This is a genomic window from Bacteroides sp., from assembly GCF_030151085.1.
Lineage (GTDB): Bacteria > Bacteroidota > Bacteroidia > Bacteroidales > Bacteroidaceae > Bacteroides.
In genome coordinates, this window is sequence record NZ_JASLER010000047.1 from 57,672 (window position 1) to 113,104 (window position 55,433).

The window sequence follows — 55,433 nt, forward strand, 5'->3', positions numbered from 1 at the left end:
AATGCGCAGACGGGTAATCTTATTTCCAACCAGACATCCCAAGATTTGATTCTTGACATTTCAGATGAGAGTTTGACCCTTTCAGGATTGGTGAAGTGGGACAGGAGTCATCGCATTATCTATAGACTGAATTTCTTCCCACGTGATTCTGGTCCCGGATCAGAAATTAAATTTGAAGCTACTGTAACAGACTGGAGTATTGAATATGGTGATTTTTCATAAAAGTGAACGAAGTGTATGGTTGCTGGCAGGACTAATCATCCTGCTATCCTTATCATCCTGCCATGACGACCGTCTTTTCTCCCAACCGGGTGGAGAAGACGGCAGCGTGACAGCTAAAGCTGTTTCTTTCCATGCTAGGCTTATGGATGACGATGTAGCTACACGAGGTATTCCCGTCAATGGTCCAGCCTATCCTGATGGTGAAAGTTTTGGAGTCTTGGGTTATGAATTGCCCACAGGTACATGGGAAACAACACTCACTCCCGATTTCATGTATAACTTCAAAGTTACTCATTTTAGGAATCAATATACCTATGAAAATACGAAGTTGTGGCCCTATCAGCGCGTCCGTTTTTTCGCTTATCATCCTTATGCTACTATAGATAATGATATTGTGCCGTCTGCTTCCGGTTTTGCAGGTGATCCATACTTACAGTTTAAAGTGAAAGATAATGTAACCAGACAGATTGATTTGCTAGTGTCGACAACCGAACCTGTACTGGCACCACCGGTTGTTAATTTCCCATTTACACATGCTTTGACTCGAGTTGCCTTCTTTGTTAAAAAAGCCTCAGTGCCCGGAGAGGTAAAGATAAATGCGATTACGGTGAAAAGTATAATCGGAGTCGGACAAGTTTCATTGGTACCTGATGCCGATGGACGATATTCTTGGCAACCTTCGAGTAAACCCGATGATGTGAAGGAATATGTATTGGGTGCATCCACTCTCAATGGGATAGATCGAGGACTGATACCCACTGAATTACAAACCATAACAGACTCTGATTATACACCTGTGTGTTCACCAAATGGTACTCTCTTTCTTATACCCCAACCAATCCAGTCGGATAAGTCATACCTTATAGTAACTTACACCTTAGATGATGAAGAAAGTAAACAGATCATTCCATTGCCTTCAACTTCACCCGGTGATGCCGACGAGTGGCTTAGTGGTAGATACATCCGCTATCAACTGACAATAACCCCTTAATTTTTTTCTAAACTTCGTATTGACGGAATAGTCATCATCCATACTGCTGCTAGTACAGTCGCTATACCACAGTACAAGAAGATATTTGCTATCCCTAACGAATCGGCAAAGAAACTGGTGGCAAACAGTCCGATGATAGAAGGAAATAAACTCACACTATCAAACAGGGCGAAGACACGTCCCAAATATTTAGGCTTGAACTGAGTTTGCATCAGCGTAGTGAAGGGACCCGAAAAGAAAGGAACGGTAAGGCCTTGCAGAACGGTTAGAACAGCAAAGAGTATATATCCATCTTTAGGGAGTACTCCACATAGAGCAATGGTGACACCTATTAGAAAATAAGAATAACCAATCAGTACGACCTTGCGCATCTTAGGATTCCAAATGCCCAACAAAATACCTCCTCCCAACATGCCAATTCCAAACAAGACCTCAATCAGGCTGACTTGGTATGCCGTTCCCGAAAAATTATGTAATGTCATCAGAGGCATCAAAGCTACAATCGGCATAATAAAGAAAGTGACGAGAACTTCAATAATCATCAACCGGCTGATACCTTTATTTTTCATGATTACATGGAAGCCTTCGGTCATATCTTTTAAAACGCTTTTTGCCGAAACATTTTCTTTTTTTGGATTCGGGATGAATACGAATAACAGTGCGGTACAAGCAATAAATGCACCTGCCACATCGAGCAACATTACAATACTCATATCAAAAGAAAGTAGTAAAACCGCACCCAATGCCGGACCTCCAATACTACAAATGGATTGAATAGCTTGATTCACACCAGCAATACGCATTAACTCACTTTCGGGAGCCAACAGAGGAATAGACGATTTCATAGCGGGTGTATGAAAAGCTCCACCTATTGAACGCAGCGCCAGCAGTATATAGATTTGCCATAATTCTATTGTTTCAAGATAGAATAGTAAAGCAATGATTCCCGAACAAAGTGCTACGAAACTATCGGCACCAATCATAGTCCACTTGCGGTTCCAACGGTCTACAAAGACGCCCGCAAATGGTCCTAATAATGCTTGAGGAAGTAATGCGGCAATGGTTGCAAAAGACAATACTTCTGCCGAACCTGTTTCAAGACTAATCCATAATACAAGTGCAAATTGCGCTATTGAACTACTTAATATAGAGAATAGTTGTCCTGTCCATATAATGATGAACTTTTTTTTCCAGTTAGTCATATCGTTTAAAATGATAATCCCGGTGATTGTCCATAGGATGTCGATGCAAATGTATCAACTTTATGGAATCTACCAAACTATAAATCCGTTGAAACGTGGAATTGTTCGGTTGAATCGTATATATTTCTCGTTGAATAGTTACCTTTGCATCTATGGAAATCAAACAACGTATACAACTTCTTCTGGAGGAAATGAACCGGGGAGTTTACGAGAAAGAAACAGAAATAGGGTTATCCTTATTGGCAGCTTTGGCGGGTGAAAGCATCTTGTTGCTAGGTCCTCCGGGAGTGGCGAAGTCAATGGTTGCAAGGCGTTTGAAGGAAGCTTTTGTAGATGCAAGGGCGTTTGAATACCTGATGTCTCGCTTTTCTACTCCGGATGAAATTTTTGGTCCGGTAAGTATCAGCCGTTTGAAAGAGTCTGATAGGTACGAACGTGCCATTGACGGTTATCTGCCTACTGCCGATGTTGTTTTCCTCGATGAAATATGGAAGGCCGGACCGGCGATACAAAATACTTTGCTGACAGTTATTAATGAGAAGCTGTTCCGCAATGGTGATAAGGAACTTAGGCTTTCGCTTAAATTACTGGTAGCAGCCAGTAATGAACTGCCTACGCAGGGCGAGGGTCTGGAAGCATTGTGGGACCGTTTCTTGATTCGCGTCATCAGTACTTGCATCCAGCAGGAGAAGGCTTTTTATAGTATGTTGCTGGATGACTGCGACGAAAAAAAAATGGAAATCTGCCAATGGCAAATCACGGATGAAGAATATGTTGCATGGCAACACGAAATACGCAGGATTGCTGTTCCGGCAGAAGTGTTGTCGTGCATTACAGACATTCGGAAGTCTTTGATGAAAGTTGAAATGCAAGATTCCGAAGTACGTCGGGAAGTATATGTAAGCGACCGTCGTTGGAAGAATATTGTACGTTTGCTGAAAACTTCCGCTTTTATACATGGACGGACTTCAGTGAACATTACTGATCTACTTCCTATCTATCACTGTTTATGGAATGAACCCGATGAATGTATTGCAATCCGTCAAATTGTAATCCGTTGCCTGTTCAGCCTCTATGCAAAAGAAATAACTTCTATCACTTCCTCTTTAAAATCGGATTTGAAAGTCAGCCGGGTACGCGAAGCATTGGATAAAGCTCGTTTGAAAGGCGACCGTCGGGACGATGATTTGCTGATTACGGATCATTTTTACTATCAGGTGGAAAGTCATGGAACAGGGAATACCTATATCTTTATCGTAGACTATAAAAACATGAAAGAATATAGCGCCAAAGATGCACCTGCCATCGGAGTGATGTACACCGATCCGTTGAATCCGAAGCGAACTATTATCCGTGCTTTTTCCGATACCAGCCAGATGCAGGAAGAAGGTGCAGAGCGCGTTACGCTTTTCCGGGACGACAAACACCTCTATATGAATGGTGTCCGTTTCCCGATGAGACGGTTGAAAAGAGGAGAAGAACAACAATTAAGTTTGGGTAACCTTTCTATAACCGATAGGGATTATGAAACGGAGTTGGAAAAAGTTGCCGGGAATATAGATAAATTGGTAAAAGACCTCTCTGAAAATATATTTGCTTCTGAAGAAGACCGGAAGGGAATTGCACAGTATATAGCCACCATACGCAAAGAAATAGCTTGGGCACGGGTCGATGTACGTAAATTGCGTTACGGTGATGAGTGAAAACCGATATGATATTGCCTTTTATGTGCAAGTACTCGATAAGTTTGTGAAAACCGGAGAGTGTGCAACAGAAAGTAAGGAACCACTTTATGCCTATCTGCTTTCCGTAATGAGCGATGTTACGGTCAAAGTACAGGTGTTGAATGACGATATCTGTGCCCGTGTTTTTTACGACACCATGCTTCAGTTCATCCAGTTGAATCTGGAAAAAGAAAAATATAACTTGCAGAAGAGCCAGTCGGAACGGAACGAGATGAAACTTGTTTTGGAATGGTCGGTCAAGAAACGGAAAGACGGTTGGCAGGCATTGTTACAGCAAATTTCGGATAAGTATCAGGAATATGGTTTTGACCAGCGTTTTTACAGAGGCCAGTTCGAAAATGAAGGCAAGTGTGCTGACGGGGAAATGTGGGAAAAAATGGTGGATGATTGGGAGGAGGCTTTCCAACAAAAAATGCAGGATCAGAAAAAGAAGGAAATAGATTTTCGTAGAGATGCCCTCGAACGGAGACTGCGCTCTAATCTGAAAGAAATTCCCGAATACATTCGTCAGAACGATATTGATAAGGATGAGTTTTTCCAGTCGTGGGGCTTGATGAGTGGTATGTGGAATACAATCGACTTTGAGCGAATACGCAAAATAGTTCGCATTCAGCGTGATTATCCTGAGATTGTGAAAGTGGCAAACAAGATGGGACGAATAGCCGATGATGAAGGAAAGGATAATATGTACGTCTCCGAGGGAGATGTTTATAAACTGGAACACTCTGCCAAATGCGATATCTTGGGCATCACCGTAGGAAATGACCTGAATGCCCTGTTACCCATAGAACTGGCACATTGTGCTGATAATGAATTGGAGGATTTGTTTGTCTATAAATACCTGACGAATAAACTTCAAACCTTTCGTTATAAGTCCGAAATCATGCAACCTGCCCGCCGTTTGGAGACTAAACCTGCCAAAAGGAAAGGTCCGATGGTAATTTGTCTGGATACTTCCGGTAGTATGGCGGGCAAGGCCGAAAAAATAGCTCATTCTCTATTGATTAAGATACTGGAAATAGCGGACAGGCAGCAAAGAAGTTGTTACCTGATAGCCTTCTCAGTATCTATCAATCCCATTGATATAAGGAAAGAGCGGGCGCGTTTACTTGAATTTTTCTCGAAAACGGCTTGTGGAGATACAGATGCTACCCGCATGCTACAGGCTACCTTTCGTCTTCTCCGATCTTCAAAAGATTATATGAATGCCGATGTTCTGTGGGTCAGTGACTTTAAAATTCCGTTATCTACGTCGGAACTGATCGATCAGATACAGGAATTCCGGGAGGCAGATACCCATTTTTACGGTTTGCAGATAGGCATTGCCGATAATGAATGGACGCCTTTCTTTGACCGTATTTATAGGGTTGGATACACTCCCTCCCGGCGTTATTAGATTTATTCTTCTATGATTTGATGTTCTGCGATATCCACATACCGATGTCTTGCTTACTGAGCGCGGCTGCCATTAAATCAGGGAATTTATCTGGCGTACAGGCAAAAGTCGGCACACCGATATTTGCTAAAAACTCAGCATGATCTTTGTCATATGACGGTGCTCCGTCGTCATTCAGGGCAGGCAGGACGATGAGTTGTACACCGTTGTTCACTAAAGATACAAACTTCTTGCGCATCTCGCGTTCGTCACCTCCTTCGTAAAGGTCGGTAACCAGTACCAGTACAGTGTCTTGCGGGCGGGTAATCACTCCCTGACAATAGGTCAGTGCGCGCGCAATGTCAGTACCACCACCTAACTGTACACCGAAAAGCAGATCGACCGGATCTTGCAGATCATCCGTAAGATCCACCACAGCGGTATCAAATACCACCATACGTGTGCTTACTGCGGGAATGGATGCTAATACCGAACCAAAGATTCCTGAGTATATAACGGAAGTTCCCATAGAACCGCTTTGGTCTAAGCAGAGAATGATATCTTTCATTGCTTTCCGCTTTCTGCCATAACCGATACGTACTTCCGGAATAATTGTCTTGTAGTCCGGTTGATAGTTCTTCAAGTTTTTGGTAATGGTCGTTTTCCAGTCTATCTCATTATAACGCGGATTCCTTCGACGCGAAGAGCGATTGAGTGCTCCTGTTACTGCCTGCTGGGTAGGGGCGGAGAGTTTGCGCAGCAATTCGTCGACCACCTTCCGCACTACTTGCCGTGCCATTTCTTTGTTTTTCTCGGGGATAACTCGGCTGAGAGACATCAAGGTTGCCACCAGATGCACATCGGGAACTACAGTTTCGAGCATTTCCTTTTCGGTCAGCAGGGAGGTGAGGTTTAGTCGTTTGATAGCATCTCGCTGAATGACCTGTACAACTGTTTGAGGGAAAAACTCACGGATATCTCCCAACCAGCGGCTTACTTTCGGAGCAGATGAACCGAGTCCACCACGCCGGTCACTGTTATATACGGCTTCCAGAGACTGGTCGATGCGTTGTTCTTCCAGGTTTAATGTCGCCCCTGTGCCGTCCGCTTCGTTTCCACCCAGTATCAGGCGCCATCTTTTCAGATATTCTTCTTCCATTCTTCTCTTTATTTCGTTTCAAGTCCTAATAATTGGCAAACTATAGGAATTACCCGGGCTGCTTCAGTCTCATTGTGGGTAGTTTTCGCATTTGTCTGCATCTGTGTGCCTCCTGCACCGTATGTCTTGGCCTTTTCTCCCAGTTTGCGGCATTCTGCCGAGCTGAATTCACTGAAAGTACGTTTCAGTATCGGCAGTAGTTCCATAAATACCTCTTTGCCTTGCGTACAAATCCAGTTATTTACGAGATTCCACAGGTTATCATCGAGCAGCAGGATGGAACCGGAAGAACGGAGGAAACCTTCGAACCAATAGGCCATATCTGCCGGAGCATTACCCACCGAGGAATAGAAACTGAGAGTTTTCTGCATTTCGTCCGGAGAAATCACTCCTTTGTCGTTCAGCAGTCGTGTGGCGTAACCCGACAATAGCGGATGGACATTCGTTGAAGTACGTACCTGTTCGATAAATTCAATCCACATCGTACTCAGTTCCGAATCGTTCAGCGTTGATACGGCATAATCGGTGGATACCAGTCGATCGAGAACTTCTGCTGCCGCTTCTTCATCAATGTTGATGCATACCAGCACTCCACCCGCAAGAATACGTGCTATCATGGCATGAAGCATATTGCCAACCTTAGAGAAATCAAGTTCACGTACGTTGCCGTAACGGACGATATCTACCAGATCGGGTACAGCCTGCATCATTTCCAGAATATCGGTTGAAGCAGCAGAAAGGCGGTCCAGTTGTATGGTCATGGCTTCTACCAAATTCGGAAGGTTGGCAGGGATTACCCGATTTAACAACTGGGTGAGTTCGGGAATATGTCGTATCTCTCCGGTTTGTTTCAGTAGATATTTTTGGGTGGCTTCTTCCAGTGTATTTCCCCAAATGGCCGTTTCGATGATGCTGATAATCTGTTCCGGTTTATGATAGAGGGTCCACCTTTCTTTGAATGTGCCTTTACCGTCTGTATGTCCGGGAAGTGCCCAGTCTATATTGAGCAGGTGCAAGCGATGGAAGAAAATGCTTCGTTCCAGGTCGTTCGGCTTACGAAGGTCAAGAATCAATTCTTTAATCTCGGCGGTAAAGGGGACACGCAGACGCTTTTGAATCTTTTCTACATCTACTAAAAGAGGAACTTTTGGAACATCATCGGGCACACTGCCCAAACGATTACTGATGATAAGTTCTTCTTTGATTATCTGCAACAAAATATCGTCACCGAACCCCATGACTGTGGTTATTGCCTCGTTGAATTCATCCAGAGACGGCGAAGAGAGATTGCGGAGGGCTGCCGTAGCCTGTGCCAACCGTATAGTTTCAATGACATGTGCCACGGAGATGTCCATATTCTTTTTGCGAAGAAGGGCAGCGGCATGGCTGATCCACAGTGTTCCGTCATCTTCCGGCTGATGCCAGAGGTAATCGTACCAACACGGAGACTGAATACCTGCCCCGTATCCGCTGCGAAGGGAGAGGCGGTCGTAAGTCCACGGTATCCAAGTACATTCTATCTTGACTTTGGGAAGTCCTTTCAGCAGTTCGTTGTCTTCTTTAATCTTGGGTGTGGAACTGAGCGCCGGTACATGCCAGGCGCCACAGACTACGGCAATGCGTTCAAAGTTTTCCTTCTGGGCTGTACGGATCATTTTCCGCATCCATGCCTCACGTAGCAAATCACGGGTAGATGTATGCTGGGGAAGCTCGGTACGCAGGGCGGTTACTGCTTCCTGCACGGCTTCGAATATATCTGCATTGTCTTTACGATGTTCAACGGTCGTTTCCCACCAAGTCTCACCATCGGAATACCCGGCAACTTCCGCTAGATAATCAAAGGGATCTCCTAAGGTGGTTTCTTTCTCTGCCGTTTCTTGTACATCGATAACTTCTTGCTCTTTCCCGTTATCTTCCTGTATTTCAGGAGTGTTTTCCGTTTCTTCATCCTCTTCTTCTTTCTCTTCTTTCTTGAAATTGAGCGCCATAGAATGTGTTAGCGGTAGGTCGAAGAATCGTAACGGAACCTCGTTCTGTATGGCGTAGCGCATTGTCTGCCATTCCGGAGAGAACTCGGCAAATGGGTAGAACACGGCATTCTGGGGTTGATCGGGCTGGTAAGCGAGCAGGGCAACGGGAGGTTCCATTTGCTGACTTATTACGCACGGAACCAGCACTTCTGCTTCGGCAGGCCCTTCCAGTAGGATGAGGTCCGGCTTCAGCTCTTGCAGATAGTTCAACACGTTCCGGCACGAACCGGGGCCATGATGTCTTATTCCTAATAAATGAATAGCCATTCTTTGTTTACTTTAATTCTTGAAAATAGAGTTATAGTTTACTCTAAATCATGTCTCTTGAAGCACGGTAGATATCTTTCCAGCCGTCACGGTTTTTTACTACCGTTTCCATGTATTCCTGCCATACTACTTTATCCTGTACGGGGTCTTTCACCACGGCACCGAGAATACCCGATACCAGGTCTTCGGCATGCATCTCTCCATCCCCGAAGTAACCTGCCATTGCCAGACCGTTGTTTACCACAGAAATGGCTTCGGCAGTGCTCAGTGTACCACTGGGAGTTTTTAGCTTGGTTTTACCGTCATCGGTAGCTCCCTGGCGGAGTTCGCGGAAGATGGTGACTACACGGCGTATTTCCTCCAGCGCCGGTTTTTCTACCGGTAGCTGCATCACTTTCTCGAAGCTTTCCACGCGTCGGCGTACAATGTCTATTTCTTCGTCGATGCTGTCGGGCAAAGGAAGAATTACGGTGTTGAAGCGACGTTTTAAGGCACTGGATAAGTCGTTGACGCCTTTGTCACGGTTATTGGCAGTGGCAATAATATTGAAGCCTCGTATAGCTTGCACTTCTTTGTTCAATTCGGGTACGGGGAGGGTTTTCTCTGAAAGAATGGTGATAAGCGTATCTTGCACGTCTGAGCCGATACGCGTCAACTCTTCGATTCGTCCTATTTTGCCTTCCTGCATAGCTTTCATGATCGGAGTTTGCACCAAAGCACCTTCACTCGGACCTTCTGCCAGCAGTCGTGCATAATTCCAACCGTAACGGATGGCTTCTTCTCCGGTACCTGCCGTACCTTGTACAATCAGTGTGGAGTTGCCGGATATGGCGGCGGCAATGTGTTCGCTTACCCAGCTCTTGGCAGTTCCGGGCAGTCCGTAGAGTAGGAGGGCACGGTCGGTTACCAACGTAGCGACTGCTATTTCCATTAATCGGCGGTTGCCGATATATTTGGGTGAGACTTCAAATCCGTTTTTGAGTTTGCCACCCATCAGGTAGGTGACTACCGATTGCGGAGACATTTCCCAGTTTTCGGGAACAAGATTGGTTTCGTTCTTTTTCAGTTCGTGCAACTCTTCTGCGAATTGTTGTTCGGCATGTTGTCTAAGTAAGTTCATATTATTTTTATATTTATTTATTGTCGTTAAATAGGGTGTTTATTTGCTCTTTTATTCTCATGTATTCATTCAGCGATTCGTACAACTTGGTTGCGGAATTATCTGCACTATGAACTATAGTATATTGCTCCAGCTTGGGATATATCTCTTTGGAAAGGTAGAGCGCCAGTTGTTCCGCTATTTCTTTGGAATAATAGTAGTAATTGCTCCGTACTAGTTGTTGCAATACTCGTGCAGAGAATTTAATACCCCATTCTCGTCCGTCGGCATTGAACCATGAATCGGGAATGGAGAAGCTATTGCTGCTGATCTGGAAATTGATTTTTTCCCGTTGCTCCGGTGTCAGCAATCCAATCAGGTTGATGTTATTGTTTTCGTTCGGATTTTCTTTCAGTGTATGGTAAGCCCACAGGTTATCGTTGAAGTTTTCTATCGGTCGGCATAGATTGAAATAGGGACCGAAAGGAGGTTTCTTGGCTAGCTTACTGGCTGCTTTTTCCGGCGAACAGTCGAACAGTTCCTCCCAGAAACTGAGGGGTACCCGTTCTGCAAGTTGGCGCAGCAAGAACTCTTCATCCTTTTCTTTTTTATTGGAACTAACTTCTTCCAGTCCCAGTTTCTTCATTTCCGGAGTATAAGTCAGTTTGTCATAAGACCAACCCAGTAACATTTTATAGTGGAGTTTACCGCGCAGTAAGTCGCAGTATGCTTTCACTAATTCGGAGTCGGGAATACGGAATAGTAGGTTGGAGGCGGTTTGCTTGACATTGATGCTCCGGTCCGTTCCGGCTATTTCTTGCAGAAAAGCTTCGTCTGCTTTGCTCAGATTGATCTGGAGACATTGAATCAGTTCGTCGCGATGGGTAGCCGATTCATTCTTTAATTCGGTTTGTAACAAGGCAAGTCCTTGCTCCGGTTGCGATTCTCTCAGTCGGCAAAGCATTCGTTTCCGTTCTTCGTGCGAAGCGGTTTCCCAAGTATCAGTTTCGGTATCTCCCCAATCTTTCAGACCCATTTGGGGCAATAGCCAGCGTCCACGTTTCCCTGCCAGTTGGGAGAGTAGTTCCTGTTCCTGGCGGCGGTCGGGGTTATTGCGATCAAATGCGTGGTTTATCAGATTTTGCAGATAGAGAGGTGGTATGACTTTGTTGCACCCGGCAGCTTTGCGATAAGCGTACAGTAACAAATACCGGTTACGGTTGATGTTTAGCAAATTGAACAACTCACCGGCTTCGCGATCAAAATAAGGTTTTTCTTCTTCGGGAGCTTCTTCAGTTTCAACGGCATTTTCGTCCGAAGATACTTCCATTCCGGCACGCTGATAGGCAAATGTCAAAGCTACTATCTGATAGAAAGCTGCTTCTGCATTATCTGCCTTCTCCTGTATTCTGCTGAATGTTTCTTCCAAAGAAGGGGGGAAAGAAACCGGAGTGAATTCTTTGGCTGCCGTGCCCAGCAGTGCGGCATTAATGATAGGTTCAGTTACGTTCATCTCTCCAAAAATAATAGTCAGATTGATACCAGATTGAGTTTAATTCCCAAGATAGGTCGTTAGCCAGAAGGAATGCGGAGAATGGTTTGCCACCGGTTACGGATAAAATATCTATTCGGGTGGCGTCATCTACTTTCACAGGAACCAGCTTGTTGTGCACATCTTGTAAGTAGAGCAGATTTCCTTTGACAGCTAAACGCAGGTTTTCTACAAGTATCGGTAAGTCTTCGGTGAACGGGTTCTGTTGAAGAACTTTCCTGTAGTGGGCGGTGGCTTCTTCTAAGTCCTTGCAGAAAGTCGGGGTAAACGTATTATAAGATAATTCACTAGCTTTGAACAGTGCCCTGAGGGTATTTATACCTTTGTAGAAGCAAAACTCTCCTTCGTACACACTTCCGGGAACAAGGTTCACTTCCGGAAGGCTGCCCGGGGTGATAAAGTTAAGGTAAATAGCAAAACGTCCGCTTTGGCATCCGTATAACCAGTATGTTTCGGTATTCAGTTCGTTGACCTTCCGGCTTCTTTTGTGCAACACCATCCATTGGTCGGCAACGGCTTCTCCGGCAAGTACCTCTTCTTTGGCTTGCGGATATCCTATTTGTGTGCGGATTTCATATTGCCATTCTTCCGATTGTTTTTCAAGATTCTTGTAACTTTCGGAGAGTAGGTAGAGCTTTCCGAGCTGGTCAGTCAACTTGTACTTCCAACTTTCATCATAGAAGTCGATTTCCTGTATGGTTCTCAGACGGTTGGTGAGTCCGGATGCCTGGGCATCGACCATGCGTCGGGCGATGCCGTCAAAAAGGGTATAGGCGCGCTCCGGCACATTGAGCAACCCGTTGCGCAGCAAGTCTTTAATCCATACTTGCAAGTCGTCTATACCATTCAACACTTTCTTGTGGCGAGTAGCTTGCCGTTTGGCTTGAGCGGCTTCGTCCACCGGAGTTTCACTTTTTGCTTTCTGTTCTTTCTTTTCAGCTTTTTCTTCCCGCTTGGAAATCCAATTGGTTACCCATTCCGGTTCCTCTGCCTGCCGGAAGAGGTCGGAGTGTGCAGCGTATAAAAACAAAAGTCCCAAGCCGTGTTTGCATGGAAACTTACGGCTGGGACAAGAACAATGGAATGCAATATTTTTTATGTCAACAACTGTTTGATAAGGAGTTTTTCCACTTCCTTGGCAATGTCCCCAAATGGCGTGCTCACTATATTCCAGCAATACCCATTTGGTTCCCGTAGCCAGTCCTTTTCCTGCTTTTACGGAAGAGGCATCCGGAGCCAGTTGTATGATTTGTTCTTCTGTTAGATTTAATAACATAAAGATACCAGTTAGTTTTTATCATGTTTGAGACTACAATAATACTATTTATTTTTTGTCTTTCCACTTGTTGAAAAGGAAAAAACAGTAGTCTCACATGATTTTTGTTCTCTACACATTGTTTGTGTAGAGATCGAAAACTATACCTTTTTCCCTATTTCATACGCTTCGCCCATAGAAACTTTGTCATTGATTTCGCCGACCTTCCAAGCACCTACACCGTAGATTACACCGCATTCTTTGGGACCTTCCAGACAATCGAGGAAACCACGGAAACTTTCTATAGTACGTTCCATCATGGGAATACTGGTTTCGGCAGCGGAGATGATAAAGTAGAATTCTTTGTCTTTTATTTCAAGATAACGGGCACAGGTTCGATCAATCAGTGTCTTCATTTGTGCACTCATTGTATAGAAATAGACTGGAGTTACCATAACGATAATATCGGCAGCAATCATTTTCTCTACAATTTCGTTGGCATCATCTTTCTGTGGACAAGGCTTGCTATACATGCTGCATACACTACAACCTGTACAGTAGTTGATGTGTTTGTCTTTCAGGAAAATCTTTTCAACCTGATTGCCGGACTCTTTTGCGCCGCGCATGAATTCGTCGCATAAAGTATCGGAGTTTCCACCACGACGGGGGCTTGACGATAGGATTAATACTTTTTTAGTCATAATTCTTTTTCTAATTTATTATGTGTTTACTATTGCATAATTGTACTATATGCAAATATAATATTATGTTGCAAAAGTACGGAGCTTTGCAACGAATTATCGTATATAAATTACAGATGTTTTTACCAAGATTACGGATAGAATTCTTATTCATTAATCTAACTCGATTGTCCGCTCGATCAGGGTCTCTTTTAAAAACTCTTTATCGTGCGATATAACAATTACCGTACCTGCATAATCTCTTATTGTTGCAGTAATAATTTCTATGCTTTCAATATCCAGGTTATTGGTTGGTTCGTCCAGTAAAAACATGTCCGGAGTATTATCTGCAATCATCAGGCAGCAAAAGGAGAGCCGCATCTTTTCGCCTCCACTCAGTTTGCTACAAGGTTTGTTCCAAACATCGTACGGAAAGAGATAACGGTTGAGGATTGTTTTTACTTCATGTTCCGGTAACTGGCGATGATTGAAGGTTTCCACTTGTTCCAGGACGGTCCGCTCGTTGCGGATTAGTGAATATTCCTGGTCCAGATAGACAGAAGTAAAATCGGTACAATCTATATCCCCGTCGGTAGGCTTTAGCTCGCTCATGATAAGTCTTAAGAGAGTTGTTTTTCCACTACCGTTATTTCCTTTGATGCAGAGGCGGTCGCCACTTCGTAATTGGAAACTGAGGGGAGTTTTCCAGAGGTTGACGGTTGTTTCGGGATAATGAAAGTTTATTTCGTTTGCTGTGACTAAAATCTTCCCGATATGCAAGTCCGAAGAATTGAAATTGGTTTTGAGCTTTTCTACCAAGGGGAGCGAACTTCTTATTTTACTCAAATCTTGCTGTATCTTCTCTTCTTTTTCAGAGTGGGTTTTGCTGAGTTTGCTACTGGTGTTTTCTGCCCGTTGTTTTCTGGCTCCCATCATGATGGCAGGAATACCTTTTTTAATAGAAGTCTTTTCACCACGTACGTCCTGTTTGTTTTTACGTTCTTCTACTTCCCGGGCTATCTTCCGAGAGAGCCGCAGAGCTTTTTGTTTCTCCTCCAATTGTTGCTCTAGGGCATTCAGTAGTAGAGATTTTTGCTCTTTATAGAAGTCGTAATTACCACCGTAATAGGTAAGTTCCGAATGGGAAAGCTCGCAGGTAGCCGGTAATAGGTTCAGTAATGTACGGTCGTGGCTGATGACGAGTAACATAGCAGAAGTACGTCGGACGAAATCGTACAAACGTTCTCTTCCGGCAGTATCCAGATGATTGGTCGGTTCATCCAACAGGATGACTGTAGGAGCATGTAGCTCCATTCCGGCAAGGAAGATGCGTGTTTTTTCTCCGCCGCTTAATCCTTTCATTGGCCGTGAAAGATCAATTCCAGCCATGCCCCACGCACTTAATGCGGCTTGGGTACGTTCTTCTATATTCCAATCATCATCGAGTTGGGAGAAGTGTTTTTCTGAAGCATCGCCATTCAGGATGGCATGAAGAGCTGCTAACTTCCGGTCTATTTGTAAAGCTTGGGCAACACTCCGGTTATCATATTGCCCGAAGTGTTGAGGCACGTAATAGAGTGCTTCAGGACGAATTACCGTTCCCGAAGTTGGCAGTAAATTTCCTGCAAGAATCTGCATAAGCGTAGATTTCCCGCAACCGTTATTTCCAATTAGAGCTATCTTTTCTCCGGAATTGACAATCAGGTTCAAGTGTGAAAACAGTACCTCCTTATCCGAATGGATATAGCTTAGGTCTTTGATTATAATACTCATAAATGTTATACTGTGTTTTAAATGAAATATGCATGTACCCGCCTGGCACATGAATCATACTCTCTCGAAGGGCTGGGGGAGACGGACGAACACAGTAAAAAAGTGAAGTTTACCGAAATACGTCGTCTTTACTTAGATATTCTCATCGGTGATTTTATTAGTTAGTGGGTGCAAAGATAATCATTTATGTTATTCCATTGCCGAAGCGTCGAAAGAAAGTGGCAGCAACCCACCTACATTTTTCAGTTCATAGATACCTTTCTTTCCAAAAAGCAGGATACGCATAGGCTGTTTAAAGCGTTTTTCTGTTTCAAGCATTACTTGTCGGCACGCACCGCAAGGAGGAATAGGGTCTTCAAGGAATTCTCCGCGTTCATTGCGGGCGGCAATGGCAAGTGTATTTACGGCTTGGTCGGGATATTGGGAGTTAGCATAGAAGAGGGTAGTCCGTTCGGCGCAAAGTCCCGAAGGATAGGCGGCATTCTCCTGGTTGGTTCCGGTGACGGTGATTCCGTTTTCCAGTAGGGCGGCGGCACCCACTGAGAAGTGGGAGTAGGGGGCATAACTACGTTCGGTTGCTTCGCAGGCTGCATCAATGAGTTGGCTATCGGCAGCAGTCAGTTCAGTATAATCGTATATCTTGATGGGGATTTGGATATTCAGCTCTTTCATAAGGTAAAGGGTTATATTGTAATTAATGTTACAAAGATAGAAAAGAGATTGGTTTTTTCAATTCTTTTACTTAATTATTTGATTTACAGTAATATTTCATGGCATGTTAATTCTTCCGACAATAAAACGGAAATGTGCTGATCTATGTGCTGTCAAGATATTGCTGTTTCATAAAACGTATATTTAAAATTATTATATTTGCGCATCACTAATTTTCTTACATTATGAGAAATAATATAGCCCCTAAAGAAACTCTTGAACAGTTGTTGAATGGCAGTCGTCAGTCTAAACTGAAACGAATGATAAAAGAACTACGTGAAATAAAAGACGCCATGGACACCAATGAGTTCAAATATATTTGCTTTGTAGCGAGAACCTCTCCATTAGTAGCGAGAGACTTGTCTAATGTGAGTTTCTTCCCTTCACAGATTAGCAGCGCTATTTCTGTACTTGAAAAACTCGCTTCCATTGCTCCAAAGCAATCCGAAGTTGATGTAGCTAATCCAACAACTCTTTGAATTGTTCCTTACCAAGTTGTCAAATCGCTTACTTCTCCATATTTGACCGTACACTGAAAGTGTGTCCTTATCTTTGCTCCAAAAGAGTTTTCTGCATCTACATAAGAACGTATAATAACACTGCCATCATCGTTTACTTTACATTTGGCTTCCGAATCGGTCATTTCAGCAAATGAAGCTGTAGATGGAGCTTTTAACTCCTTTTTTACAGCTTTCTTCGCAGTCTCGTAAGCTGTATATACAGCGCTATAATTATTTGAACTATTAGATGGATTTTCTATGCTATTTTTATAGCTTGCATCTTGACATCCTACATATAAAATGAGTATTAATCCTATTCCAATAATACTTTTAATATATGTTCCATTTTTGATTTTTAATAGGAACTTTTCTTCTAAAATATTTTGAATATGATTCTTTGCAATTATCAGAGCGCAGCATACTATGATAATAAGCCAAAATAGAGTTTTCGCTTCCATGATATTTATCCTATATTACGTTCATTTTTCAACATCGCTAATTCACCCTTTACTCTCTTGTTTTCATCACTAAGCAATTGAATAGTCTTTATTTGCTCATTGATTGTCTTTTGTAGAGTTGTTATCGTATCTACAAGCATTGAGATGCGTTCACTACTTTCATCCTTTTGTTGATTAGCAGAAATTAGCATCTCACCTTTTCCACGAATGAGCCATTCAGATGAAATATCTTCATAGTTATCCAATATTGCGTTAATTGTTTGTACGCTGATTTCACTTACTCCACTAAGTTGCCTGCTTAGTGTGTTCTGTTTAATACCACATTTAATGGCAAAAGCTCTGTCTGTTAGCTTATAATAAGCTATAATTTCTTTAATTCTACTAATCATAATAAATCCATTTAAAGTTAATATATCCAAATATGGATAATAATAATGGGTTTATGATTGCAAATTATCCATATATGGATTATATTTGCATCATCAATCAATCAATACTCCAAATATATGAAAAATGATTGATAAAACCAATTAATGCAATAAGAATATGAGTACAAAAAGAGATTATAATTTGGTAGTTGCATGGAAGTACAACCGTAAAGCAATCATGCAGAGAGCTTACGTATATATCCGTAATTATAAGTATTCACTCTCAAGTGCAATGAAAATGGCTTGGTGTGATGCTCAACTTAAAATGGATGAATACAAGTCTTCACTGGTTGCTATTCCTTATGCTCCAAAGCAACTTCCTTTTGGTGCTCTTTATTCTAATCCTTGTGGAAACCTCGCAATGGGATATGTAACAAGATAATATAGAAAAGTATAAACATAAAAAACAACTACAGTCATGGATGAAAAAAAAACAGGTAAGGAAGCTCCATTTTATACAGCTAAGGAGCTTGAAGCTAAAGTGGAAGAGTGCGAGATTATTATAAAGCAGTTGAGAGATGAAAACGACCAGTTGAAGGGACAAATTGAGCAAATTAAAAAAGATAAAGAATCCTTCTCAAAGTACTGGAATGATTCTAGTAATGAGTGTAACAGAGTAAAAGCACAGTTGAAGGCTGTAGTAACCCTGCTTGATAATATCAAGTAGTCTATATATGAGAAAGCCGCAGAAAAGGTCAGTGCTATTACCGGATGCGAAAGCCGTGAGAGTCCGTGATGACAAACGGTTTCTTTACCCTGCACCGGGCAGCTTTACAAATCAAGAGCGCAAGGCTTAGTTTTCGATGCAAACCCTTTGAGAATGTGCCTTCCAGAAACGGAAAATCTGAAAGAGGTTACGAGGTTGAAATGAACCGTTAATCATCCGCACGACAGCGTTACGTCGGTCCAGTCCGGTCTTGAACCTATCCCTTTGATGGGAGACTGGGAACTACAGAGAAGAGTTCTATGACGTATTTAGGTCTTTAGCGATTGGGAAACTGATTAGTTACTATGGATAATAGGCAGCTAAAGAAGTAAGCAGAATTTTAAAATTCGGTCTGCTAAATGCAGATTTTAAATATAGGAGGTGTCATAGCTCAGTTGGTAGAGCAGAGGACTGAAAATCCTTGCGCCCCGGTTCGATTCCGGATGGCACCACAAGTTTTAAATGAAGTGTTTGGAATAATCCCATTACACCACCTAATAATCTTTATGATGAGTACAGAAAAACAAATTTCTAAAGAAGTCCTACTTGAACGACTTAGTAGAATTGATACTACTTGTGACAGAATCCTTGAGGAATTATCCTTAATCAGAAATATCCTTGAAGAGAATGAGGATTCTGTTATCAAAAGATTGAAAGATGCTGCAGATGATTTGTACAGTCAGAGCATTGAATGCCGTGAGTTGATTCAAAGGAATACTCATGGTATAATGAGAATAGAAAGGATTAAAGGAACTTTATAAGATAATAATAATCAATTATATAACCAGTATGGAAGAAAAGAAGAAAAGTATAATGTGCATCATCCGTGAGATGGATTTGGATGCTCAACAGATTTTTCCACTTTCAAAACGTGCTTATCTCTTGAATGTTACATCATATCGGTTAAGAGATAAAGAACCTAGTAAGAAGTGGAGTATTAAATCAGATACAGAAAACGGGATCGTGACCGTTACAAGAACTCAATAGTTTATGAAAGATAGTTTAGATCATTACATTGCTTGCATTTTGCTTGACAACATTATGCGAGTGATGTCTGATATAACATTCGGCAAAGACTTATCAGCTTACATTGTTGGCGGTGAGAAGAAGCTTGTGAGACTTATTGAAGCTGGTGAGATTGAATGTGATAAACCTTGTAATAGTCAGAATGGTAAGTGGTATTGTAATGCAGCCCAAGTTCTGAAACATTGCAGGTGTATGAGAAAGAATTTCAAACCTAATAAATCTAAGAAATGAAAAGAATATTGAAGCAAATCGCGGCTTTTGTACTGGCAATCGCAGTTATTGTTTGCTTAGACACTGAAGCATCCTATATACAGATCGGTGTATCTTTTGCTGTAGCTGCTTTTATAGCTTGTGTGTTTATGTACCAGTGGGATAAGAAAGATAATCAGAAGAAAAGCCCGTGAGGGTGTCTAGTTCATTAATAGTAGTTTCGCACGCTCGGGCTTGTCCCGGGCATTTGCTGGAGTAGCTCAGTTGGTAGAGTGCATGGCGTGTATATGAGAAAAAGGGAATGAATATTATAAGGCGTTCTGATGCCGTTCAGAATAATTGGTAATTCTCCTCAATAGCACTAGAAGTCGTTACATGAGGTCAGCGGTTCAAGTCCGTTCTCCAGTACAAATCAATCAAAAGTTGATTCGCATGAGGAATTTGTATCATTAATCAATCAAAATTTGGCAACGGCGGTTGTCAGCAAATAATCCTCATGTATTACTGGTAGCCTGTGAAGGTGAACTGTTTCATAGTATATTTTCAAGTTAGACAGACCTCCCTACGTGTTGGGGAGGTAAATCACGCATAAAACATAAGGGTTTCCCTAAGAGTATGGAAGGTTGATATTTGTCGGGGAGGGTTCGATACCCTCATGCGTGGCACTTATTACGGGCAATTAGCTCAGTTTGGCAGAGCGATACATGATATTAGTGTTAGTAATTTGTCATGGTATTATTTAAAGGTTTAATTCATGTATAGGTCGTGGTGTTCAAATCCCATATTGTCCACTTTATTGTTTAACCAGAAGCCCTTCCGAAAGGTCGTCCTGTTCAAGGTTCGGGATTTATTTGATTTTATTTTGTCTATTTACAACTATCCCGGTGTGGTTTGAGCACCTATCCGGGAGCTATTTTAAGCCCGTGAGGGTCACTGATTAGTAGTTTTGTCGTATTTTATAATGTGTTAATATTGGTGTATCGTTCGTGAGAATAGTACACCTTTTTTCGAGGGTTTGGCGGAATTGGTAGACGCGCTCAATATCAGAGTTGGTTCAGTGAAAATCTGTATATGAGTAATGTAGGACGCTACACGAAAATAGACACCCAGTGCAGGTTCGAGTCCTGTAATCCTCACAAGCCTTTGGATGGTCGAAGCAGAAATAGAGATAATAAAATTCATTCAGTTTACGGGCGGCTGTGTTGATACAGCTATACACGACTGAAAGAAGCCGAAGAACTGAGTGGATGTTTCTATGATGTAGCTGAAGTTGGTGTTATGTGTTACGCCCCGGAGAATTCGCTTCGGGGCTTTTAATTTGTACTATGAGTGACATTGTATTGAATGAGAGGCAAGAAATGATTATTGCCGGAAAGATATGTCCTTATTGTGGTTTACCTACAGAGTTTACGGATAGCATTGTGGTATATGGTGTCTCTTATGGCATGATTTACCTATGCCGGCAATGTGATGCTTATGTAGGTGTGCATAAAGGAACGAACAAAGCACTCGGACGCTTGGCGCAAAAGTCTCTTAGGAAGTTAAAGCATGAAGCACATGAGTATTTCGATAAGATTTGGATGCTTAAATATATGGGCAGGAAAGATGCTTATGCCTGGTTATCCCGAATACTTGATATACCAGCCGAATACACCCACATAGGAATGTTTTCAGAGGTTACCTGCGAGCGTGTAATCAATTTTAGTAAGCAGCTCCTCAATGACTATAGAGAGAATGATTTGAGTAAAGGTATTGAGCCTAAAACACCTCATTATCCATTATGAAAATGGCGTTAAAATGGCGAAGTTTCTGTTTGTAAAACTTGTCATTAAACGATAACTTTACTGATGTAATCAATTAAAAGTCAAACCAATAAATGTATAATTATGGCAGTAAGTAAAAAGACTGAATCCACTCAACAGAGTGTGGATAATAAGCTTAATTCAATCAGACCGCTATTAGCGACTGAGATTGAATGCAGGGTTGGGACAATGAAGAATGATGGTACTGGGTGCTCATTGCTTCTTTACAAGGATGCAAGGGTAGATATGAGGCTACTTGATGAGGTCTTTGGTCCTATGAATTGGAAACGTACCCACGACGTCGTGAATGGGAACCTTTTCTGTACCCTTTCCATTTGGGATTGTGAAAAGAAAGAGTGGGTGAGCAAGCAGGATGTTGGAACAGAGAGTAACACTGAAAAAGAGAAAGGTCAAGCTAGTGACGCTTTCAAGCGTGCAGGATTCAACTGGGGAATTGGGCGTGAACTTTATACAGGGCCTTTTATATGGATTCCTCTTGACAAGAGCGAGGTATATAAGAAAAATGATTCATACGGACTATATACCAAATTTAAAGTAAAGGATATCAAGTACAATAACCAAAAGGAAGTGATCAGCCTAGTCATTGTAGATAACAAAGATAATGTTCGTTACACTTATGGAGAAACCAAGGAAAAGGTAGTTAAGCCTGTTACCCAAGGTTCAGTCCCTGTATTCACCGGTGCAGAATTAGACCTAGCAATTAAAGCTATGACTGGTGTTAAAAGTCGTCAGGAACTGGAAGCCGTCTGGGCAAATCATTCTGCCTTACATAATAATAACGAGTTCAGAAACATAACAATGACAATGGGTCAGTCATACCCTCCAAATAAATAGAAGTATGATAGAGTTGATTAAATCAAGTGTGGTTTTCAATGAAGAGGACCACACCTATTTTTTAGGTGATAAGCAGTTGGATGGAATAACGGGAATGATTAGCCACCAGTTGTTTCCTAACAAGTACAATAATATTCCTGAGTCTATATTGAAGAAGGCGGCTGAGAAAGGTAGCCGTATTCATGCCCAATGCCAGTTCGTGGATGCGACCGGATTTGCACCTGAGAGTATAGAGGCTGAAAATTATTTGAGTGAGAGAATCAGTGCCGGATACAATGTAGTGGCCAATGAGTATACTGTATCGGATAATGAGCATTTTGCATCTAACATAGACTGTGTGTGGGAGAAGGAAGAAAGAGTAAGCCTTGCCGATATTAAAACCACCTATATGCTTGACAAGGAGTATTTGAGTTGGCAATTATCCATCTATGCGTATTTGTTTGAGATGCAAAATCCATTGCTTAAAGTTGAGAATTTGTATGGCATTTGGTTACGCGGTGATAAATCAGAGTTAGTTCCGGTAGAACGCAAGTCTGATGCAGACATTAAGAAACTTATGGAATGTGAGGTTAACGGTGAGCTGTTCCAATCTAGCGGGCTTATTCCTTCTATGGATAAACAAATCCTTTCTATCCAACTGGTCAATACTATAATTGAGATTGAGGAACAAGCTGCATACATTTCGGAGATACAGAAAGATTGCAAAGAGAAGGTCAAGTCTGCCATGAAAGAGTTTGGTGTGAAGTCCTTTGATTCCGGACGGTTGAAAGTTAGCTATACTCCTGTTTCAGTAAGTAATAGTTTTGATTCAAAGAAATTTCAAAGTGATCACCCGGATTTGTATGCCAAATATTTGAAGACTGCAACTAAATCAGATAGTATTCGTATAACCATTAGAGAAGATAGAAATGAGTGTCAATAAAGTTATTTTGATTGGGCATGTTGGCAAGGAGCCTGATGTGAGAAATCTTGAGGGAGGTACAAAGGTAGCCTCCCTACCACTTGCTACTACTGATAAGGCATACACTTTGACTAACGGTACGCAGGTTCCTGAACGTACGGAATGGCATGATATAGTCCTTTGGAAAGGGCTTGCTGAAACGGTCGAAAAGTATGTTCATAAGGGGGATAAACTTTATATTGAGGGTAAGATAAGAACCCGGAGCTATGAAGATAAGAATGGTATTAAGCGCTATGTGACAGAAATATTTGCTGATAGTATTGAAATGCTTACTCCCAAAAGCCAAGCTACTGCTCCAGTTCCTTCATCTGCTCCACAACAGAGTGATTTGCTCCCATGGGAATACGGACAAACTTCTAATCAATAAAGCTTATGGAACTCCTGCTATTGAATACTATTGAAGGGCTAAAGCCTTGCTATGATAATGATTACGATGAGAAGAAGAAACTCAAGCTCGGAAAGATGTATAAGGCTAAGATTTCAGAACCCCGTAATGTGGACTTTCATCGTAAGTATTTCAAGTTGATAAACTTGGCGTGGGAGTATCAGAAAGAAGTTGTTTGTGAGCATTTTAAAAATGATGTAAGATGCTTTCGTAAAACTGTTGAAGTTGCTGCCGGGCATTGTGATACGGTCTTTAATATGAAACTGAAAGTGTGGATAGATGTACCTAAATCAGTGTCGTTTGAAGAGATGGACGAATTCCAGTTCCGTGAACTCTATGATGCTGTGAAGAGAGTACTTTTCGCAGTATTCCTACGTGATGTTAAAGAGGAAGAGTTTGAGAAGTTTTTAAATTTCTAATATGGATATCTCCAAGACTGATATTCTTGCTATTGAGCGTTTGTTAAGCCAATGCTCTAGTACTATTGAAAAGTATGCACCTGCAATATCTCCCGATCAAGATTTGTGTCGCCGGTGCAAAAAGATGAATAAGAAGTTGAACAAAAAAATACAGAAACATTATGGCTATGCACACGTGGTTTGAGTGTAAAATCCGTTATGAGAAAACAATGCCAAACGGAATGAACAAGAAGGTTACTGAGCCTTATCTTGTGGATGCTCTTAGTTTCACTGAAGCTGAGGCTCGTATTATTGAGGAAATGATGCCTTTTATCACCGGTGAATTTACCGTTTCGGACATCAAACGTGCAAATTACAGTGAGTTATTCCCTAGTGAAGAGGAAACTGCCGACCGTTGGTTCAAATGTAAATTGGTATTCATCACACTGGATGAAAAGAGTGGCGCTGAGAAGAAAACATCTACTTATGTATTAGTACAAGCTGCTGATCTCCGGGATGCAGTGAAGAAGCTTGATGAAGGTATGAAAGGCACTATGGCTGACTATCAGATAGGCTCTGTTTCGGAAACCGCTATCATGGATGTTTATCCCTATGCCGAAAGAAAGGAATTTGAGGATTGTATCAGTGAAGCCGCCAACTCTCCAGTTGTTGGCAAGTTCTTATCTTCTCTTCCTGAAGGCTGCAAAACTTCTGTTGTAGTTGCTGGTAAAGCTGTGGTTATTGATAAGACCGGGAAGAATACCAAGGTTATTCCCAAAGAATCGGCTAATCCTGATAGTGTGCCGAAAAGTAAGAAGTCCGGCAATCAGAAAACCATTAAAAGGAAAGAACCATGAAGTACGATGAATGGCTACAATTAGAAAAACAGAAACCGTCAAGAAAGAAGCCAGCAGATATAGAACACCAAATTCAATGTTCCTGTATCTGCTGGTTTCGTGTTGTACATCCTGATTTAAAACATATGCTATTTGCTGTGCCGAATGGCGGACGCCGCGATAAAGCTACCGGTGCAAAATTGAAAGCAGAAGGTGCACTTGCAGGTGTATCTGATTTGATTCTCCTCATTCCCAAAGGCAACTATGCTTCTTTGTGTATTGAGATGAAAACTCCCGAAGGTACTCAATCAGAATCACAGATTATGTGGCAGAAAGAAATAGAAGCGGCAGGAAGCAAGTATGTTATCTGCCGTTCATTAGATGATTTCATGTCTGAGGTGAATAGTTATTTGAAAGGCTAAATAAGGTATTTAATGTATGGAGCGTAATTCGTTTGTGTTTTATAAAGAATGGATGGAGGCGATTAAGGATTTGCCTGATGATGTCAGGCTGGAGATTTACGAGAGCATTATAGAGTATGCTACAACGGGAAGTGTTCAGGGGTTGAAACCTATGGCAAATCTCGCTTTCAACTTTATAAAGACAAGGATTGACAAGGATACAAAAAAATACATTGGGGTTGTTGAGAGAAACCGTAATAACGGAAACAAGGGTGGTAGACCGAGAAAAGAAACCCAAGAAAACCCAAATAACCCAACAAAACCCACTGGGTTTTCTGGTAACCCAAATAACCTTGATCTTGATTATGATAATGGGGATAATAAATTATCCTCCCCCTTACCCCCATTGGGGGAAAGAGGAGGAAATTATCTTTCTTCTCCCTTATCAAAGAAAGATGGTATTCCACGCAACTATATGGGACTATGCGATAATCTCAAACGGCTGAATATCTCCCAAAAGGAGCAGGAGCTGATAATAACTCTGAGCAATTATGGAGCAATCGGTAACCCTGTTTGGAAATATATTCAGCAATGTTTTGATAGTATAAACAAGCCTACAACAGACAAATCACGTATTAAAGTTCCTGGAAGATACATAATTGCCAAAATGAAAGAAGAACTACATGGAACATAAGTTGAATTTATGAAAGTTACAGTCTATTGGACAACCAAGAAACCGGATATGATTGCACGAATTCGTAAACGGTTTAACCTTTCTGATGGAATGACAGTCAATGGTGAAACAACTGCTGATATAAAAGAGGAAGATCTTCCCGATCTCCGATTGGCTGAGAAGCTAAAATATATCCAAATACGGATAAAGCCTGTATGAAAATGGCGTTAAAATGGCGAAGTTTCTGTTTGTAAAACTTGTCATTAAACGATAACTTTACTGATGTAATCAATTAAAAGTCAAACCAATATTATTTGAATTATGGAAATACAAAACATTAGGATGGACTTGATAACTCCATCACCTTTGAATCCGAGAAAGACATTCGACCAGGCAGCTATCGAGGAACTTGCTGGCAACATTGAAAAACAAGGGTTATTGCAGCCTATTACCGTCAGAGTGTCTAAAGTGGAAGAAGTCACTAATTTGGAAACAGGTGAAGTGACAAATATTCCCTGCTTTTATGAAATAGTTTGCGGTGAGCGTCGTTACCGTGCATCATCTCTTTTGAAAGCAAAAGAAGATGAAGCGAATGTTGCTAAGATAAAAGCTCATCGTAAAAAGTCAGAAGAGTATCAAACGATATCCTGCATTGTTAGAGAGATGACAGATGATGAAGCTTTCGACGCTATGATTACTGAGAATTTGCAGCGCCAAGACGTTGACCCCATCGAAGAAGCTTTCGCCTTTGCACAATTGCTTGACAAAGGGAATACTATCGAAGATATCGCATTGCGGTTTGGTAAGTCAACGAGATTTGTATTTGATCGAGTGAAACTGAATGGTATTATACCGGAGTACAAGAAGAAGTTGAAGGATAACATACTTCCCATCGGTGCAGCAATGATGCTTGCCAAACTGGATGAAGAAACACAAAAGAGTTTTCTTGAAGACCTTGATAGTGATGAAAGAATTTCCACTTCCGAGGTAAAAGAGCTTATAGACCAGTTGTTTCAGAACCTAACCAGTACTCTTTGGAAAGATGATGATAACTGGCCGAACGGTGAGTTCATTGCTTGTTCCGAATGTCAGGACAACACCGCTAATCATGGATGTTTATTCTACGAGATGAACAACACAAAGAACCCAAGGTGTACAAATTCTTCATGTTTCTTGAATAAAAGAGTTGGCTATGTACTGAGAAAGATTCAAGAACTCACAGACATCGTAAAAGCTGATGAAGCACTGGACTTCGGAAAAACAGTCATTATCCAAAATAACCCCGGGCCCTATGTGAGTGATTCAGTAAAGGTGTCCTATTCTGAAATAAAGGCTAAAATAGAGGCTCTCGGATTGAGAATAGTCAATGAGAATGAGTGTTTTAATGGTAAGAGCTGGGCGAATGAGGAACAACTAAAAGAGAAAATCGCAAATAACGAAGTTTATAGATGTATTAAGTTCTTCGAATATAGTATCCCTACATTTCAGATTGTCTATTACAATGTCAAGAGGGACGCTGCATCCAGTACGGCAGCCGTTGCCGACCCAAAAATTGTTGAAGCTGATAAACTGAAAGCACAGTTAACACGGAACAAAGAGATTGCGATTGAAAAAATCACAGAGGAAATGAGAAAATGGGCACAAGAGAAAACTTATTTCAAACGTGCCGGTGAGCTTTCCGTAAATGAACAATTGGCTTTTGATGTAATGATTCTCCGTAATTGTACAGATGCTTATTTGAAGTTATGTGAGCTGAGTAAATATGGTAAAGAATCTGATTTCGTTGCTTATGTTCGTGATAATGCTGCTGATCGGGTACACTGGCACCGGGACTTTATGCGCAATATCTTGTCAAGTGCTGATGTGATGTACTACAAGGATTTGCAGAAATGCCAGAATTTGATTTTTTCAGAGCAATATCCTGATGATTATAAGGAGCTTGGAACGAAGATTGCAACTTCACTGGATAAGAAGCAGAAAAGAATAAATGAGAAGCTTAAAGAATTAGAAAACGATTACACAGAGGAAGCCTAAAGGTTTCCTCTTTTCATTGTATAGATATGAAAAAATGGACAGATGAACAGCTCGCTATTCTTGATGCAGAATATCCGACTGCCGATTTGAAAGAACTTGCTATCCGCTTAGGAAAAGGGGTAATTGCTCTTAGAGCAAAAGCTAAGGTACGGGGGCTACGCCGTTCCTCGAAAACGGAGTTTTGGAACGTGGAAAGAATTAATAAACTTAAGGAATTGTACCCCAATCATACGAACGAAGAGATTGCCGGAATACTTAATTGTTCTTCCTCTGCCGTTTCGGGCAGAGCATTTAAACTAAGGCTATTTAAGTCGAAGGAGTTTCTCTTCAAGTGTGCTTCGAAGAGTTTCTTTCATAAGGGGCATCAACCGGCTAATAAGGGGCGTAAGCAACAAGAATATATGTCAGATGCTCAGATTGAAAAAACGAAGGCTACACGATTTAAAAAGGGAAATTTACCAAAGAATCATAAACCAGTAGGTTATGAGCGTGTAACTAGAGATGGGTATCTTGAGGTGAAGACAGCAGAACCCAATGTGTTTGAATTGAAACATCGGTTGCTTTGGATTGAGCATAATGGTAATATTCCTCCTGGCTACAACGTTCAGTTCAAAGATGGAAACCGACGGAATATCTGTATTGAGAATTTATACTTAATCAGCCGATCCCAACAATTGAAAACTGAAAATTCAATGTATGCTAGGTACCCTGAAGAAGTACAATATCTTATTAAGTTAAAAGGAGCCTTAAATAGGCAAATTAGAAAAGCAACAAAAAAGAATGAACATGAATGATAACGCTATTGATAGATTGAAAGAAATGGTTAAGAAGCCATTCCTTTACCAAAATGAAGAGATTGTTATCCTTGGCTATTGTGATGGTGTTGGTGATGACGGTACAGAGGTTGAAATATATCTGAATAATGGCAAGACACTCGTATTTAGTATGTTTGATTTAGCATCAAAATTAAATCGTTTCCGCTCTATTACTAATACAGTTGTAATATTGGCTAATGAACGTTTGAATAAGGTATCATCTGTGAATCCCACAATATTGAATGATATGAGAGATTTGGTACTTCAACAAATTAAGGATGTGAAGGAGAGTCCTGATAAGGTAAATCAGGCCAAGCAGGTATTCCAAGGTGTTAATACTTTAATAAATCTTGCCAAAACAGAGATGGAATATAGAAAGTATTTGGATTCTCTTGAAGTTAAATAATAGCTAAGTAGATATGATTGATTATAAAGTAGGTGATAAAGTCCATTTTGAAGGCGAACGAAACGCATATACCATTCGTGCTTGTGATTCGAGGTATTTGATATGTACTAAACCGTTTAATCCCCAAAAAACTGTATTATATACTATTGTCGATTTACAGGAGGAAGTACGTGGTACTGAAAATTTAGTCTTTGGCATGGGGTTTGAGACAGATGAAGATTGTCAAGAAGCATTACAGCGTCTCCAGTCTGGAGAAACAGAGATTAGTCACCGGAATAGAATTGAACTTTTATTCAAATAAATTTAATTATGGAAGAAATATGGAAACCAATACCTTTTTTTAAAGGGTACGAGGTTAGTAACAAGAGAAGAGTGCGCAGTCTTCGTTATAAACAGCCTCTCCTTCTAAAGGAACAGGTTTTTGGTGTAGTAGTTATGCGAAGAGAAATGAAGACATATAGAATGAGTATCAATCACCTCCTTTATGGTGCACAACAAAAAATAGACCCTTGTCTTCTGAAAAATCTTGTGATACAGTATGACACTGTTAAAATGGAATTTAAAATATACACAAAAGATGAGTATATTAAAATTCAGCTCGACAAGATGCACCGGGAAGTAGCAATTAATTCTGAGGATGTCGAACTGCATTATCGTAATGTGATTCGTTTTTCCGAATCAATATTACTGGCGTATGAGACAGATGAATGGTCAGAGGTTATAAATGAGATTGTTTCATACAAGCAGTTTGCACTGGAATATATGCAGAAAGCTCGGTTTACTTTTAATAAAGATACAGCTGAAGAAGCTTGGAGTTATGTTCTTGCAGAGTGTATCATTCGAATAAAGAGTAAGAAAGGAAGAATTACTTTTTTAGAAGGATATATAAAACGCATTATTGGAACGTACTTTGGGACTATAAGAGCTGAAAAAAAGAAAGTAATGAGTTATGATGGTATGGATTACTTTAGAGGAATTGATTAACGTAATACTGATTTAATATGAGTAACATAACAATATCAGAAGCAGCGCAGCAATATATTGCAGAGCGCACAGACGTAGCGGGTGGTTACTACGAGTATATTAATGTTATTTCCCAAAAACATGCTTTAGAAGCCGCCGAAATGATAAAGCAGGAAACAAAAGAGAAGTGTCAAACAGCCTTTCGTAATTTCATGCTTAGAGCTACACTCGCAAATGTTTCCGGTGAATCACTTGACTTTGAGAAAGAGTTCGCTGATACTATGAGCCAAATTTAATTAATAACTAACTAAAATAATCCAAATTAAATAGAAGGATTAAAATGGATGAAGTAGAAAAGCTATATGAAAAAATCCTTGATAACGAGGATTGGGAGATGGAAGACCTTGATAAGCTATTAGAACTTACAAAGGCGGAAGGCTATGAATGTGGGAAACTATATTCCAAAGGATTGCTTAGGGAGTGTTATAACATCCTTACTAATTCCACTGGGTTAGATGGGATGAAAGTAATTACTGAAAGCTCATTAACAAGAAGATTAAGAGAAGCTATTAACGAATAACTAATAAGAAATGAACATCTTTAAAAGTAAAGCAAAATGCCCTAAATGTGGCAGTACAAATCTTCATCTAACGGAAATATGTGAAGCATCTACAAGTTTTAGTCAATCAGCCGGATATATTCATAAAGATTCTTCTTATAACGAATTTGGGAGAATAGTTAGGTTAGAAGGGAAATGTGACCGTTGTCATCATGGTTGGATTTTCAGAAATGCAATTCAAATAACAAATGTGATAGAACATCCAGAGAAATTTTAATCAAAACAAGAAAGAAAGGAACATTATGGAAAATCATGGAATGAAAGTAATACACCTAACTGGTGCGGAAAAACAGAGTGGATATGACAGATTGAATTTTGCGGAAGATTTAATACGTCAGCTTCCCGAAAATCATGAGGGAAGAAATACTTGGCTACTCAATTATAGCAACCGGGAAGATGCAAATAAGATGCGTGCCGATAGAGGCATTAAGTGGGATGTGTACCAGCAAGCCGCCGAAGCTGTTAAATAATCCTCAAATCAAGAAAATATGGATGAAAAATATCAGGATGTTCATATCAGGTTTCCTCCTGTGAAATTTGAATGAGATTATACATAGTCTAACCAAATAACCAATCAATTTATGATAACATTGAATAGGCTTGCTCAGAAATGCCTTGACATTATGATGAATCGCTTTAAAATGAATGAATATAGTTCTAAAAAAGCGTTTAGTCTGAGGGTCGAAGCTGTTTGGAGGAAGTTTGATGCTTCGTTACAAAGCCGGACTGATAGTTTACCAAAACATTCTGATGATGAGGAACTGGCAGCCGAAATGATAATATACCTTGTTGCCTATCTTAAGAGATTTGGTTGCAAGAACATTGAGCTGCTTATCAAAGATAAGATGAAGCTTGATGATAAATGTGATTAGGTATTGTTGCTGACTATAAGTGTTGTTGATTTAGTGATGTTGAATAAATAGTTAGTGTATGATAGAAACAATTTCCATTAGCCTCTTGGATTTCAACAAGGGGCAACTCGCTGGGCTTCCAAAAAACCCACGTTTTTTTAGAGATTACCGCTATGAAGCGATGAAGAGAAGTATATCTGATTGTCCGGAAATGCTTGAGCTTCGCGAATTAATTATATTTCCCCATGATGGCAGGTTCATAGTCGTCTGTGGAAATCTTCGGTTACGGGCCTGCAAGGAGCTCGGATATAAAGAGGTGCCTTGTAAAGTCCTTCCTCCTGAAACATCTGTAAAGAAACTTAGAGAGTACGCTACTAAGGATAACGTTAATTTCGGTGAGAACGATATGGATGTTATGCAAAGTGAGTGGGACAGGAATGAGTTACAGGATTGGGGCATAGAATTCGCTCCTGAAAAGGAAGTTGATGAGTTTAAAGACAGGTTCGATGGAATTACAGACGACAATGCGATTTATCCTCTCATTCCAAAATATGATGAGAAGCATGAGTTGTTCATTATCATTTCTAGTAACGAGGTCGATAGTAATTGGCTCCGTGAAACATTGGATATGCAGCGCATGAAATCCTATAAGACCGGGAATATAAGCAAATCAAATGTAATTGATATCAAAGATGTTCGCCATGCCCTGCAAAATCGTAATACCAAGTCATAAGAGACACGATCGGGTGTTTGCTAAGAAGTTGGTAATTGACCCGATTATTTGCGTGGCTGAGAGCCAAGCAGACGTTTACCAGCAATTCAATCCGGATTGTGAAATAGTTACCCATCCTGATGATGTGATAGGGCTTATTCCTAAGCGTAATTGGATGGCGAAGCATTTTGGTGAGTTATTCATGCTCGATGATGATGTGCATGCCTGTAAAGCCATCTATGCAGTTAAGGGTGAACCATGCCGGGTGAAGGATAGGGAAAAGATAACCCACATTATCCAGTCGCTATATGAAATGGCTACTCTTATGGATATTCATCTATTTGGTTTTACTTCTCGGATATCTCCTGTGATGTATGATGAGACTGGCTTTCTTTCTCTTTCCAAAATGATAACCGGTTGTTCGTATGGTGTTATCTACAACAAAAATACTTGGTGGAACGAGGAAATAAGGCTTAAGGAGGATTTTTGGATAAGTTGCTATATGAAGTATAAGGAGCGCCGGATATTGACGGACCTACGCTATAATTTTGAGCAGAAGAATACTTTTGTTAATGCTGGCGGTTTGGCTTCCATCCGTAACCAAGAAGAGGAACGACGCTCTATTCTTTTCATAAAAAAAAGCTTCGGTGACAGCATTCAGTTAAAGAGTGCAACCAATAACGGTAAGGATAAAACCAAACAGCTAGTTCAGTATAATATCACCTGTAAATTCAAATTCTGAATAGCTTGAAAATGGCGTTAAAATGGCGAAGTTTCTGTTTGCTAAACTTGTCATTTTATGATAACTTTACTGATGTAATCAATTAAGAGATAATCATTTAAAAATTTGATTTATGATAATTAGAACTGTTGGAGGCTATGATTTTTTTGAGGTTTCTTCTGCCATGCAAAAGGCTATTCGTAGAGCAGATGTTGCAGTAGCCGGTTTTTTTGCATTGGAATTGTGGACCAGTGGATATCGTGATTATGTGTGGAAACGCCTCTATACCATTAGTGCCGAAGATTGCCATGGTGTACTGACCAAAGAGATAGAAGCCTTATGGCAAGGGCATGAACTTGTAAATAAGAAGGTAGATGAACCTAAAGGGCGCATATTCGTAAGTAAAGCAGTTATCCTCTTGTGTGAATGTGACAAGTGCCGGGATGCTGATCACTTACAAAATCTTGTTTATGACAGAAAGTGTGTTGATATAGAAAAGTGGATTGAAGATGTTAGGAGAAATCCGATTCCTATTCCTGCTTACACATTTGATGTACATACTCGAAAAGGGAAAAAGCAAGGACGGACCAAAGAGGAATTCTTCAGGAATGAATTTGAGGCGTTGAAGCCACGAGTTCCTGGATTATTTGATGATTTGGTTCCTGCCGATCAACCGAAATTATTTAATGATGAACCCACAGCATGAGGCTGTGGGTTTTCTATAAAAGTCAAACCAATAAAAAAGTGAATTATGAACAGAAAGGAAAAGCAAGCAGCTAGAGCTGAAAGATGTAGAGGACTTGCATATAAGGCAAATCAGCAATCAACGGATGCCTATAATCAGAGTCACAAAATGGTTGAAAATATACCATTTGGGCAACCTATACTTGTGGGGCATCATTCAGAGAGAGGACACCGTAATCTATTAGTACGTTCTTGGAACACTATGGGTAAATCAGTGAAACTTAGTAAGAAAGCAGAATACTATGAGCGTAAAGCAGAAGCTGCCGAAAATAACGATAATATCTATTTAGAAGATGATGATGCTGTAGATCGTTTACAGGAAAAGATTAATAGTTTGGAGAAAGCTCAACTTATGATGAAAGCTGCAAACAAGATTGTCCGTAATACAAAGCTATCGGATGCTGCCAAAATAGAGCAACTTCATGAACTTGGTTATTCAACTGATAAAGCCCCATTACTTTTGAAGCCCAATTATGCCGGCTGTATTGGTTTTCCTTCTTACTCATTATCAAATAACAACGCCCGTATTCACGATGCTAAGACACGTTTAGAGCGTGCTAAGCAGCTGAAAGCTACTGCAACTAAGGAATATACCATTAATGGTGTTCGAGTGGTAGAGAATACAGAGGATAATCGTTTGCAACTATTCTTTAATTCTATACCCAGTGCAGAAATGCGGTCAAACTTAAAACATAACGGCTTTCGTTGGTCTCCAACAAACGGATGTTGGCAATCATACTTGAAATGCTGGCAGATAGACTGTGCAAAAGCTTTATTGAATACTAAATCTGAATAGTCATGGGCGAATTATTGATAAAAGAAACCTCATTACAAAGGATAATGAGGAAAACGGGGCGTAAACCTATACAATGTAAATGCAATCTTTGCAAACAGCAGTGTCATACTCCATGTCTCGGCACTCCTGAGGATATTGAAAAGTTAATAGATGCTGGTTATGCAGACAGATTGGCTTTAACCCAGTGGGCTGCCGGCATTTATTTAGGAGTTACTACAGATATTATTCCTATGATTCAACCTGTTGCCGGTAATGAGTTTTGTGCCTTTTTTGAAAATGGACTTTGTGTATTGCATGATGAAGGACTTAAGCCTACTGAGGGGCGTCTATCCCACCACTCAATCAGGCTGGATAATTTCAAACCTTCTAAGAGTATAGGGTGGAATGTTGCCAAAGAATGGATTCTTGAGGAAAATTCGGAGATTATAGCTAGGGTTATCATAAAGTATGTAAAAGCAGCTAAATTGGAATAAATGAATCATGAAAACAGTAAATAGTCTATCAGGTGGAAAGACTTCTTCATATATTGCAATTCATTATCCTGCTGACATTGAGGTCTTCGCTCTTTGCTGTATTGACTGCCATAATGCAGGCAGAGATTTAGATAGGAAATTGATACAAATGGCAAATGATAAATTGCAGAAATATTGCAACCATATGCCTGAATTCGTAGCCACGTCAGAAGATCCCAAAATACTGAAAGTAATGTTTGACCTTGAACAGAAAATTGGTCGGGAGATTATTTGGGTACGTGGGATGGGATGGGAACAAATGATAAAAACATTCCATTGCATTCCCAATCGGACAAAACGGATTTGTACATCGGTACTCAAAATGCAACCTATATTTGAATTTCTTTTTAAGTATCACGAACTTCCTGTTAAAATGAGGATAGGATATAGATATGATGAGCTAGAGCGTGCAGAGCGTTTAAATAATATATTCAAGTATGCTTATAAATGCGAATGGAGAGAAAAATCAGTGCGCTGGGTGAATCGGTGGAAGGAAATCGAATGGAGGATTGGTGAATTTCCACTCATAGATAATAAGATAACCCATTACCAAATCAAACAATATTGGGAAGACAAGGATATTGATTTTCCACTAGACTCTAACTGCCTTAATTGCTTTTGGAAACCGGAAGCACAACTACGGAAAAACTTTGAGACTTCAAACCCGGTTATGTGGTGGGCAACAATAATGGAGGATATGAACGGGCATACGTTTAAAGATAAATATTCCTTGCGACAGATCGAACAGTTACCAATCCAAACCGATTTTTGCTTTGGAACTAGCTCTGGATGTCAAGCAGGGTTTTGTACAGACTAATTGATATTAAAGAATAAAGCTGTTGTTGTTGTTTCATCAGTAGCTTTATTGTCATATCTTCTTGTGTTTCCTGTTTATCCTTTTCTTGGGGATACTATTTGATTAGTACGGATTCTTTAACAACAAAAATTAATTCTTTTAAGAGTTCCGTTTTCGTACTTTCTTCTATTTTCCTATTTCTCTCCATTTTCTCGCTTATAGGAATTGTGTGCAAAAAAAGTTGCTATAAGTGCAAAGTATACTGAGTATACAGCATTTATTACATCGAATGCGACTGCTTTATCACTTAACTTTAACCAGCTAAAATATATGATGAATAGTGATAGTGGGGATATGATGATTAAAATTAGTACAACTTCTTTGGAAGGAAATAGTAACCTTTTTGCCATATTTATAAATGTAAGTATGATATTTTTTAGTGTTAAATGAAACATGGGGCAAAGATATATAGAATGCCACTACACGATGACAATATAGCTGCTTTTAATTTCGTTATCTTCTATTTTTTTATTTCCTTATTCTTCAGCCATTTCACAATCGTCTCATTCGACAATGGTGTGAGTACTCTATGCCTCAGATGATAATAAATTCACTAAACTAACCTTATGTTCTGGGCTCAGTTGTATTCAGTGATGTAGTTGGGACATCGTACTACGAGGTTTGATTGGAAATAGCGTTGCGCCAGCTCATTGAAGTAAATTTGAATCAAACTTATTCTTATTGTAGATATATTTCATGTTATTTCAATGTCAATAGAAAAGATTTGATTGATTCTAATTCATATATGTAATTTTCGATAGATTCAATAAAACTATTTCCAGCTCTTTTTACTTCTTCTGGAAAGTTGGGATGGTTGAATCTTTTTAACTCATTGATATTTGTTTTCCATACAAGTATGTTTTGTTCCATTATTTCTATATTTGTATCTAAGGTCTCATTCATTGGCATTACGGGGCTAATTGAGAGCAGTTTTATGAAGTAATGACATGCAATAAAATAGTTTTCTATGAATAACTTTGATGCAGAAATAAGCCTTTTTTGAGATGTGTATAAAACTCTTGATAGAGTAATTGGATTAGGTTTTTTAATTTGTGTTTGTAATTCCTCCCTAAACTGGCTAAAACATCTATTAACATCTTTAGCTGAGCGATTTGCTTCTCTAAAACAAAGAATAGATTCTTCATAAGACAAATTTGATTGATCATAATCTAAAAGAATTGCAGGTACATAGTTTGTCACAATGTCTTCTAACTCATTTTTTATCTCATTGGTTAAAATTTTATTTGGATAAATTTCTATCTTTCTATTTTTCTTGGTATTGATTATACTTGTCTGTTTTACTTGCTCCCAAATTATTTGTTTATCATCAGGATCAATAAATAACAGTAGTACAGGTCTGTCCGAAGTCATCCAGTATCTGAAATGCCAATCGTCTATTAAAAAAGTAATCTTGTTGTTTGTCTTAATTTTTTGGTAGCTTTTACCTGACTTTATTTGTAGGGCAATATGCTTACCTGTATATTTCCTATTTGTTTTGATTTCAACGTCAGCATCAATACCACAATCCACTGGGTATCGATTTCGTAAAGTCCATCCAAATTCTTTACTAAGAAAGTATTGAATATAGGCAACTCCTGCAACATCTGTATCATTTGTATCCATGTTATTATTCATTATTTTATCGAACATACACTTTATATATACAAAGTTAATAGTTTTTCCCTAATTATTATTTAGCCGAAACGAAATTTCACTAAGATCCGTTGATAGTAGTGTGAAATTACTTTAGAACTAACTAATATTTCATTTTTACAAAGTAAACTATATAATTAATACCTATGGAAACAAAAAGTTTAAGAATCAGAAATCTGGTAAAATATAAGTTGGAATTGGTAGAAGTTAACTCTGTTTGTCCTTTAGGAATAACTATCGAAGGCTTTGCCAGTAAAACTGATAATCCAAATAATCCAACGACTGCAAGGATTATCCCCAAAGAAGATATTCATTCTATACCTTTGTCTGAACAGTTATTATTTGATATAGGGTTGATACCTACAAAAGAGGACGGTTATAAACTCTATTATTTGCCCAACAGAAGGGTCACCTTCTTTGTTGTGGAAGAAGATGGTCTTTTTTATATGGGGATGACTGATTTGGAAAGACCACGAAGGATTACGATTCAAGGTCTTACTTCTATTCATGAACTTCAAAATGCTTACTTTACAATCTATGGAGAAGAGTTATTGTCATGAATAAAGTGAAAATAAAGCCGCTGCGGTCTTTCTGTTTGCGGCTTTTGAAATTTATCATGCTGGAATAATATCCAATTTATAGTTCAGATTTGCTAATATAGCCCTTTTAAAGTTTACTACATTAAAATTATGTTGTTTGAGCATTTTTCTGAGTTTACAAATATCTTCTTCGGTACAACTACAGCCAAAGACCATATCTATTAAAGCTTCTTTTTTGAATTCAATCAAAGAAGGACTAGTATTAGATTTAATAATCCTAATTTCTTTTTCATATTCCCATTCTTTACTTTTAGTTGAGTATTGTTTGTAAATGAAATTTTCTGCTTCTGAAAATTTGTAAGAAGTGATTTTATCATTGTATTCAACCTTTACAGGAATTGAAAAAAAATTTAAGTCTTTAATTAAATCAAACTTAAGGCATATTCCTTTATGGCTATTAGCGTAATGAGACCACATTTTTATATTATCACCAATTTCAGAGAAACAAGTAATTGCTGTTTTTTTATCAAAATTTGCATAGAGTGAATGTGCCATTTTTTGCATTTCAGAAATATCCATAGCTTTTTTACTGACTTCTATATTTTGCTCCTGCACTGGTAAATTCGAAAATCCGAAAAAACTGGATATATCTTCATAGGAAAAGTTGTATTGGATAAATGCTTTACCATCATAAGGATCATTAAAATTTGAAGTTGAATTGAATTTTATAGAATTAGTTTGTATTATTTTTATTGCAGATTGAATGTCTACATACTTGTAGACATATCTAGGGATAATACCATTTTCTATCCCTTTTATGATTGCAGAGTATTTCATATATTGGTTCATAATAGTTACATTAATATTTGAGTTGAGTAATGTCTGCTATATTCTTATTTACTACCGAGAAGTTTTCTAAACTCTCTTTCAATTTCTAGTAGTAATGTGGAAAATAAATAAACATAAGGATAATGTATCCTTCCATTTTTGATAAATGGGAGGCGGCTTTTTTTATTCTGGCGGCAAAGTTCATGAGAGATCTCGCAAGTACTGTCGTTAATAATCATTCCATCTAAAGCTGAATTTATTTGTTCTGCTAGTTTTTCCGAAAAATAGATTTTGTTAGATAAAAAATACTCTTTTGCTACATTTAGGGATTCTCTTATTTTGCTACATTTAATAGTATAATGACTTTTAAGTGGTCCAGGTGTTGTGTCTATAATTGGCGCTATATTTTTTTCCCATTCATCCAAAAGATTATTAAGCTTTGCCATTTTCTGATAAAGTTCTTTTATAACCAATGCCCTTTCCCTATGAAGTTGAGTAAAAACAACTTCAGATCGACTTTTTTTTATGTCTAACCATGTTTTTACCCCTTGTTGAATGGTAAAAGTGATGAGTGCAACAACGGCACTCCATGATAAATATTCATTCATATTGATAACTCTTTTTATAAAAACAAGCAAATTGTATCTTCATTTTCATAGCATGTATATTCAATGTATTAGCGTGGTAAAAATAGTGTTTTTTTATATAATTGACAATTAAAAGTAACTAAAAATAAAAAGTTTCTAGTATCTTTATTTCTGAGTAGAGCATAAAATAATCGCTGCTTTTTATTACAAAAAGTCAGGTTCTCTGGTTTTAGGAGTTGATTAATTAATACGATATTCAACGATCGTATTGATAGAGTTAAAGGTTGTTTTCACAGAGAAGGCATTTAAACTCGCCTTTTTCAATCATTTGTTCAGCTTTCTTGTATATGAAATATCTTGTAGATATGATATTTAGGTTATTTCTAATTGTATCTACTTTGCTTTTTCCATCTTGCCTTTTTATCATAGATTTTAGAGCGAAGTTAAATATGCAATTAGTGCATTTAAGATGTGAAGGGAGCAAGTCGTTCCATTTTTCCTTGAATTCTATTTCTGAATAATAGCCTTTCAGGAAAGCTAGTATATCCTCTGCTTTTTCCATGTCTTTTATCATGGTACAGGGACATTTTTCTAATTGCTCGAACATACTTCTCATAGTTGTAAACAGACTATCAGAAGTTCCAAATTAAATAAAGGTTGCGCCTCATACACTTCTTTTTTATTGGCATAGGCACAAAAAAGCGTGCCAAATCCAACATTTGCATTCTTGAGGTGCAGCTAATAATCGAGTAATGTGCTTAAACTGAACAGGCACGCATATCGCTGTAAACAACATACGTACTACTGTTCAGTTTAAGCACATTACTCGATTATTAGCTGCTTTCAAGAATGTTAAACTGAACTATTATCTAAAAAATGAGACTTAGACGCTCTAAGTATCGCTGCAAATATAGTTATTTTTTTAATTTAACATATTTCGGGTGTGTAAGAATGTCCTTACATGCCTTTTTTATTAACTAAAATCAGATTAAGATATGAAGATGATTGTAACCGGCAGTGCAGGCTTTATAGGCAAAGTTCTCTGCCATGAGTTGAGAAAACGTGCTGTTGAAGTAATTGAGATTGACCGTTTGACCGGGCAGGAGGCATCTGCTATCAGCGAGTATTTAAAATCAGGTGATATCATGTGTGTGTTTCATCTGGCAGCACAAACCAGTGTATTTAATGATGATTTAGTCCAAATCCGGCAAGATAACATTGATACCTTTATGGTGGTTGCTGATACTTGTGAGCAGTATCATGTAAAGTTAGTATATGCAAGCTCTTCAACTGCCAATCCTGAAAATACTACGTCGATGTACGGTATTAGCAAGTACTTCGACGAGCAATACGCATCCATCTATTGTAAGAATGCAACTGGTGTTCGGCTTCATAATGTATATGGTCCGAACCCTCGTAATAGAACTCTTCTCTGGTACCTGTTAAATCGGGATAAAGTGGAGCTGTACAATTACGGCCAGAACATCCGTTGCTTTACTTACATTGATGATGTGATTGAAGGGCTTATCTGTGCCGTGGGCTGCAATAAGCCTTTAATTAACATTGCAAACCGCCAACCGGTGACTGTAGAGTATTTTGCCAATCTCGTAAAACGATACAAAAACGTTGATATAGAGCTGATTGGTAAGAAACTGGATTTTGACAATTTGGAGCAATCGGTAAACGGCTCTGTGTTTTTAGTACCTTTGTCTTATACCTCTGTTGAGGTAGGAGTGAAAAAAGTCTTTGATGAAGAGAAGGGGAAAGATATGTCGCATTGATGACTGGGACGAGCCGGTAGCGGTAAAAGGTAGAAGCTGGTCCCACAATGAGCGCTTTTGCGATTTGAAAGAAAGGATAGTGCTTCACAAGAAAGGTGATATCTATTATATTTCTCAGTTTACCCGTTCCAAAACCGGCACCAGTTTTTTAGAAATCAAACGATCGGAGGAACTTGCATCACTCTTTGCAGAAAGGGCATGTGAGTTTCTTCGTCGTTTCGTTGTAGGGGGCTATGATGATTGGTGTATTGTGACAACGCCAAGGCGTAGACATTACGACGGCTTTCATTTTGCGACCTCAGTATGTTGCAAAATAGCGGAAGCGGTGAGTATACCTTTCTATGTGGGTGCAATACAATGTTTGACTAAGAACAGGTTGAATCCTGAGTTTTTTCTTCTCCGGCCAATCAAAGAGCAAAGGATAATAGTGTACGATGATATAGTAACAACCGGCAGCACGTTGCTTGCCACCTACGAGTTATTGAAGGATAGGAACCAACTACTTTTTCTCGTAGGTATTAATAACAACTGATATGAGAAAGAAGGTAGATAAACCATTGACCTTAAAGCAAGATAACTTCTGCCAGTATTATGTCGATACTGATGGCAATGCAAGTGAAGCATATCGTATGGCTTATGATGCTTCCAAGATGAAACCTGAGACTATTTGGAGTGCAGCAAGCAGACTTATTGCAGACAGCAAGGTCAGTGCAAGGATAAATGAAATAAGAGAACAGCGTGCCAAGGAATCAGAAGTAAAGCGTGAAGTCGTCGAAAAGGTTCTCATGGATATAATCATGGCTGACCCTAGCGATTTGTTCATATACGACCATGTTAAAGATAAGGTTGTGATAAAGGCACCCGGCCAATTACCCAAGAAACTACGCAATGCTTTGAAGAAGATTTCGAATAAGAGAAGTGGGGTTACGTACGAGTTTAATGGTAAAACTGAAGCTGCCCGGTTGCTTGGTGCATGGAATGGCTGGGATGCTCCAAAGAAAATAGATTTAACTAATGGTATGGCAAAAGTAGGTGAACTTCGTATTGGATTCGATGATGAGAAGGAAACAGAAAAATAGAACAATAAAATTGATAATATAGTGTGTTCATCCCTGTGTGATGTCCGACCTATAGAACAAATATGGTAATAAATTATAAGAAGCTTAACCCGAACGGATTCTATTTGTTGAAGTACTTGCAAGATGTGACATTGCGTTTTATTATCTTGTATGGAGGCTCTTCTTCCGGTAAGTCTTATAGTGTAGCTCAAACTATACTCATACAGACATTACAAGATGGTGAGAATACTTTGGTTATGCGTAAGGTGGGAGCTTCTATATCGAAGACTATATATGAAGATTATAAAGTAGCTGCCAAAGGTCTTGGAATAGACCACCTCTTTAAATTCCAACAAAACACAATAAAGTGCCTATACAACGGTGCTAAAATAGATTTTTCCGGTCTTGATGACCCTGAGAAGATAAAAGGTATATCCAATTACAAGCGTGTACACCTCGAAGAACTTTCTGAGTTTGAAGAACCGGATTTAAAGCAGATTCGTAAGCGTCTACGTGGAAAGGTGGGCCAACAGATTATATGTACGTTCAACCCTGTTAGTGAAACCTCGTGGATAAAGAAGAAACTATTTGATGTAGAGAAATGGCATGATGTTGCCATGACCGTAGATATTTGCGGTGATACTTTGCCCGAGGAATTGACTAAAGTAAAATCCATCCGGATGAACTCTGCCAAGTCCGTAATGAATCCAAGAACTAGACAGATAGAAGAGCATGCTCCGGATATGGTAGTTATTCAGTCAACCTACTTGAATAACTATTGGGTGATTGGCAGTCCTGATGGAACCTATGGTTATTATGACGAACAATGTATTGCCGATTTTGAAAAGGATCGGCAGAATGATCCGGATTATTACAATATCTATGCTCTTGGTGAGTGGGGAGTGCTGCGTACCGGCAGTGAATTCTTTGGTTCGTTCAACAGAGGTAGGCATTCAGGTGAACACAAGTATGTCCCGGGCCTTCCTATTCATATATCAGTCGATAATAATGTGCTCCCATACATTAGCGTCACTTATTGGCAAGTAGATTTCAGTGCTGGTACCAAGGTTTGGCAATTCCACGAGACTTGTGCAGAAAGCCCGAACAACACAGTTAAGAAATCTTCAAAACTTGTGGCCAAGTATTTGAAGTCGTTAGCTTATGCAGATAAGTTGTTTGTTCATGGTGATGCTTCGACGAAGGCGGCAAATAGTATTGATGATGAAAAACGCTCTTGGATGGACTTGTTTATAGATACCTTGCAGAAAGAAGCCTTTGAAATTGAGGATAAGGTTGGCAATAAGAATCCGAGTGTAGCGATGACTGGTGAGTTTATCAATGCCATCTTTGACGGAATTGTGCCGGGAATAGAAATAGCCATAGATGAAAGCTGTACTGTTTCTCTTGAAGACTATATGAGTGTACAGAAGGATGCTAACGGTGCCATCCTTAAAGCAAAGGTGAAGAACAAAACAACCGGGCAGAGTTATGAAGAACATGGGCATTTATCTGATTGTCTTCGCTACCTTGTAACAGATTTATGTAACGATGAGTACACAGCTTTCAGTAATCGGCGTAAAAGAAATCTTTATGCTCGTGACGGTGCAATTCATTTCTTCAATCCTAACACCGAAAATGTGTACACCAAAAAGATAGTCTATGTTATGCCAAATATCAACGGTAAGTTTGTATTGTTGCAAGCTTTCAAGTGTGGGGAGAAATGGCATATAGTTGACGTAGTGTTTGCTGATACCATTTCAACTGAAGAAATACAGGTTGCCATTGGTGAATGTGAAGCAGCTACTTGTGTGATAGAATGTGCAGAGGCATATTTCCCGTTTGTTCGCGACCTTCGTTCAAAATCTAACAAAGAAATACGTGCATTGAAAGAATTCTCTGATGTTGATAAACGTATAGCAGCTACCTCGGACTACGTGAAGAATTATATCTTATTCTCCGAAAGTAAACTAGAAGAAGACACTAGGTATGCTGCATTTATGAATAATCTTATGGACTATAATAAAGATGGTGAAAATATAGAAGCAAGTGCTGTTTTAAGTGGCTTAGTACAGTTCGTTGCAAAATAGTGTATTTTCTAAAATTGAATGTAAGTATTTGATATAGTGTGTTTTGTCTTTGTTTTTGGGGTTAATGAGGATGTCAAGATTTTAAACTTTGTTTAAAGGGATTTCTTTTTGTCTAGTTTTGTCCCAAAAGCAAAAGACATGAATTTCTTTTCAAACATATTCAGTAATAAGCATGTGACAAAGGGTGAAGTTGAGATTACCCCTTCCACTGTTACTCCGGACGAAAAGCCCGTGAAAGATGTAGTCAAGTGGTCGGCAGAGTATATCGAAGACTTGACTAATCCTATTGTGGCAGGTAGCAATTATTTGGAACTATTCCGTAGTGTACCTGAAGTATTCTTCCCTGTAGATTATGTTGCATCCAGAATAGCTGGTGCGGACTTCCAGCTGAAGAAGGTAAAGGATGATAGTATTGTATGGGCTAATAAGCGGATAAATGACATTCTTAATCGCCCTAACTGCTTAATGCGTTGGCGTGAGTTAATTTACCAGCATCATGTATATAAATTCTGTACCGGTAATAGCTTCTTGCGTGCTGCTATGGCAGAAACTTTTGCTTCTACCGATATATGGAGATATTGCGATAACTACTGGGTGCTCCCATCCGATAAAGTTTTGGTTGACCCCGTATATGGTAATGTTCCACTTTTTGGTATCGCTAATACCGAAGACATCATAAAAGGCTACCGTCTGCAATATGGATGGAATGGAAATCTCCTTATTCCTCCATTTCAGATTTGGCATGATAGGGATGGGGGAATAGAATTCAATTCTGGTTCTACATTTTTGAAGGCAAAGAGCCGTTTAACTTCTCAGAATAAACCGATATCTAACCTTATTGCAGTTTATGAAGCAAGAAATGTAATTTATGTCAAACGCGGAGGGCTTGGATTTATAGTAAGTAGGAAAACTGATGCAACTGGTTCTATTGCATTGACTGAAGAGGAAAAGAGCCAACTATTGAAGCAGAATTTCGAGAAGTATGGAATACGACGGGGGCAAGTACCTTTTGGTTTCTCTGATGCCAACATTGATTTTGTTCGGACTAATCTTTCAATCTCTGAGTTGCAACCCTTTGATGAAACTCTTCTCGATGCTATTAGTATAGCTGGCGCATTTGGTATTCCTGCTGTTCTTGTACCTCGTAAGGACCAGTCAACGTTCAGTAACCAGTCAACGGCGGAAAAGAGTGTGTATTGCTCGACTATTATTCCTAAGGCAAAGCAATTCTGCCGGGATTTTACTGCATTCCTTGGACTTGAAAATAGTGGCTACTATTTAGATTGTGATTTTTCTGACGTTGATTGCTTACAAGAAGGATTAAAGGAAGCGGAGACAGTAAAGACCGCCATCAACAAGAGATGTCGGGAACAGTTTTCATGTGGGCTTATCACTCTTAATGACTGGCGTGCCCAAATAGGTGAAAGTATGGTAGAAAATCCTCTGTTCGACAAATTGAAATTTGACATGTCAGATGAGGAATTAGATAAAGTGAATCGAGTTTTTAACACAAAAAGTGGAGATGAAGAAAATGGAAGAGAAAGTCAAAAGCCTTCAGTACAAGACGAAGGCAAATGATGTTGATGAGAAAGGTATCGTTACTGTTGCAGTAAATGGTATCGGTGTGAAGGATTCGCAAAATGATATATCCATGCCCGGATCATTCAACAAGACACTGAAAGAAAACATAGGTCGTATGCGTTGGTTTCTGAATCACAAAACAGACCAACTTCTTGGTGTGCCGTTGAGTGGAAAGGAGGAGAATGGCAATTTGATTATGATCGGTCAGCTTAACCTTGAAAAGCAGATTGGGCGTGATACATTGGCTGATTACAAGTTGTATGCTGAAAATGGGCGTACACTTGAACATAGCATTGGCGTGAAAGCAATCAAGCGAGATTCTGTGGACACTTGCAAAGTCCATGAATGGTGGATGGGCGAGTATTCTACATTGACCAGTTGGGGGAGTAATCCACAAACATTCCTTGTGAACATCAAATCAGCCACAGTAGACCAAGTAAAGGATGCTGTTGATTTCCTTCGTAAAGCGTTCACGCAGCATGGATATAGTGACGAACGTTTAAAGGGTTATGATATGGAAATGAACTTATTATTGAAAAGCCTCAATGGAGGAACTATTGTCACATGCCCGGATTGTGGGCATCAGTTTGATTACGACGAATTACCTGAGCATACTTTTACCCAGCAAGTACTTGAATTAGCAGCACAGTATCAGCGATGGATAACTGAAGATATTGTTCGCCATGAAATGGACAAGCTAAAGCCTGAAATTAGGGAGCAGGTAGTTGCGGTAATTGATACACTAAAGGCTAAGAAAGCCGATTACACAGAGAAGTCTATAACCGACATGATTGCATATGTAAGATGCCCTCATTGTTGGTCAAGAGTATATAAATCTAACACCATTTTGATTGATACGACACCCACCGCTACCGGTAGCACTGAGCCGTCTGATGACACTCAGAAACAAGATACCGGAGTACATAGTGATGAGGGAATAACAATGAAAGCCGCTTCAACTGGCACTTTCCTTGATTTTTCAAAGCTGAATGGATGTTTCTAACAATAATTTAAAAAGTAATTTTATGGCATTAAAGAAATTTACTGTATCAGATTTTAATCTGAAAACTGATGGACTGCCTACAGAGCAGAAATCGTTCATGGAAAACATCGTTGGCATGATGTGTGATGTAATGAACAAATCTCTTGATGGAGTTATGACTCCAGATGATGTTGATACTAAGTTCAAGGGCCTCAATGATATGTTGAAGGTCTATGACAACGAAAAGTTCAACCAGCTCGTGAAAGATAATGAAGAGTTGATTGAGCAAGTAAAAAACTTGGGCGAAAGTCTTGAGAAGATGAAACAAAAAGGTATCAACTTTGATGCAGTTGACAATTTCACTGAGAAATTCGGTGAAATGGTTAATAGTCCAAAGTTCTTGGATTTCTTGGCTGATCGAGAAAAGAGTTCAGGCTTTTTTGAATTCTCACTTAAAGATCTTGTTTCCACTTCAAACAGCTATGAAGGTGAAGTCTTGATTTCTCATCGTCGTAGTGAGATTGCAAGCAAGATAGCAGAGAATCGTCACCATATGCGTGATTTCCTTTCTGTAGAACAAGGTGATCCAGGCTCGACTAACCATACTTGGCTTCAAATTACTGAAGTAGACCGTAACGCCCGTTTCGTCACTGAAAATGGTATGTTGCCAAAGAGTGCCATCAAGATGCGTGAAAAGAGCACTAATGTCAAGCGTGTAGGTACTATGATGGACTTGTCAAAACGAATGTTGAAGCGTACTGCCTGGTTGCGTTCTTGGCTGCTGAACCATGTAGCCAACTGGGTTTATATGGCTGAGGACAGTAACATTTTGTTCGGTGATGGTACTGGTGAAAACCTTGAAGGAATTACGACTTTCTATGACTGTGAAAGCATCGAAGATTTGCTTTCACATAATATTGTAACTGGTGAAGCTGGAAGCATCTTGGCTGTAAAAGGTGCAAATTCCAACAAAGATACCGTCATTGAATTTAAGAATTCTCAGTTTGCTATTCGTGATGGTATGGTGATAACATTCACAGGAGCTACTGACTTGACAGAACTCAATAATCCACATGAGATTATTAAGCAAAACGACCGCGTCATTCTGCTTAGAGGTGTAGAGTATAAAGAAGAATCCACAATTGAGAATCTTGCTTTCTCTGTTAAACACAAGTTCTTCAAGAACATTCCAGAACCGAATCCGGAAGATGCTATTCGTACCGGCTTTGCATTAGCTACATTTAACGAGTTTTCTCCAAACGCAGTCGTGTTTAGTCCTTCAACTGTAAACTCTATTATGAGTTTGAAAGATACTACTGGGCGTCCGCTTGATTTGATTAAAGTTCGTAACGGTGTGAAGTATATCGCCGAGCGTCCTATTATTGAGTTGCCTCAAATGCATGATGGTAAGTATTTGATTGGTGACTTCTATAATGGTGCTTCGTTAATTCAATATACGAATATCGCATTCAATTTCAAAGATGATGTCAACTACGAGGCTCAGAACATGATAGCCTTGCTCATTCAGGAAGAATTGCTTTTGGCAGTGATATGTCCTTTTGCTTTCTCTTATGGTGATCTTGATAAACTGATTGAAGCAATTACTAAACAGTAACAGTATGATGTACATTCTTGATGGAAATGACAAGGATGTCTCCAACGTGCTTAAAGAGCAACGCATTCGTATGAGTAGGGGGCTGATATCAATCACCCCTATCTCCGAGTGCGGGCTTATCACTGAGGAAGATGCCCGAAAAACAATGGAAGGGTTTGCTTTATCCATTGAAAATAATGAGGAAATGATTTCCACATTGACCAAGGAACATGAAGAAATAAAAGCGCATGTTTCCAAACTTGAAACGGCTATGAACGAGAAAGATGCTCTGATATTGTCACTCACTACTGAACGTGATGGCTTGCTTGCTCGCGTATCAGCACTTGAAGAAACCGATGAGGATAAGAAAGAATTGCCGGCAGGTGATTCAAAGGAACTGCCAGCTGGAGACACCAAATATACGGATGTAACTGATGATAAGACCGTCATTGTGGAAGAGAAAAAGAGAGGGCGCCCTGCTGCCCGTAAAACTGAATAACTATGCTGATTGATGTCTCATATTTCTTAGCTGGGCCGCGGCATATCGCTAATGCCTCTATGGGCAAACTGCCTTCACAAGATTCTATTGCTGTGAATGATACGATTATGGAATATGTGAAGGAATACCAGCCTCTTTTCCTTTCCAGTATGTTAGGGTACAAGCTCTCTAAAGAGGTAGCTGATTATCTCGAACTGCTGGAAAATGAGGTAGCCGATGCCGATAAAGATGCAGGTGTTGAAGCTGTAATGAATGATATGGTTGTGGAAGAGTCAAAGTATGAACTGCTATGTACACAGTTGCGCGAATCATTCGCGAATTATGTGTTCTTCCATATCCTTCGAGATGCCAATACGCAAGCAACCATTAAGGGGCTTGTGCTATTGAAATGTGATAATACATATATTGCTCCCATCCAACGGCAAGTTAGTATATGGAACGATATGGTGAAGAAGAACAAAAAGTTTGTGAAGTGGGCTTCTTCACTGGAATGTCCGTTTAATGTGAGCATAGAAAGTAACATGTTAACCCCAATTAATGCCTTTAACTTATGAATGAACCGGATATCATAGAGATTTTCTCTGAGGTAGTGAAGAATGTGTCAGAAGACCTTGAAATCATCTATACAGATGGAAAAGGTAATACTGAGGTTCTAAAGAACCTGCCTGTTAATTTCATATTCGGAAGTGGCCAATATGTCAAAGATGTATTGGATGTCACTACGAAATCGGATAAAACTGCACCTTCTAAGTTTCCTCTTGTTGCCTTGTTCTGCCCTATAAATGAGGAAAGGGATAATACTGATTACTTCGCTAAAGCGAAAGTATCATTGGTTATTGCATGCTCATCCAGTCGTGAATGGAGTAATGAGCAACGCCATGTAACGTCATTTAAGAATATCCTTCGACCGATTTATAACCGTTTGATTAAAGTCCTTTTAGAAGATAATAGGTTTGATTGGGGGTATGAGGATAAGGTTAAGCATAGTTATTCAGAAAACTATTCTTATGGTAGATATGGTGCCTTTACTGAGAGTGGAGAAGCTGTTAGTGAAACTATAGATGCCATTAATATTAAAGCTATGGAAATTATAATTAATAATCCAAATTGTAGATAAAATGAGAAGTACTAGAACTTGTGAGAGTGCGCAGTTAAATACAGGCGGCTCAATGTGTCAAATCGACTGGGGTAAAATAAAGGGTGCCATTCTAATGGAACATGGGCAGAAACTTCCTGCTGAGCTTACAAAAGACAAACTATTGGAATTGTGTCATGCTGACCGTCCGGAACGGATATATCCGATATTGCCATTTGTGGAATATGCGAAAAATGGGGGTGATCCTCAAGTAAGTGCCATTGGATATGGTGCCAGCCTGTACAATGGGCTGAACTCTCAAACTGACACATTCACCTTGCAGAAATTTGATGAGACACTGAATGCGAAGTTATTGCAATGTGCTGCTAAAGAATGGGACGTGTGTTTTTTTGATGATAAACGGTTGTATGGTTATAATGATGGCACCGATATACTTGCAGGAATCCCGATGTCAACAGTGTACCCTACAGTAACTCCTTTCTCTACCGGTTCTGCAAAGTCTACCATGACTGTTAGTTTCTGCCATGCAGATATTGAGGACACTTATACACATCTTGATTTCGTGGATTTGAAAATCAATCTTAAGAATGTCCTAAGGGGGTTAACAGAAGTGTTACTAACCAGTAAAGAGGCTAATAAGTTTGTGTTGGTTGAAAAGGTTGGTGGTTACGACCTTACCACTTTGTTTGGCGATGTCATTGCCAAGGCTGCTGCAACTGTTCTGAATGGAGCAACTTCTGCTACTTATGCAGATGGTATTATTACTGTTGTACCTGCCAATGGTGGAACTACTGTATCTCTGAAATCACCTTCTGTTTTGTATGAGAGTGGAATCAAATTCATTGAAGGAGTACCGGTATGAGAATTGAAAATGTGACTTTCGTGGAACCGGCAGTAAAGGCTATGAAGAAGACTGAGTTCATAGACAAACACATGCCGGTTATTTGGCAGGATCGTTCTGAAGACGATCGTAAGAAGATGCTTTCAGATACTTACGATCTGATAAAGAAAGGAAAAGTTGAAGAAGTGAAGGGTTGATGAATGAGGGGGATGAGGTTTAAAGTGCATCCCCCTTTTACTTTTTAGGTTATGACCAGTATAGAAGAAGTATATAATGTCATACATAAAATTGCTACCGGCATCGAGAATGAATGTGCAGCCTGCCTGGATGATAATAAAGATGTTGTCGAGGGACTGATACGTGAGCAACTGTATAGCGGAGTGAATGGCAAAGAACGTTTGTTAAGCCCTACTTATGAGAACGACCCATTTTTTGAGGAGCCCGGGCGTTGGTATCACCGTAGCAAACAGTACAAGCATTGGAAACAGAAAATAACTCCACCAATCGGTTCAGAGGTGTTGTTCCTTTCTCCACGTTCTGTTGAGGTTCCTAACCTTTTCATCACCGGACGGTTTCATGACAGTGTATCTGCTAAATTAATCGGTGATGGGCTAAACATAGATACCGAAGGCTTTATTGATGGCCCGGATATCAAGGAGAAATATGGAGAAAACATTTTCATGCTTGGTAATACCGGGAAGAAATACTTTGCAAAGAATATACTTCGTCCCTGGCTGGATAAATTTATGAAAAATAGTGGATATCATTAAAATAAATAATAATGGAGGAACAAAGTTATGGCATGCAATTGCGATAATAAGAAAGTTATGTGCGAGTGTGCTTATGTAAGCGAGCTTGCACGTAAAGCCGCCATATTGGAACAATGTATCTATGTGGTCTATAAAAAGGCTGACGATACTTATTGCTTTGATAAGGTAGGTAGTGAGATAGAAGGAACGATTGTCGAATTTAGACATTATATGTGATGGCAGAATTAAAAATTACAGACCTTATAGATAAAGGTCAAATAGAGGAAATAGTGCAACTGGATAAGAAGTTAGCTGCATTAAAAGAAACTTATGTTGTTGTCGCAACAAAGCTTGCAGAAGGTTTAAAAATAGAAGTAAATGCTCCAAAAGATTTGGATAAACTCTATGAATTATATAATAAGCAGGCAGCAGCGGCCAGTAAGACATCTGCTGAGTTCAATGCTACTCTTGAGAAACAGAGACAGGTTATCCAGGAGGTTGCCGATAGCTTGCAGAAGAAGGTTGCTGCAGGAGAATTATCTGCAAAGGATATGAAGGCATTGACTGATGCGAGTTCGAAAAATACAGAAGCCTTGGAGAAAATGGCTAAAGCTGAACTAGCTGCAACTAAAGCACAGACAGCTGGTAATTCTTCCCGTAAAAGTGCTACATTATCCGAGGAGGAAAGACTCAAAGTTATTAAGTCTGCAATTGATTTGACTAATCAAGAAATCCATAGTCGCTCACAAGCTAAAGAAGTGAATAAGCAGTTGCAAAAGGCTGTTGATTTATTGAAAGATACTGATGAAGGATATATTACTACTTTAGCAAGACTTAATTCCACTATTGGCATCAATACTGATTATGTAAAGCGTAATTCTGATAGATACACTAAGCAGAAGATGACTATTGGTGCATATCGCGAAGAAGTAAAAGCTGCAATTATAGAATTACAGAATGGGAATAAATCGTTAAACAATTTTGGAATTATTGCAAAAGGTTATGGTAATATATTGAAGTCTAGTTTCACAGATGGTTTTAGAGAGGTGAAATCTGGTGTAGGGGATATGGTTAAAGGATTTGTAGGTGCTCAAGGAATTTTACTTGCTATTCAGAAACTTATTGGACTATTTAAATCAGGAATTTCCGCAGCCATTGATTTTGAAGCAGCAAATAGTAAACTTGCAGCAATTCTTGGCACAACGTCTAACAGCATAAAAGAACTTACAAACGATGCTGCTCGCCTTGGTAAAACAACAAAATATACAGCTTCAGAAGCCACAAATCTGCAAGTAGAACTTGCGAAACTTGGTTTTTCTAAAAAAGAAATTCTGGAATCAACTGAATATATTTTGAAGTTTGCTCAAGCTACAGGTGCTGAGTTACCAGAGGCTGCTGCATTGGCTGGTGCAGCATTGAGAATGTTTAATGCTGATACATCGGAAACAGAAAGATATGTTTCTGCAATGGCTGTAGCAACAACAAAGAGTGCTTTGTCATTCTCTTATCTTCAAACAGCTATGCCTATTGTTGGTCCAGTTGCTAAAGCATTTAATTTTCAGATAGAAGATACTCTTGCTTTGCTTGGAAAATTGGCTGACGCAGGATTTGATGCTTCTATGGCTGCTACCGCTACAAGAAATATTTTCCTAAATCTTGCAGATTCTAATGGAAAACTGGCGAAATCTTTAGGTGGTCCAGTTTCCACTCTGCCTGAACTTGCGGAAGGATTGTTGAAATTGAAAGAGCAAGGCATTGATCTAAATTCGACTCTTGAACTTACTGATAAACGGAGCGTTGCAGCTTTTAATGCGTTTCTTACTGCCGCTGATAAGATAGTTCCATTACGCGAACAGATTACTGGAGTTGATAAGGAACTAGGTGATATGGCTGAGGAAATGAATGATAACGTAAAAGGTGCACTTGCAGGATTGTCTTCTGCTTGGGAATCGTTTATGATAACTATTATGGGTAGCAATGGAGTTCTTCGTGGAGCTATTGAAGATCTTACAAGTTTAGTTAGAGGTATGCGTGATGTTATCGCCACTACTGAGCAACTTGGACAAGAAAGGTTAGATAGCGCAAAGAGAATAGGGCAAGAAGCCGCCAAGAGCGATAAAGATTGGGTGAAGTCAAAACTAGAGAGTGTTGAAACTGTTGCTTTTCATTATCGAAAGGAGGGATTAGATGGTGAAAAGGCATTTGAAAAAGCACGTGGAGAGCAGTTGAAAATATTAGAACGTTCTCTTACACAAGAACAAGCAAGGCTTGATCTTTATACAAATCGCAATAAAAAGAACTGGGAGGAATATAATAATTCTTCATTTTGGAAACAAGGGCTTGGATTACAACGTGCTACGTCTGCTATAAATGATGATATTAATGAATCATTCGAACTTATTGAGCAACAAACTCAATTTGTTGAGAGTTTAAAAACTAAGATGGAGCAGATTAGAGAATTAAAGAACGAATATATTGCTTCTGGAAATAATACGTTTACTCCCACAAAAACAGAGAAAGAACTTAAAAAAGAGCAGGATGCACTTGAAAAAGCAGCTAAAGAGCGGCAGCGCATCCTTGAAACAATGCAACAGTCTGAGCTTGACCTCATGGATGAAGGTTTGCAAAAGGAACTTGCAAAGATTGCTCTCAACTATAACAAGAAAATTGCTGCAATCCGTGGCAATTCTGAAGAAGAACAGAAAACCCGTGAAAATCTTGCCACTAGAATGCAGCAAGATATTGGTGATTATGAAGTGGACTTTTATTTGAAGAAAGAACAGGAACGCATACAGAATAAACTTGCTGTTGTGAAAAAAGGTTCGGATGAAGAATATGAACTTAGTCTTTCTTTACTCAAAATTCAGGAGGAAGCCGAAAAAGAATCTGCCATTAGAAATAATGAGGATATCCTTGCTGTTGAAGAAAAATATGCAAAGAAAAGACTGGAATTGAACGAAAATCATGCTATAGAGAAAAATAAGAAACTTGAAGAAGAGTATGCTGCAAGAATTGTACTTGTAAATACTGCAATGGGTAAAGAGCTTGATGAACTTACAGCCAAGTATAAAAAGGGTGAGATAAATGCAGAAAACTATGAGAAAAACAAAGCTGCCATCACTCGGAAATATATGCTCCAACAGCTTGCGACTGCCTTGGAACTCGCTAAAATAATGTCCGATATGCCTGGTTTGTCTGATGAAGATAGATTGAAGATGAAACAGAAGGTTGCCGAAGCTGAAATAGCATTATCTAATGCTGTTCGTGATAATGCGGTTGCTGATACAGAAGATGCAGCAAAAGCACATCAGAAGTGGTTAGGTGAATTTTCTAACAGTCTTGATACAATGAATGATATTGCTAGGGATGCTCTTGGTGATACAGCTAATATTTTCAGTGGTTTATCAATCATCATAGAGGATATAGTAAAGGATGGAAAATTAAGCCTTGAAGGTCTTGCGATTGCTGTTATTGATGTCTTTAGTGGTCTCAATGATATTGTGCAAAATAGTTATAGTGCACGAATAGAGAAAATAGAAGAAGAGCAGGATGCCAATGAAGAAGCCAAGGATAAGGACATAGAACGAATTGAGAACTTAGCTGAAATAGGTTCCATATCGGAAGAAGAGGCAGAAGCTCGAAAACGTGCTGCTCAGGACAAAACAGCCGCTAAGAATGCTGAACTTGACAAGAAAAAGCAGGCAATGGCTAAAAAACAAGCAACATGGGATAAGGCAACGAGTATCGCACAGGCGGGTATTGCAACAGCTTTGGCAATTACTAAGTCTTTGCCTAACTTCATATTAGCCGCTATTGTAGGTGCTATGGG

Annotated in this window: 67 protein-coding genes and 3 tRNA genes (2 of these 70 cut by a window edge); 55 read left to right on the forward strand and 15 right to left on the reverse strand. The window is 39.5% G+C overall.

Annotated features, from left to right (window positions below):
• Nucleotides 1-222 carry the end of a fimbrillin family protein gene (locus tag Q1W14_RS08935; RefSeq protein WP_300700892.1) on the forward strand. It extends 861 nt beyond the left edge of the window, so only the last 222 of its 1,083 coding nucleotides appear in the window; its start codon lies beyond the left edge, outside the window; its stop codon occupies nt 220-222.
• Nucleotides 206-1,213: a fimbrillin family protein gene (locus Q1W14_RS08940; protein ID WP_300700894.1), complete on the forward strand. Its 1,008-nt coding sequence runs from the start codon at nt 206-208 to the stop codon at nt 1,211-1,213. The genes Q1W14_RS08935 and Q1W14_RS08940 overlap by 17 nt, the downstream gene beginning before the upstream one ends.
• Here the strand turns inward: Q1W14_RS08940 and Q1W14_RS08945 are convergent.
• Nucleotides 1,210-2,415, reverse strand: a complete 1,206-nt coding sequence (locus tag Q1W14_RS08945) for an MFS transporter (protein ID WP_300700896.1) — start codon at nt 2,413-2,415, stop codon at nt 1,210-1,212. The two genes, Q1W14_RS08940 and Q1W14_RS08945, sit on opposite strands and share 4 nt — an antisense overlap.
• A 152-nt stretch (nt 2,416-2,567) precedes the next feature.
• Here Q1W14_RS08945 and Q1W14_RS08950 point away from each other — a divergent pair, with 152 nt between their 5' ends.
• The gene (locus Q1W14_RS08950; RefSeq protein ID WP_300700897.1) at nt 2,568-4,118 is read left to right on the forward strand and encodes an AAA family ATPase; all 1,551 of its coding nucleotides are present in this window, start codon (nt 2,568-2,570) and stop codon (nt 4,116-4,118) included.
• On the forward strand, nt 4,111-5,556 hold the full coding sequence (locus Q1W14_RS08955; protein ID WP_300700898.1) for a hypothetical protein: 1,446 nt from the start codon (nt 4,111-4,113) through the stop codon (nt 5,554-5,556). Before Q1W14_RS08950 ends, Q1W14_RS08955 begins: the two co-directional genes overlap by 8 nt.
• 10 nt (nt 5,557-5,566) lie before the next feature.
• On the opposite strand, the gene Q1W14_RS08960 is transcribed toward Q1W14_RS08955, so the two are convergent.
• The 7 genes from Q1W14_RS08960 to Q1W14_RS08990 form a co-directional block, all read right to left on the reverse strand.
• Nucleotides 5,567-6,694, reverse strand: coding sequence for a VWA domain-containing protein (locus tag Q1W14_RS08960; RefSeq protein WP_300700899.1), 1,128 nt, complete (start codon nt 6,692-6,694; stop codon nt 5,567-5,569).
• An 8-nt stretch (nt 6,695-6,702) separates the two neighbouring features.
• On the reverse strand, nt 6,703-8,991 hold the full coding sequence (locus tag Q1W14_RS08965) for a DUF5682 family protein (protein WP_300700900.1): 2,289 nt from the start codon (nt 8,989-8,991) through the stop codon (nt 6,703-6,705).
• Nucleotides 8,992-9,034: 43 nt separating this feature from the next.
• On the reverse strand, nt 9,035-10,111 hold the full coding sequence (locus Q1W14_RS08970) for an AAA family ATPase (RefSeq protein WP_300700901.1): 1,077 nt from the start codon (nt 10,109-10,111) through the stop codon (nt 9,035-9,037).
• Between the two features lie 13 nt (nt 10,112-10,124).
• A complete protein-coding gene (locus Q1W14_RS08975; protein ID WP_300700902.1) occupies nt 10,125-11,603 on the reverse strand; it encodes a DUF5691 domain-containing protein in 1,479 nt (492 codons plus the stop codon).
• The gene (locus Q1W14_RS08980) at nt 11,590-12,918 is read right to left on the reverse strand and encodes an SWIM zinc finger family protein (protein ID WP_300700903.1); all 1,329 of its coding nucleotides are present in this window, start codon (nt 12,916-12,918) and stop codon (nt 11,590-11,592) included. Before Q1W14_RS08980 ends, Q1W14_RS08975 begins: the two co-directional genes overlap by 14 nt.
• 140 nt (nt 12,919-13,058) lie before the next feature.
• Complete coding sequence (locus tag Q1W14_RS08985; protein WP_300700905.1) at nt 13,059-13,598, reverse strand: flavodoxin family protein; 540 nt, start codon at nt 13,596-13,598, stop codon at nt 13,059-13,061.
• 153 nt (nt 13,599-13,751) lie between these two features.
• The gene (locus Q1W14_RS08990) at nt 13,752-15,350 is read right to left on the reverse strand and encodes an ABC-F family ATP-binding cassette domain-containing protein (RefSeq protein WP_300700907.1); all 1,599 of its coding nucleotides are present in this window, start codon (nt 15,348-15,350) and stop codon (nt 13,752-13,754) included.
• A gap of 21 nt (nt 15,351-15,371) precedes the next feature.
• On the opposite strand from Q1W14_RS08990, the gene Q1W14_RS08995 reads away from it, so the two are divergent.
• A complete protein-coding gene (locus Q1W14_RS08995; RefSeq protein ID WP_300700909.1) occupies nt 15,372-15,515 on the forward strand; it encodes a hypothetical protein in 144 nt (47 codons plus the stop codon).
• Between the two features lie 24 nt (nt 15,516-15,539).
• On the opposite strand, the gene cdd is transcribed toward Q1W14_RS08995, so the two are convergent.
• Nucleotides 15,540-16,022 carry a cytidine deaminase gene (gene cdd / locus Q1W14_RS09000; RefSeq protein WP_300700911.1) on the reverse strand — a complete coding sequence of 161 codons (483 nt, stop codon included), beginning with the start codon at nt 16,020-16,022 and terminating at the stop codon, nt 15,540-15,542.
• A 224-nt stretch (nt 16,023-16,246) separates the two neighbouring features.
• Here cdd and Q1W14_RS09005 point away from each other — a divergent pair, with 224 nt between their 5' ends.
• On the forward strand, nt 16,247-16,540 hold the full coding sequence (locus Q1W14_RS09005; protein WP_300700913.1) for a hypothetical protein: 294 nt from the start codon (nt 16,247-16,249) through the stop codon (nt 16,538-16,540).
• Nucleotides 16,541-16,548: 8 nt separating this feature from the next.
• On the opposite strand, the gene Q1W14_RS09010 is transcribed toward Q1W14_RS09005, so the two are convergent.
• Both Q1W14_RS09010 and Q1W14_RS09015 read right to left on the reverse strand, forming a co-directional pair.
• On the reverse strand, nt 16,549-17,019 hold the full coding sequence (locus tag Q1W14_RS09010; RefSeq protein WP_300700915.1) for a hypothetical protein: 471 nt from the start codon (nt 17,017-17,019) through the stop codon (nt 16,549-16,551).
• 5 nt (nt 17,020-17,024) lie between these two features.
• Nucleotides 17,025-17,408: a helix-turn-helix transcriptional regulator gene (locus Q1W14_RS09015; RefSeq protein ID WP_300700917.1), complete on the reverse strand. Its 384-nt coding sequence runs from the start codon at nt 17,406-17,408 to the stop codon at nt 17,025-17,027.
• A gap of 157 nt (nt 17,409-17,565) precedes the next feature.
• Here Q1W14_RS09015 and Q1W14_RS09020 point away from each other — a divergent pair, with 157 nt between their 5' ends.
• From Q1W14_RS09020 to Q1W14_RS09180, 33 genes are all read left to right on the forward strand, one after another.
• Nucleotides 17,566-17,829, forward strand: coding sequence for a hypothetical protein (locus Q1W14_RS09020; RefSeq protein WP_300700918.1), 264 nt, complete (start codon nt 17,566-17,568; stop codon nt 17,827-17,829).
• Between the two features lie 36 nt (nt 17,830-17,865).
• Entirely contained in the window at nt 17,866-18,114 is a 249-nt protein-coding gene (locus Q1W14_RS09025; protein WP_300700920.1) for a hypothetical protein, read from the forward strand.
• A 419-nt stretch (nt 18,115-18,533) separates the two neighbouring features.
• Nucleotides 18,534-18,605 (forward strand) — tRNA-Phe (locus Q1W14_RS09030).
• A 54-nt stretch (nt 18,606-18,659) separates the two neighbouring features.
• Nucleotides 18,660-18,914, forward strand: a complete 255-nt coding sequence (locus tag Q1W14_RS09035; RefSeq protein ID WP_300700922.1) for a hypothetical protein — start codon at nt 18,660-18,662, stop codon at nt 18,912-18,914.
• 28 nt (nt 18,915-18,942) lie between these two features.
• Nucleotides 18,943-19,140: a hypothetical protein gene (locus Q1W14_RS09040; RefSeq protein WP_300700924.1), complete on the forward strand. Its 198-nt coding sequence runs from the start codon at nt 18,943-18,945 to the stop codon at nt 19,138-19,140.
• Between the two features lie 3 nt (nt 19,141-19,143).
• Nucleotides 19,144-19,410, forward strand: a complete 267-nt coding sequence (locus Q1W14_RS09045) for a hypothetical protein (RefSeq protein ID WP_300700926.1) — start codon at nt 19,144-19,146, stop codon at nt 19,408-19,410.
• Nucleotides 19,407-19,583: a hypothetical protein gene (locus tag Q1W14_RS09050; protein ID WP_300700927.1), complete on the forward strand. Its 177-nt coding sequence runs from the start codon at nt 19,407-19,409 to the stop codon at nt 19,581-19,583. The genes Q1W14_RS09045 and Q1W14_RS09050 overlap by 4 nt, the downstream gene beginning before the upstream one ends.
• Before the next feature lie 479 nt (nt 19,584-20,062).
• A tRNA-OTHER gene (locus tag Q1W14_RS09055) sits at nt 20,063-20,180 on the forward strand.
• A gap of 218 nt (nt 20,181-20,398) precedes the next feature.
• Nucleotides 20,399-20,525, forward strand: a tRNA-OTHER gene (locus tag Q1W14_RS09060).
• A gap of 189 nt (nt 20,526-20,714) precedes the next feature.
• The gene (locus tag Q1W14_RS09065; RefSeq protein WP_300700929.1) at nt 20,715-21,173 is read left to right on the forward strand and encodes a zinc-finger-containing protein; all 459 of its coding nucleotides are present in this window, start codon (nt 20,715-20,717) and stop codon (nt 21,171-21,173) included.
• A 102-nt stretch (nt 21,174-21,275) separates the two neighbouring features.
• Nucleotides 21,276-22,046, forward strand: a complete 771-nt coding sequence (locus Q1W14_RS09070) for a hypothetical protein (protein ID WP_300700931.1) — start codon at nt 21,276-21,278, stop codon at nt 22,044-22,046.
• Between the two features lie 4 nt (nt 22,047-22,050).
• A complete protein-coding gene (locus Q1W14_RS09075) occupies nt 22,051-22,968 on the forward strand; it encodes a hypothetical protein (RefSeq protein WP_300700933.1) in 918 nt (305 codons plus the stop codon).
• Entirely contained in the window at nt 22,955-23,374 is a 420-nt protein-coding gene (gene ssb / locus Q1W14_RS09080) for a single-stranded DNA-binding protein (protein WP_300700934.1), read from the forward strand. The genes Q1W14_RS09075 and ssb overlap by 14 nt, the downstream gene beginning before the upstream one ends.
• Before the next feature lie 5 nt (nt 23,375-23,379).
• Nucleotides 23,380-23,811: a DUF1367 family protein gene (locus tag Q1W14_RS09085; RefSeq protein ID WP_300700936.1), complete on the forward strand. Its 432-nt coding sequence runs from the start codon at nt 23,380-23,382 to the stop codon at nt 23,809-23,811.
• Between the two features lie 167 nt (nt 23,812-23,978).
• A complete protein-coding gene (locus Q1W14_RS09090) occupies nt 23,979-24,647 on the forward strand; it encodes a DUF4494 domain-containing protein (RefSeq protein ID WP_300701041.1) in 669 nt (222 codons plus the stop codon).
• The gene (locus Q1W14_RS09095) at nt 24,644-25,048 is read left to right on the forward strand and encodes a VRR-NUC domain-containing protein (protein WP_300700938.1); all 405 of its coding nucleotides are present in this window, start codon (nt 24,644-24,646) and stop codon (nt 25,046-25,048) included. The genes Q1W14_RS09090 and Q1W14_RS09095 overlap by 4 nt, the downstream gene beginning before the upstream one ends.
• 16 nt (nt 25,049-25,064) lie before the next feature.
• A complete protein-coding gene (locus Q1W14_RS09100) occupies nt 25,065-25,721 on the forward strand; it encodes a DUF6291 domain-containing protein (RefSeq protein ID WP_300700940.1) in 657 nt (218 codons plus the stop codon).
• 9 nt (nt 25,722-25,730) lie between these two features.
• Nucleotides 25,731-25,919: a hypothetical protein gene (locus Q1W14_RS09105; protein WP_300700941.1), complete on the forward strand. Its 189-nt coding sequence runs from the start codon at nt 25,731-25,733 to the stop codon at nt 25,917-25,919.
• A 102-nt stretch (nt 25,920-26,021) separates the two neighbouring features.
• A complete protein-coding gene (locus Q1W14_RS09110) occupies nt 26,022-27,734 on the forward strand; it encodes a ParB N-terminal domain-containing protein (protein ID WP_300700942.1) in 1,713 nt (570 codons plus the stop codon).
• A 26-nt stretch (nt 27,735-27,760) separates the two neighbouring features.
• Nucleotides 27,761-28,528 carry an HNH endonuclease signature motif containing protein gene (locus Q1W14_RS09115; protein ID WP_300700943.1) on the forward strand — a complete coding sequence of 256 codons (768 nt, stop codon included), beginning with the start codon at nt 27,761-27,763 and terminating at the stop codon, nt 28,526-28,528.
• Nucleotides 28,521-28,955 carry a hypothetical protein gene (locus Q1W14_RS09120; protein ID WP_300700944.1) on the forward strand — a complete coding sequence of 145 codons (435 nt, stop codon included), beginning with the start codon at nt 28,521-28,523 and terminating at the stop codon, nt 28,953-28,955. The genes Q1W14_RS09115 and Q1W14_RS09120 overlap by 8 nt, the downstream gene beginning before the upstream one ends.
• A gap of 13 nt (nt 28,956-28,968) precedes the next feature.
• Entirely contained in the window at nt 28,969-29,256 is a 288-nt protein-coding gene (locus Q1W14_RS09125; RefSeq protein WP_300700946.1) for a hypothetical protein, read from the forward strand.
• 8 nt (nt 29,257-29,264) lie between these two features.
• Entirely contained in the window at nt 29,265-29,939 is a 675-nt protein-coding gene (locus Q1W14_RS09130; protein WP_300700948.1) for an NUMOD4 domain-containing protein, read from the forward strand.
• A 17-nt stretch (nt 29,940-29,956) separates the two neighbouring features.
• Nucleotides 29,957-30,214, forward strand: coding sequence for a hypothetical protein (locus tag Q1W14_RS09135; protein ID WP_300700950.1), 258 nt, complete (start codon nt 29,957-29,959; stop codon nt 30,212-30,214).
• 44 nt (nt 30,215-30,258) lie between these two features.
• The gene (locus Q1W14_RS09140) at nt 30,259-30,498 is read left to right on the forward strand and encodes a hypothetical protein (protein ID WP_300700952.1); all 240 of its coding nucleotides are present in this window, start codon (nt 30,259-30,261) and stop codon (nt 30,496-30,498) included.
• Between the two features lie 281 nt (nt 30,499-30,779).
• Nucleotides 30,780-31,007 carry a hypothetical protein gene (locus Q1W14_RS09145; protein WP_300700954.1) on the forward strand — a complete coding sequence of 76 codons (228 nt, stop codon included), beginning with the start codon at nt 30,780-30,782 and terminating at the stop codon, nt 31,005-31,007.
• 111 nt (nt 31,008-31,118) lie between these two features.
• Nucleotides 31,119-31,409: a hypothetical protein gene (locus Q1W14_RS09150; RefSeq protein WP_300700956.1), complete on the forward strand. Its 291-nt coding sequence runs from the start codon at nt 31,119-31,121 to the stop codon at nt 31,407-31,409.
• A 58-nt stretch (nt 31,410-31,467) separates the two neighbouring features.
• Nucleotides 31,468-32,121, forward strand: a complete 654-nt coding sequence (locus Q1W14_RS09155; RefSeq protein WP_300700958.1) for a ParB N-terminal domain-containing protein — start codon at nt 31,468-31,470, stop codon at nt 32,119-32,121.
• Nucleotides 32,090-32,842: a hypothetical protein gene (locus tag Q1W14_RS09160; protein ID WP_300700960.1), complete on the forward strand. Its 753-nt coding sequence runs from the start codon at nt 32,090-32,092 to the stop codon at nt 32,840-32,842. Before Q1W14_RS09155 ends, Q1W14_RS09160 begins: the two co-directional genes overlap by 32 nt.
• 112 nt (nt 32,843-32,954) lie before the next feature.
• Nucleotides 32,955-33,527, forward strand: a complete 573-nt coding sequence (locus tag Q1W14_RS09165) for a hypothetical protein (RefSeq protein ID WP_300700962.1) — start codon at nt 32,955-32,957, stop codon at nt 33,525-33,527.
• 45 nt (nt 33,528-33,572) lie between these two features.
• Entirely contained in the window at nt 33,573-34,361 is a 789-nt protein-coding gene (locus Q1W14_RS09170; protein ID WP_300700964.1) for a DUF3560 domain-containing protein, read from the forward strand.
• A 2-nt stretch (nt 34,362-34,363) separates the two neighbouring features.
• Nucleotides 34,364-34,834, forward strand: coding sequence for a hypothetical protein (locus tag Q1W14_RS09175; protein WP_300700965.1), 471 nt, complete (start codon nt 34,364-34,366; stop codon nt 34,832-34,834).
• A 7-nt stretch (nt 34,835-34,841) separates the two neighbouring features.
• Nucleotides 34,842-35,690: a hypothetical protein gene (locus tag Q1W14_RS09180; RefSeq protein WP_300700966.1), complete on the forward strand. Its 849-nt coding sequence runs from the start codon at nt 34,842-34,844 to the stop codon at nt 35,688-35,690.
• A 738-nt stretch (nt 35,691-36,428) separates the two neighbouring features.
• On the opposite strand, the gene Q1W14_RS09185 is transcribed toward Q1W14_RS09180, so the two are convergent.
• Nucleotides 36,429-37,352, reverse strand: a complete 924-nt coding sequence (locus Q1W14_RS09185) for a DUF4365 domain-containing protein (RefSeq protein ID WP_300700968.1) — start codon at nt 37,350-37,352, stop codon at nt 36,429-36,431.
• A gap of 176 nt (nt 37,353-37,528) precedes the next feature.
• Here Q1W14_RS09185 and Q1W14_RS09190 point away from each other — a divergent pair, with 176 nt between their 5' ends.
• A complete protein-coding gene (locus Q1W14_RS09190) occupies nt 37,529-37,942 on the forward strand; it encodes a hypothetical protein (RefSeq protein WP_300700970.1) in 414 nt (137 codons plus the stop codon).
• Between the two features lie 54 nt (nt 37,943-37,996).
• On the opposite strand, the gene Q1W14_RS09195 is transcribed toward Q1W14_RS09190, so the two are convergent.
• The 3 genes from Q1W14_RS09195 to Q1W14_RS09205 form a co-directional block, all read right to left on the reverse strand.
• A complete protein-coding gene (locus tag Q1W14_RS09195) occupies nt 37,997-38,770 on the reverse strand; it encodes a DUF2971 domain-containing protein (protein ID WP_300700972.1) in 774 nt (257 codons plus the stop codon).
• A gap of 44 nt (nt 38,771-38,814) precedes the next feature.
• On the reverse strand, nt 38,815-39,357 hold the full coding sequence (locus Q1W14_RS09200; RefSeq protein WP_300700974.1) for a hypothetical protein: 543 nt from the start codon (nt 39,355-39,357) through the stop codon (nt 38,815-38,817).
• A gap of 256 nt (nt 39,358-39,613) precedes the next feature.
• Entirely contained in the window at nt 39,614-39,910 is a 297-nt protein-coding gene (locus Q1W14_RS09205; protein ID WP_300700976.1) for a hypothetical protein, read from the reverse strand.
• A 421-nt stretch (nt 39,911-40,331) separates the two neighbouring features.
• Here Q1W14_RS09205 and Q1W14_RS09210 point away from each other — a divergent pair, with 421 nt between their 5' ends.
• The 15 genes from Q1W14_RS09210 to Q1W14_RS09280 form a co-directional block, all read left to right on the forward strand.
• Nucleotides 40,332-41,117 (forward strand): NAD(P)-dependent oxidoreductase, encoded by a 786-nt coding sequence (locus tag Q1W14_RS09210; RefSeq protein WP_300700978.1) that lies wholly within the window; start codon nt 40,332-40,334, stop codon nt 41,115-41,117.
• A complete protein-coding gene (locus Q1W14_RS09215; RefSeq protein WP_300700980.1) occupies nt 41,086-41,649 on the forward strand; it encodes a phosphoribosyltransferase in 564 nt (187 codons plus the stop codon). The genes Q1W14_RS09210 and Q1W14_RS09215 overlap by 32 nt, the downstream gene beginning before the upstream one ends.
• Nucleotide 41,650: 1 nt before the next feature.
• Nucleotides 41,651-42,196 (forward strand): terminase small subunit, encoded by a 546-nt coding sequence (locus Q1W14_RS09220; protein ID WP_300700982.1) that lies wholly within the window; start codon nt 41,651-41,653, stop codon nt 42,194-42,196.
• 62 nt (nt 42,197-42,258) lie between these two features.
• A complete protein-coding gene (locus Q1W14_RS09225; protein WP_300700984.1) occupies nt 42,259-44,262 on the forward strand; it encodes a PBSX family phage terminase large subunit in 2,004 nt (667 codons plus the stop codon).
• A 138-nt stretch (nt 44,263-44,400) separates the two neighbouring features.
• The gene (locus Q1W14_RS09230) at nt 44,401-45,840 is read left to right on the forward strand and encodes a phage portal protein (protein WP_300700987.1); all 1,440 of its coding nucleotides are present in this window, start codon (nt 44,401-44,403) and stop codon (nt 45,838-45,840) included.
• Nucleotides 45,794-46,846 (forward strand): phage prohead protein, encoded by a 1,053-nt coding sequence (locus tag Q1W14_RS09235; protein WP_366945749.1) that lies wholly within the window; start codon nt 45,794-45,796, stop codon nt 46,844-46,846. Before Q1W14_RS09230 ends, Q1W14_RS09235 begins: the two co-directional genes overlap by 47 nt.
• Before the next feature lie 22 nt (nt 46,847-46,868).
• Nucleotides 46,869-48,440 (forward strand): phage major capsid protein, encoded by a 1,572-nt coding sequence (locus Q1W14_RS09240; RefSeq protein ID WP_300700990.1) that lies wholly within the window; start codon nt 46,869-46,871, stop codon nt 48,438-48,440.
• Between the two features lie 4 nt (nt 48,441-48,444).
• A complete protein-coding gene (locus Q1W14_RS09245) occupies nt 48,445-48,918 on the forward strand; it encodes a hypothetical protein (protein ID WP_300700992.1) in 474 nt (157 codons plus the stop codon).
• Between the two features lie 2 nt (nt 48,919-48,920).
• Nucleotides 48,921-49,472, forward strand: a complete 552-nt coding sequence (locus Q1W14_RS09250) for a hypothetical protein (RefSeq protein WP_300700994.1) — start codon at nt 48,921-48,923, stop codon at nt 49,470-49,472.
• A complete protein-coding gene (locus Q1W14_RS09255; protein ID WP_300700996.1) occupies nt 49,469-50,035 on the forward strand; it encodes a hypothetical protein in 567 nt (188 codons plus the stop codon). Before Q1W14_RS09250 ends, Q1W14_RS09255 begins: the two co-directional genes overlap by 4 nt.
• Before the next feature lies 1 nt (nt 50,036).
• Nucleotides 50,037-50,876: a hypothetical protein gene (locus Q1W14_RS09260; protein WP_300700997.1), complete on the forward strand. Its 840-nt coding sequence runs from the start codon at nt 50,037-50,039 to the stop codon at nt 50,874-50,876.
• The gene (locus Q1W14_RS09265; protein ID WP_300700999.1) at nt 50,873-51,052 is read left to right on the forward strand and encodes a hypothetical protein; all 180 of its coding nucleotides are present in this window, start codon (nt 50,873-50,875) and stop codon (nt 51,050-51,052) included. Before Q1W14_RS09260 ends, Q1W14_RS09265 begins: the two co-directional genes overlap by 4 nt.
• Nucleotides 51,053-51,103: 51 nt before the next feature.
• Nucleotides 51,104-51,625 (forward strand): hypothetical protein, encoded by a 522-nt coding sequence (locus Q1W14_RS09270; RefSeq protein WP_300701001.1) that lies wholly within the window; start codon nt 51,104-51,106, stop codon nt 51,623-51,625.
• 27 nt (nt 51,626-51,652) lie between these two features.
• Complete coding sequence (locus Q1W14_RS09275; protein ID WP_300701003.1) at nt 51,653-51,841, forward strand: hypothetical protein; 189 nt, start codon at nt 51,653-51,655, stop codon at nt 51,839-51,841.
• Nucleotides 51,841-55,433 carry the 5' portion of a phage tail tape measure protein gene (locus Q1W14_RS09280; RefSeq protein ID WP_300701004.1) on the forward strand. It continues 436 nt past the right edge of the window, so 3,593 of the gene's 4,029 nt are visible here — the first part of the coding sequence; it begins with the start codon at nt 51,841-51,843; its stop codon lies off the right edge, out of view. The genes Q1W14_RS09275 and Q1W14_RS09280 overlap by 1 nt, the downstream gene beginning before the upstream one ends.

Excerpts from the sequence above, each read along its gene's own strand:
- Q1W14_RS09025 (WP_300700920.1), top strand. The coding sequence starts at position 17,866 with ATGGATGAAAAAAAAACAGGTAAGGAAGCTCCATTTTATACAGCTAAG.
- Q1W14_RS09045 (WP_300700926.1), top strand. The coding sequence starts at position 19,144 with ATGAAAGATAGTTTAGATCATTACATTGCTTGCATTTTGCTTGACAAC.
- Q1W14_RS09090 (WP_300701041.1), top strand. The coding sequence starts at position 23,979 with ATGCACACGTGGTTTGAGTGTAAAATCCGTTATGAGAAAACAATGCCA.
- Q1W14_RS09235 (WP_366945749.1), top strand. The coding sequence starts at position 45,794 with ATGGAAGAGAAAGTCAAAAGCCTTCAGTACAAGACGAAGGCAAATGAT.
- Q1W14_RS09260 (WP_300700997.1), top strand. The coding sequence starts at position 50,037 with ATGAGAAGTACTAGAACTTGTGAGAGTGCGCAGTTAAATACAGGCGGC.
- Q1W14_RS09095 (WP_300700938.1), top strand. The coding sequence starts at position 24,644 with ATGAAGTACGATGAATGGCTACAATTAGAAAAACAGAAACCGTCAAGA.
- Q1W14_RS09085 (WP_300700936.1), top strand. The coding sequence starts at position 23,380 with ATGGAACTCCTGCTATTGAATACTATTGAAGGGCTAAAGCCTTGCTAT.
- Q1W14_RS09130 (WP_300700948.1), top strand. The coding sequence starts at position 29,265 with ATGGAAGAAATATGGAAACCAATACCTTTTTTTAAAGGGTACGAGGTT.
- Q1W14_RS08980 (WP_300700903.1), bottom strand. The coding sequence starts at position 12,918 with ATGTTATTAAATCTAACAGAAGAACAAATCATACAACTGGCTCCGGAT.
- Q1W14_RS08940 (WP_300700894.1), top strand. The coding sequence starts at position 206 with ATGGTGATTTTTCATAAAAGTGAACGAAGTGTATGGTTGCTGGCAGGA.
- Q1W14_RS09265 (WP_300700999.1), top strand. The coding sequence starts at position 50,873 with ATGAGAATTGAAAATGTGACTTTCGTGGAACCGGCAGTAAAGGCTATG.
- Q1W14_RS08965 (WP_300700900.1), bottom strand. The coding sequence starts at position 8,991 with ATGGCTATTCATTTATTAGGAATAAGACATCATGGCCCCGGTTCGTGC.
- Q1W14_RS09100 (WP_300700940.1), top strand. The coding sequence starts at position 25,065 with ATGGAGCGTAATTCGTTTGTGTTTTATAAAGAATGGATGGAGGCGATT.
- Q1W14_RS09125 (WP_300700946.1), top strand. The coding sequence starts at position 28,969 with ATGATTGATTATAAAGTAGGTGATAAAGTCCATTTTGAAGGCGAACGA.
- Q1W14_RS09275 (WP_300701003.1), top strand. The coding sequence starts at position 51,653 with ATGGCATGCAATTGCGATAATAAGAAAGTTATGTGCGAGTGTGCTTAT.
- Q1W14_RS09010 (WP_300700915.1), bottom strand. The coding sequence starts at position 17,019 with ATGGAAGCGAAAACTCTATTTTGGCTTATTATCATAGTATGCTGCGCT.
- Q1W14_RS08960 (WP_300700899.1), bottom strand. The coding sequence starts at position 6,694 with ATGGAAGAAGAATATCTGAAAAGATGGCGCCTGATACTGGGTGGAAAC.
- Q1W14_RS09245 (WP_300700992.1), top strand. The coding sequence starts at position 48,445 with ATGATGTACATTCTTGATGGAAATGACAAGGATGTCTCCAACGTGCTT.
- Q1W14_RS09170 (WP_300700964.1), top strand. The coding sequence starts at position 33,573 with ATGAACAGAAAGGAAAAGCAAGCAGCTAGAGCTGAAAGATGTAGAGGA.
- Q1W14_RS09155 (WP_300700958.1), top strand. The coding sequence starts at position 31,468 with ATGATAGAAACAATTTCCATTAGCCTCTTGGATTTCAACAAGGGGCAA.
- Q1W14_RS09230 (WP_300700987.1), top strand. The coding sequence starts at position 44,401 with ATGAATTTCTTTTCAAACATATTCAGTAATAAGCATGTGACAAAGGGT.
- Q1W14_RS08990 (WP_300700907.1), bottom strand. The coding sequence starts at position 15,350 with ATGAGTATTATAATCAAAGACCTAAGCTATATCCATTCGGATAAGGAG.
- Q1W14_RS09020 (WP_300700918.1), top strand. The coding sequence starts at position 17,566 with ATGAGTACAAAAAGAGATTATAATTTGGTAGTTGCATGGAAGTACAAC.
- Q1W14_RS09035 (WP_300700922.1), top strand. The coding sequence starts at position 18,660 with ATGATGAGTACAGAAAAACAAATTTCTAAAGAAGTCCTACTTGAACGA.
- Q1W14_RS09065 (WP_300700929.1), top strand. The coding sequence starts at position 20,715 with ATGAGTGACATTGTATTGAATGAGAGGCAAGAAATGATTATTGCCGGA.
- Q1W14_RS09185 (WP_300700968.1), bottom strand. The coding sequence starts at position 37,352 with ATGGATACAAATGATACAGATGTTGCAGGAGTTGCCTATATTCAATAC.
- Q1W14_RS09140 (WP_300700952.1), top strand. The coding sequence starts at position 30,259 with ATGGATGAAGTAGAAAAGCTATATGAAAAAATCCTTGATAACGAGGAT.
- Q1W14_RS09165 (WP_300700962.1), top strand. The coding sequence starts at position 32,955 with ATGATAATTAGAACTGTTGGAGGCTATGATTTTTTTGAGGTTTCTTCT.
- Q1W14_RS09200 (WP_300700974.1), bottom strand. The coding sequence starts at position 39,357 with ATGAATGAATATTTATCATGGAGTGCCGTTGTTGCACTCATCACTTTT.
- Q1W14_RS08985 (WP_300700905.1), bottom strand. The coding sequence starts at position 13,598 with ATGACTAAAAAAGTATTAATCCTATCGTCAAGCCCCCGTCGTGGTGGA.
- Q1W14_RS08975 (WP_300700902.1), bottom strand. The coding sequence starts at position 11,603 with ATGAACGTAACTGAACCTATCATTAATGCCGCACTGCTGGGCACGGCA.
- Q1W14_RS09240 (WP_300700990.1), top strand. The coding sequence starts at position 46,869 with ATGGCATTAAAGAAATTTACTGTATCAGATTTTAATCTGAAAACTGAT.
- Q1W14_RS09115 (WP_300700943.1), top strand. The coding sequence starts at position 27,761 with ATGAAAAAATGGACAGATGAACAGCTCGCTATTCTTGATGCAGAATAT.
- Q1W14_RS09160 (WP_300700960.1), top strand. The coding sequence starts at position 32,090 with ATGCCCTGCAAAATCGTAATACCAAGTCATAAGAGACACGATCGGGTG.
- Q1W14_RS09005 (WP_300700913.1), top strand. The coding sequence starts at position 16,247 with ATGAGAAATAATATAGCCCCTAAAGAAACTCTTGAACAGTTGTTGAAT.
- Q1W14_RS09210 (WP_300700978.1), top strand. The coding sequence starts at position 40,332 with ATGAAGATGATTGTAACCGGCAGTGCAGGCTTTATAGGCAAAGTTCTC.
- Q1W14_RS09205 (WP_300700976.1), bottom strand. The coding sequence starts at position 39,910 with ATGATAAAAGACATGGAAAAAGCAGAGGATATACTAGCTTTCCTGAAA.
- Q1W14_RS09105 (WP_300700941.1), top strand. The coding sequence starts at position 25,731 with ATGAAAGTTACAGTCTATTGGACAACCAAGAAACCGGATATGATTGCA.
- Q1W14_RS09110 (WP_300700942.1), top strand. The coding sequence starts at position 26,022 with ATGGAAATACAAAACATTAGGATGGACTTGATAACTCCATCACCTTTG.
- Q1W14_RS09075 (WP_300700933.1), top strand. The coding sequence starts at position 22,051 with ATGATAGAGTTGATTAAATCAAGTGTGGTTTTCAATGAAGAGGACCAC.
- Q1W14_RS09250 (WP_300700994.1), top strand. The coding sequence starts at position 48,921 with ATGCTGATTGATGTCTCATATTTCTTAGCTGGGCCGCGGCATATCGCT.
- Q1W14_RS09195 (WP_300700972.1), bottom strand. The coding sequence starts at position 38,770 with ATGAACCAATATATGAAATACTCTGCAATCATAAAAGGGATAGAAAAT.
- Q1W14_RS09175 (WP_300700965.1), top strand. The coding sequence starts at position 34,364 with ATGGGCGAATTATTGATAAAAGAAACCTCATTACAAAGGATAATGAGG.
- Q1W14_RS09150 (WP_300700956.1), top strand. The coding sequence starts at position 31,119 with ATGATAACATTGAATAGGCTTGCTCAGAAATGCCTTGACATTATGATG.
- ssb (WP_300700934.1), top strand. The coding sequence starts at position 22,955 with ATGAGTGTCAATAAAGTTATTTTGATTGGGCATGTTGGCAAGGAGCCT.
- Q1W14_RS09180 (WP_300700966.1), top strand. The coding sequence starts at position 34,842 with ATGAAAACAGTAAATAGTCTATCAGGTGGAAAGACTTCTTCATATATT.
- Q1W14_RS09120 (WP_300700944.1), top strand. The coding sequence starts at position 28,521 with ATGAATGATAACGCTATTGATAGATTGAAAGAAATGGTTAAGAAGCCA.
- Q1W14_RS08970 (WP_300700901.1), bottom strand. The coding sequence starts at position 10,111 with ATGAACTTACTTAGACAACATGCCGAACAACAATTCGCAGAAGAGTTG.
- Q1W14_RS09070 (WP_300700931.1), top strand. The coding sequence starts at position 21,276 with ATGGCAGTAAGTAAAAAGACTGAATCCACTCAACAGAGTGTGGATAAT.
- Q1W14_RS08945 (WP_300700896.1), bottom strand. The coding sequence starts at position 2,415 with ATGACTAACTGGAAAAAAAAGTTCATCATTATATGGACAGGACAACTA.
- Q1W14_RS09225 (WP_300700984.1), top strand. The coding sequence starts at position 42,259 with ATGGTAATAAATTATAAGAAGCTTAACCCGAACGGATTCTATTTGTTG.
- Q1W14_RS08995 (WP_300700909.1), top strand. The coding sequence starts at position 15,372 with ATGAAATATGCATGTACCCGCCTGGCACATGAATCATACTCTCTCGAA.
- Q1W14_RS09040 (WP_300700924.1), top strand. The coding sequence starts at position 18,943 with ATGGAAGAAAAGAAGAAAAGTATAATGTGCATCATCCGTGAGATGGAT.
- Q1W14_RS09015 (WP_300700917.1), bottom strand. The coding sequence starts at position 17,408 with ATGATTAGTAGAATTAAAGAAATTATAGCTTATTATAAGCTAACAGAC.
- cdd (WP_300700911.1), bottom strand. The coding sequence starts at position 16,022 with ATGAAAGAGCTGAATATCCAAATCCCCATCAAGATATACGATTATACT.
- Q1W14_RS09270 (WP_300701001.1), top strand. The coding sequence starts at position 51,104 with ATGACCAGTATAGAAGAAGTATATAATGTCATACATAAAATTGCTACC.
- Q1W14_RS09215 (WP_300700980.1), top strand. The coding sequence starts at position 41,086 with ATGAAGAGAAGGGGAAAGATATGTCGCATTGATGACTGGGACGAGCCG.
- Q1W14_RS08950 (WP_300700897.1), top strand. The coding sequence starts at position 2,568 with ATGGAAATCAAACAACGTATACAACTTCTTCTGGAGGAAATGAACCGG.
- Q1W14_RS09145 (WP_300700954.1), top strand. The coding sequence starts at position 30,780 with ATGGAAAATCATGGAATGAAAGTAATACACCTAACTGGTGCGGAAAAA.
- Q1W14_RS08955 (WP_300700898.1), top strand. The coding sequence starts at position 4,111 with ATGAGTGAAAACCGATATGATATTGCCTTTTATGTGCAAGTACTCGAT.
- Q1W14_RS09135 (WP_300700950.1), top strand. The coding sequence starts at position 29,957 with ATGAGTAACATAACAATATCAGAAGCAGCGCAGCAATATATTGCAGAG.
- Q1W14_RS09255 (WP_300700996.1), top strand. The coding sequence starts at position 49,469 with ATGAATGAACCGGATATCATAGAGATTTTCTCTGAGGTAGTGAAGAAT.
- Q1W14_RS09220 (WP_300700982.1), top strand. The coding sequence starts at position 41,651 with ATGAGAAAGAAGGTAGATAAACCATTGACCTTAAAGCAAGATAACTTC.
- Q1W14_RS09050 (WP_300700927.1), top strand. The coding sequence starts at position 19,407 with ATGAAAAGAATATTGAAGCAAATCGCGGCTTTTGTACTGGCAATCGCA.
- Q1W14_RS09190 (WP_300700970.1), top strand. The coding sequence starts at position 37,529 with ATGGAAACAAAAAGTTTAAGAATCAGAAATCTGGTAAAATATAAGTTG.